A 57,671-nucleotide genomic window follows, 5' to 3' on the forward strand; every position below is an offset into this window, starting at 1 on the left:
CATGAACATTATTTAACCACTCCCAGTATGGGTGGAAAAGCCTGGGAAAATGCTCATGCGGAATCGTTGAATGGTATTCTCAAAAACGAATACATAGATTTTAGACATATGGATCTAACATTAACCGAGGCTCAGAGAATGATAAAAAAGGTGGTTTATTTATACAACAATGAGCGGCCACATGGTTCACTAAAGAATAAAAAACCACAAGAATTTGTAAACTTTGTTCAGCACTTAACTACTGAACAAAGACCAATATTAAAGATTAATTATTAACCTGAAAAAAGGCAACCATATTCAGGCAAGCTCAAACATTGAACCTTGAACATTAAACCTTAAACCTTTACACTAACTCTTCCAGCAACTTGAGATAATCTTCCCGGTTGCTGACAAAATCCAGTTCAGAAATATCGATGATCTTTACGTTGAGTCCAGGCTGAGACTTGATAAATGAAAGATAGCTTTGGTTGATGTTGGCCAGGTAATCGTGCTGAATGTTCTGCTCATAATCCCTCCCCCTTTTCTTGATGTTCTCCAGCAACCTGTCGGTGTTCTGGTACAGGTATACGTAAAGATCCGGCTTCACCAGTTCTTTATACATGAGGTGGAAAAGCTTCTGGTACAGCAGGTATTCGTCTTCGTGCAGGGTGATCTTGGCAAAGATCAGCGACTTGAACACGTCATAATCTGAGATCACGAAATCCTTGAACAGGTCGTATTGGGCAAGGTCATCGATGAGCTGCTGGTAACGGTCGGCCAAAAATGACATTTCCAGCGAAAAAGCATATCGCGCCTGGTCTTCATAGAACTTCGGAAGAAAGGGATTGTCTTTAAACCGCTCCAGGATAAGCTTCGCGTTGAAATCCTGCGACACCATGGTGGCAAAACTGGTCTTTCCCGCCCCGATGTTCCCTTCCACGGCAATGTAATTATACCTGGAAAAAGTAAAGCTTGACGGCTTCTTCAGTTCCTGCGGAATTTTCGTGATTTCGGAAGTATCAGGAGTTTGATTTAACAAGTTCTTTATCTTCTCATTGCGAAGAGGATGTTTCACTTCCGCGGCGATATCGGCCAGCGGCAGCAGCACGAACTTACGGTTGAGCATTTGGGGATGCGGCACCTGCAGGTTCTCTGTATCGTGCACCTCCTCTTCCACCAGTACAATGTCAAGATCCATGCTGCGGTTGGCATAACCCTGTTCTGAACTTCTCTTTCTGCCCAGGGAAGTTTCGATCTTTAACAGCTTTTCCAGCACTTCTTCGGGTTCGAAACGGCTGTCTACGGCCACACAGGCATTTAAAAAAGCATTGCCTTCAAAACCCCAGGCAGGGGTTTCGTAAACAGGGGAGATCTTCTGCACGTCTCCAACCCTTTTTTGAATCTCATTTACAGCCTTTTGAAGAAGGTCAAAACGATTTCCCTCGTTGCTACCAAGGGCTATAAAGACTGTTTTTGGAGGATTCAAGGGTGTTTAAGAAAAATTTAGTAAGACTAAAGGCGTAAATTTCACAGCAAATTAAATAAAACAAAACCACATACTCTTAACTTTGTTAGAAAGAGTTTTAACACAAAGAGGCCTTTAACATCCCAGCTGATATTTTCACAGGAGGTTTAAACCTGTGCTTTGAAATAACTTTTTAAAATGTTCTTTTTATGAAAAAATTTCTGAAAATAGCTGCGATCGCAGTGGGAGTCATCCTGTTAATACTCCTGCTCACACCCATTCTTTTTGAAAAACAGCTGAAGGACCTGGTGCAAAAGACCATCAATGAAAACCTCAATGCGCAGGTGGCTTTTGCCGATATCGATCTCAGCCTTTTCCGGAATTTTCCCGACGCCACCCTGGGCATTGAAGACTTGAGCGTGGTGAATAACGCCCCCTTTGCAGGAGACACCCTGGCCTTTAGTGAGGAAGTGGTCCTGCAAATGTCGGTCATGGAACTTTTCAGGGACAGTGGAAAACCCTTGCGAATTGATGCCCTCAAACTCAACCGCACCCTGCTCAATATAAAGGTAGACTCCCTGGGAAACAACAACTATGACATAGCCATTGAAGATACATCGGCCACAAAAACATCCGGTGGCGGGGGCTTTGAGTTCGACATGCAGCATTACGAGGTGAATGACTCCAGGGTGAGCTATTATGACAAGGGAGCCGGCATCAAACTGCTGGTGGAGGATCTCAACCATAAAGGAAACGGAGACCTTTCGGCTCAGAACTCTACCCTGAGCACTTTCTCCTCTGCCCTGGTGAGCCTGGTAGTAGATGAAGTAAAGTACCTCAATAGAAATAAAGTGCAGCTGGAGGCCGATTTCATGATGGACCTGGAAAATCAGAAATATTCCTTTCTCGAGAACGAAGCCCTTATCAATCAGCTGCCGCTCACCTTTGACGGCTACGTGAAGGTGAACGAAGACAACAACGAGGTGGACATCACCTTCAAGACTCCCAGCTCCTCGTTCAAGAACTTCCTGGCGGTCATCCCCGAAGAATACTCCAAGAACATAGAAGAGGTGGAGACCAGCGGCGACTTTGTGGTGAATGGCTTCATCCGCGGAATAGTGGACGAGACCTACATCCCAAAGATGGAGATCAACATTAACTCTGATAATGCCTCCTTTAAATATCCCGACCTTCCGAAGAAGGTGGAAGACATTACCATTGCCGCCGAGGTGATGAACACCACCGGCCTGGCCGACGACACCTACGTCAACATAGACACCCTCAACTTCAGGATAGACCAGGACGCCTTCAGGGCCAATGGGAAACTGAGGAATCTTACCGGAAACATGCTGGTAGACATGGCAGTGAAAGGCAGCATTAACCTGGCCAACCTGGAAAAAGCCTATCCGCTGGAACTGGAGCAGGACCTTAACGGGATGGTGACCGCTGACATGTCGACCAGTTTTGACATGGAGTCCATTGAAAAAGAGCAATACCAGAACGTGCAAAGCAACGGGATCGCCACCATCAGGAACTTCAGTTACAGCTCTCCGGAGATCCCGAACGAGATCAAACTGGCCACGGCGACCATGAAGTTCAATTCGGGGAATGTGGCCCTGCAGGATTTCCTGGCCACCACCGGCAGTACCGATCTGGCCGTAAACGGGAACATCCAGAACTTCATGGGTTACATGTTCACCGACCAAAAACTGAAGGGAAATTTCACCGCCCGCTCCAAATCTTTTTCGGTGAATGATTTCATGGTGAAGGAAAAGCCTTCCGCAGAAACAGAAAGCACCCGCACGCAAACAGCCGCGACAGCCGAAGAGGCAATAAAGATCCCTTCTTTCCTGGATGTGCAACTGGATTTTGTGGCAGACCAGGTTTTATACGATAATCTTGTCTTGAAGAACGCCAAAGGGAAACTGGCCATTAACAATGAGACGGCGAGCCTGCAGAACGTTACCGCCAGTATCTTTAACGGCAGCATCAACCTTAACGGAAATGTCTCTACCGGCGAACCTGTTCCCACCTTTGGAATGAAGCTGGACCTCAATTCCATTGACATCGCGCAGGCCTTCAGAGACATGGAACTGCTGCGAAACCTGGCGCCCATCGCCCAGGCCCTGCAGGGGAACCTCTCCACCAATCTCGATCTTCGCGGAAATCTGAACGAAGACCTTACTCCTAAACTGCAGACCCTGGCAGGAAATGCCCTGGCAGAAGTGCTGGGAGCCAGGGTGAAACCGGAGCAAACTCCCCTGCTGGCGCAACTGGATCAGAACCTGAATTTCATCGACCTCAACAACCTCAACCTGAAAGACCTCAGGACAAACCTCACCTTCAACAACGGGCAGGTAGAGGTGCAGCCGTTCGATTTCAATATCAAGGGGATCAAGGCCACCGCTTCGGGAAGCCACGGCTTTGACCAGAACATGCGCTACAACCTGGCGCTGAAGATCCCGGCCAAATACCTGGGGGATCAGTTGGGTTCCACCCTTTCAAAACTCAGCGCCACGGCACAGGATTCCATGACCGTAGCCCTGCCGGTTGACCTTACGGGCACATTCAACAACCCAAGGATCAACCTCAACATGGAGCAGGCCGTAAGCAACCTTACCCAGAAGATAATTGCCAGCCAGACAGAGAAGCTGCAGGAAAAAGGAAAAGGTATTCTAACCGATATCATCACCGGCAAAACCGGGAAAGACACTACCACGGCCGGACAAACCCAGAAGAAGGATTCGGTCAGGACCCAGGAAGAAGTGGTGAAAGAAGCCGCCAGGGATATCCTGGGAGGCATCCTGGGCGGAAAGAAAAAGAAAAAGGATACTACGAACCAGTAGAGGCTACTGCACGGTGAGGGCTACGCCGTAGCCTTCGTGTTTCCTTACATTGAAGACCGTCCCATCCTCAAAAATGAGATACTGTCCTTTTACCCCTTTCAGCACACCCTCATAAAATGGGGTTTTCTGCAGGTTTAGAGATCGGCATTTTGCAGGATAATTTAGCACGGGGAATTTGATCTCCAGCTCTTTAGAGCTGGCAAGGTAATAATCCTTCACCTCTTCGGGCAGGTACTGCTTAAGGTCTTCCTTTATCTGCTGCAGGTCCAGGTCTTTCAGGTCATTGGTGAGCATTCTCCTCCAGTTGGTCTTATCTGAAACGTGCTCCTTCAGCGCCACTTCTGTGATCCCCGCAAGATAGCGATTGGGGACTTCTACGATCTCAATGGCCTCATGCGCACCCTGGTCTATCCAGCGGGTTGGCACCTGACTTTTTCGGGTCACCCCCACTTTCACATTGCTCGAATTGGCCAGGTAGACGATATGCGGCTGCAGCTGGGCTTTTTGTTCATAGTCCAGGTCACGGTCTTCCTGCCCCAGGTGCGCGGTGCTCAGCTCAGGGCGCATCACCCACTCCCCCATTTCGGGAAGGGTGCTGAAACACTGGTAGCACACTCCGTTAGTGAAGATCTTCTTTTCCTTTTCGCAATTGAGGCAGAAATAATGCAGAAAATTGATGCTGAGCTTCTTGTCTATTACCTGGTTCACGTTGAGGAAGTCCTGTTCAAAGATCATATAGTACTGCACCGTTTCCTTCAGCTCTGTCTTCATCTTGGTAAGTACTCCTTCGTAGATCATATATCGTCTTTAAATTTTATCGATCGCAGTTTTTGCCAGCAATCAGAATAGTTTTATTTTTAACCGGTTTCCCCTTACAGGCGCCCCGGCGTTTGAGGGCCTAAAGATAAAAAGAAAAATGCCAATTCCTTTAGTTCATTCCGTGGCTTCCTGGTTCCTCAAGAAGCGTATTCACCAAATGGAATTGTTCATTAAATACCCTCATGAGGTACAGTTCGAGCTGCTCAAGAAACTCCTCCAAAAAGCCAAAAATACAGAGGTAGGCAAGAAATACGACTTCGCCTCCATGACCAGCTATGAGGAATTCGCGGCCCGCGTCCCCCTGCAGCAATACGAGGACTTTGAGCCCGATATTGAACGCAGCCGAAGGGGCGAAATCAACATCTTTTGGCCGACTCCCATCAAATGGTTTGCCAAGAGCAGCGGCACTACAAATGCCAAGAGCAAGTTCATTCCGGTGAGCGAAGAGTCTTTGGAAAACTGCCATTATGCGGCGGGAAAGGACATGCTCTGCATGTACCTCAATAACAACCCCGATTCACAGCTTTTCAGCGGAAAGAGCCTGCGGCTGGGCGGCAGCAAGGAGATCTATAAGCAAAACGGCACCCAGTTCGGAGACCTTTCGGCCATTCTTATCGACAACATGCCTTTCTGGGCAGAATACAGCAGCACTCCCAGCAACGAGGTTTCCCTCATGAGCAATTGGGAGGTGAAAATGCCAGCCATCGTAAACGAAACCCTGGATGAAAATGTCACCAGCCTGGCCGGAGTGCCTTCCTGGATGCTGGTCTTGCTGAACAATGCTCTTGAAGCCGCCGGTAAGGAGAACCTGTTCGAAATTTGGCCTAACCTGGAAGCCTATTTCCACGGCGGGGTGAACTTCCTGCCTTATATTGACCAGTACCAAAAGATCCTGCCGCGCGATGATTTCAGGTATTACGAGATCTACAATGCTTCGGAAGGTTTTTTTGCCATCCAGGACAGCAACGACTCCAAGGAATTATTGCTGATGCTGGACTACGGGGTGTTCTATGAGTTCATTCCGATGCATACCTTCGGAACGCCTGAAGAAAAGGTGATCCCACTGTCTGAAGTCGAAAAGGACAAGAATTACGCGGTGCTTATCACCACCAATGCCGGACTCTGGCGCTACAAGATCGGGGATACGGTAAGATTCACTTCGCTGCATCCTTACCGCATTAAGATCACCGGCCGCACCAAGCACCACATCAACGTCTTTGGCGAGGAGCTGATCATCGAAAATGCCGAAGAGGCCCTAAAAAAAGCTTCCGAAGAAACAGGATGCGAGATCGTGGACTATACCGCGGCACCCGTTTTTATGCAGGGGAAGGAAAAAGGAGCCCATGAATGGATCATCGAATTTAAAACTCCCCCGAAAAATTTTGACCACTTCACCCACTGTTTTGATCAATACCTGCAAAGCATCAACAGTGATTATGAAGCCAAGCGCTTTAACAACATGACCCTTAATCCGCCTAAGGTACACCAGGCCCGGGAAAAGCTCTTTTACGACTGGCTTAAAAAACGGGATAAACTCGGCGGACAGCACAAGATCCCCCGCCTTAGCAATCAGCGGCACTACGTGGAAGAGTTGCTGGAAATGAATGGTGTTTAGACGTTAGATTTTAGAAGTTGGAAGTTGGAAGTTGGAAGTTAATTTATTTATCCAGGGGAAATTATTCTTCACAACGTATAATTGTTTTTATTCTTTTCCACAGCTCCAGAGGAGCGACATATCTATAGCTACGGAGGAGCGGCATATCTATAGAAGGTTGACCAGTTTGAAAAAGAGCTCCAGAGGAGCGACATATTTCCGGTATGACAAATAACCAAAAAACCTAACAGGTTTCTAAAACCTGTTAGGTTTGACTTATAACCCCTGTCAGGGTTCAAAACCCCTGACAGGGTTGTCGTTATATTCTACAATTCCTTCGACACCTTATCGACCGCCGCGATGGTCGCGTCCAGGTCTTCGTAAGAAAGGGCATCGGTCAGGAACCAGGTTTCGAACGCGCTTGGCGCGATATAGATCCCGTTCTCGAGCAGCCCGTGGAAGAACTTTTTGAAAGTATCGTTATTCCCTTTAGCCGCCGAGGTGAAATCCACCACCGCCTCTTCAGCAAAATGCACAGAGATCATTGACCCCCTGCGGTTGATGGTGTGTGTTACGTTGTTTTTGATAAGGACTTCAGCAATACCTTTATGAAGATATTCTGTCTTTTGGGCCAGGCTGGTATAGATCTCAGGATTATCATTCAGCTCGGTGAGCATAGCCAGTCCGGCAGCCATGGCCAACGGATTCCCGCTAAGGGTACCCGCCTGGTAAACAGGGCCGGTTGGCGCCAGGTAATCCATGATCTCTGTTCGGGCAGCAAAGGCCCCGACGGGTAATCCGCCACCAATCACTTTTCCGAAGCAAACAATATCGGCATCCACACCGGTCAGCTCCTGTGCCCCGCCTCTCGCCAGCCTGAAGCCGGTCATCACCTCATCAAAGATCAATAAAACATCATATTCATCACATAGTTTTCTAAGGCCTTCCAAAAAACCTTCTTTTGGAGGAATACATCCCATATTCCCGGCGATAGGCTCCAGGATGATGCAGGCGATCTCCCCCTGGTTGGCTTTAAGCAGATCTTCGACGCTTTCCAGGTCATTATAGGTAGCCAGCAAAGTATCTTTCGCCGTACCCTGAGTCACCCCGGGGCTGTTGGGAGTTCCAAAGGTCACTGCCCCGCTTCCTGCCTGGATAAGGAAAGAATCACTGTGGCCATGATAACAGCCTGCAAACTTGATGATCTTTTCCCTGTTCTTGAAGCCGCGGGCAAGGCGCACCGCACTCATGCAGGCTTCGGTTCCCGAATTCACGAATCGAATCTTGTCAATGTTCGGCACCATAGACACGGCCAGCTCGGCGATCGTGGTTTCGATCTCGGTAGGGGTTCCGAAAGAGGTTCCTTTTTTAGCCTTTTCGATCACCGCGTTCACCACCGGGTCAAAAGCATGGCCCAGGATAAGCGGCCCCCAGGAATTGATATAGTCGATATACTTATTTCCGTCTTCGTCATACATATAGGCTCCCTTGGCTTCCTTTATGAACAAAGGTTCCCCGCCAACGGCATTAAAAGCCCTTACTGGCGAATTCACTCCTCCTGGGATCACTTCTTTCGCGGCAGCGAACAACTCGCTGCTTCTCTTATAGATCATAATGAAATTTCCTTTTAGGGGGTAACGTAAAGGGTTTGTCCTATCCCAATATTGTTATCCCGTAAATTATTGTATTGTTTTAATTGCTCTACCGTGAGTCGGTAGCGTTTGGCGATGGAATACAGGGTATCTCCCTGCTTTACCACATACTGCTGCGCCGAGGGCGCTTGCTGAGCCTTTTCATTTTTTGTCTCTTTATAAGCCACTGCCTTTTTACCCAGCACCTGTCCGTCATACTTATACAGTTCATAGCGTTCTATCAGGTTGATGAGCTTGTCGGGGTATTTGCGGTCTGTAGCATAGCCGGCCGCCTTCAGGCCTTTTGCCCAGCCCCTGTAATCATCGGGCTTCAGCTCAAAAAGCGCTGCATATCTTTTCCTTTCGGTCAGGAATAAAGAATGGTCGCGATAGGAATATTTCGGGTGGTTGTATTTTCGGAAACACTCCTGTGGGCGGTCATCATCATGATATACTCCGCCGCCTTTCCAGCCGTGACATTTTATTCCGAAGTGATTGTTCGCCTTGCGGGTGAGCTCCCCTTCGCCGGCCCCCGATTCCAGGATCCCCTGGGCCAGGGTGATGCTGGCAGGTATCTTGTAAAGTCTCATCTCCTCCTGGGCTATGGGCGCGTAAGTATTAATGTAAGCCGAGATCTTATCTACATATTTTTTAGGCTTAGGGGCTTCGAGAATTTCCCTTTCCCCGTCAGACAACCCTGTGATTTCCTCAACCGCCATGCGGGTGCCTTCATCGATTCGTTGTTCTTTTTTCTGCTTGCTGCCGGCAACGTTCTTTTTGCTTCCGCAGGAAAAAGCAGTGAATACCAATAAGAGCAATAAGATCTTAACAGTAACTTTCATTTTAAAATTCAATTTGGGGTAAATCTTTGTTTTTAAGTCTGTTGTTCATGCCGGCAATACCCTGCAGCCCTCCCGTATGAATGGCTAAAATACGAGTATTTTTAGAAAAATAACCCTTCCCGATGAGATCAAAAAGCCCAAACATCATCTTGCCGGTATAGACGGGATCAAGCTGAATTCCGTATCGCCTTTTAAAGTCATTTATGAAGAGGATGAGCTCCCGGTCCACCTTAGCATAACCCCCAAAATGGTAATTTGTTATAAGTTCCCAGTTATTTTTTTCGCTGAACTGCGCCACTTCGGCATTGAGAAAATCACCCTTCAGGGCAGGAAACCCCAAGACCTTCTGGCTCTCTTCGGAAGCATTGATAAGCCCCGAAATCGTTCCGCCGGTACCAACGGCGCAGCTTATCTCATCAAATTCCTTATCTTCTGCGGAAAGGATCTCTTCGCAGCCTTTTACGGCCAGGTTGTTCGTTCCGCCTTCGGGAACAGTGTAGAATTTCCCGAATTTTTCCTGAAGCCTTTTTAAAAATTCTTCGGAAGTCTTTTCCCGGTAAGCCGCCCGGGACACAAACTCGAAGGTCATTCCGCAGGAAGCGGCAAAATTCAGGGTCGGATTCTCCCGAAGCGTTTTCTGCAGATCCAGCCCCAGCTCCTCTCCTCTAATCACGCCGATGGTATTGATCCCGAATGCTTTCCCCGCCGCTGCGGTCGCGGCGATATGGTTTGAAAAAGCCCCTCCAAATGTGAGCACGGACTCATGCCCTTCAGAAATGGCATTTTTGAGGTTGTACTTCAGCTTGCGGAACTTATTCCCCGAAACCTCGGGATGCAGCAGGTCTTCCCGCTTCATAAAAACGGAAACTCCGGAAACTTCAGCGACGAACTGATTCGGAATTACAGGATGATCTTCAAATAATAGCACAAGATTCTCTTCTAAAATGCAAAGGTCAGAAAAGATGCGGCACTTTCCGAAGAACTTACAGGTATTTTAGAAAGGCCCAGAATTTTCGATTGGTGATATAGCCAAGATCTTTCTCATTAGCATAGGCCTCCCGCTCAAAACAGATCCTGCTATAGGCCTTATAGGAATCGCGGTATTTGATGAGACGTATGAAGTATTCAAAGAAATACCAGATAAAAAAGAAGATGAGCAGCATTTCCACCTGCTGCTTCAGGTGAATGCGTTCGTGGTTCATGAACACCGGGTTCTTCTTCAGTTCTTCCCGCTTCAGGACTATAAAGGGCCAAAGTACCACGCCATCAAAATGCCTGGCCAGGATGAATTTATTTACCACCACAAACATGAGGACAAGATAAGAAAATGCTATTTTTGTGATATGAGTTTTTTCAAGAAAAAAATTCCTTTAGAAGAAGGAGACTATTATCTCACCCCAGAAGGCTACCGCTGTTTTACCGAACAATACCACCTAAAGCGTGGTTATTGCTGCCAAAGCGGCTGCCGCCACTGCCCGTATGGGTACAACAAAAAAACCGATCAACAGACCAAAGAATAATTATGGACTTCAAAAAAGCGATCTTAGAAGGAATTCCCGATAAACTGCCTGCAGCCAAAGCATACGACCCAAATGTGAACCACGCGCCAAAGCGCAAGGAGATCCTGAACGAGGAGGAGAAGAAGCTCGCCCTGCGCAACGCGCTGCGGTATTTTGAGCCGAAGCACCACGCCGAACTTCTTCCTGAATTTCGTGAGGAACTGGAAACCTACGGCAGGATCTACATGTACAGGCTGCGGCCAGATTATGACATGTATGCCCGATCCATCGAAGAGTATCCCGGAAAATGCGAGCAGGCCAAAGCCATCATGCTCATGATCCAGAACAATCTTGATCCGAAGGTGGCCCAACACCCACACGAACTTATCACTTATGGAGGAAACGGTGCCGTGTTCCAGAACTGGGCGCAGTACCGCCTGGTGATGAAATACCTGGCCGAGATGAGCCAGGAGCAAACTTTGGTCATGTATTCGGGACACCCGATGGGGCTGTTCCCATCTCACAAGGACGCCCCAAGGGTGGTGGTCACCAACGGGATGATGATCCCGAACTATTCAAAACCGGATGACTGGGAGAAGTTCAACGCCCTTGGCGTCACCCAGTACGGACAAATGACCGCGGGAAGTTATATGTACATTGGTCCGCAGGGGATCGTGCACGGAACTACCATCACCGTGCTCAACGGTCTAAGGAAGATAGGTAAAGGAGGAGGGTCCTTATTCGTTACCTCAGGTTTAGGAGGAATGAGCGGCGCCCAGCCAAAGGCAGGGAACATTGCAGGCTGTATCACGGTGTGTGCCGAGGTGAATCCCAAAGCGGTAGAAACCCGTCATTCACAAGGCTGGGTAGACGAGGTAGTGACCGATCTCAATGAGCTGGTTGAAAAAGTAAAAAAGGCTAAAGAAGAAAAGAAAACGATCTCTTTCGCCTACCAGGGCAACGTGGTGGACGTATGGGAGGAATTCGAGAAGCAAGACCTGCATATTGACCTGGGAAGCGACCAGACCTCCCTTCACAATCCGTGGGCAGGAGGCTATTATCCGGTGGGACTTTCCTTTGAGGAGTCAAAGGAGCTTATGGCCAATGATCCGGAAAAGTTCAAAGAAAAGGTTCAGGAGAGTCTCAGAAGGCAGACAGAGGCGATCAACCGCCACACCCAAAAAGGCACCTATTTCTTCGATTACGGAAATGCCTTTTTACTCGAGGCTTCCAGGGCGGGCGCTAAGATCTATAAAGACGAACAGGGCAATTTCGTGACTTCCGAAAAAGCCAAAGACAAGGAGAATTTCGCATACCCGAGTTACGTACAGGACATTATGGGCCCCATGTGCTTTGATTATGGCTTCGGACCTTTCCGTTGGGTATGTGCTTCCGGAAAACAGGAAGACCTGGACAAAACCGACGCCATCGCTACCGAAGTGCTTCAGAGGCTAAAAGAGAATTCCCCCGAAGAGATTCAGCAGCAGATGCAGGACAATATCAAGTGGATACAGGGTGCCAGGGAGAACAAGCTGGTGGTAGGTTCCCAGGCACGGATTCTTTATGCCGATGCCCTGGGAAGAATAGAGATCGCCAAAGCTTTCAACGACGCCATCGCCAAAGGAGAGATAGGAACCGTGGTCCTTGGAAGGGATCACCACGACGTTTCAGGAACCGATTCCCCTTACCGGGAAACCTCGAATATCTATGACGGATCCCGCTTCACGGCCGACATGGCCATTCACAATGTGATAGGCGACAGCTTTAGAGGTGCCACCTGGGTGAGCATTCATAACGGCGGCGGTGTTGGCTGGGGAGAAGTGATCAATGGCGGATTCGGTATGGTTCTTGAGGGTAATAAAGAGTCCGAAAGACGACTTAAGTCTATGTTATACTGGGATGTAAACAACGGGATCGCCCGCCGGTCCTGGGCCCGAAATGAGGGCGCGCTGTTTGCGATCAAACGGGCCATGGAAACAGAGCCGCAGTTACAGATCACCATTCCTAATATGGTAGATGAAAGTTTATTGTAAAACCAAAACCCAAGGATTATGAGATCATTGAAAATTACCACTGTCGCGTTACTGTTCGCCCTGGTACTCACCTCGTGCAGCAGCGTTAAAGTCGCTACAGATTATGACCAGAACGTGAATTTTAATCAGTATCAAACCTTCGCTTTCTTTAAACCGGGAATCGATAAGGCAGACATTTCTGATCTCGATAAGAAAAGGATCCTTAGGGCCATTGAGGCTGAACTGCAGCAAAAAGGTCTTACCAAATCTGATAACCCCGATATGCTGGTGAGCATTTTCACCAAGACCAGGGAGAATATCAACATCTACAATAACAACTACGCCTACGGCTATGGCTGGGGATGGCATCCCTGGTACTGGGGCTCCGGCTATAACACCGTGAGTTCGACCACCGAAGGAACCCTGTATATCGATCTTATCGACGCCGATAAGAAAGAACTGGTATGGCAGGGAATGGGTACCGCCGCGCTTGCCCGTGAAGTTGACCGTAAACAGGAAAGGATCAACGAGATCGTTGAGGAGATCCTGGAAAAATATCCCCCGGGACGAAATTAATCGTTCAGTCCCCCCGAGCTGAAGCCGTTAAAAATTGATTTTTTTAGCGGCTTTTTTTGTGGCTAATAAAATTTCAAATTATTGAGTTCTATTTATTTTGGCAGGATCTTGCCGCGTATCAAATACATCTGCAATTTTTATAAAACCTTTGACCTGATCAACCGAATATATAATTTTGAAGTTCTTTTTTAAAAGATAGCGGTAAATTATTTCTCTGCCTATAAGTAATTCTTCCTTCTGCCCAATAAAAGGATCTTTTTTTAAGCTGTTAGATTCATTAACAATGTCCTGAACCATTCTTATAGCTGTCCTTTTTCCGGCATTTTCCAGATAGTAGAGAAAAATTAGATCTAATTGCCGTTCTGCAAAATCTGACCAGATAATTTCAAATGTCATTTACTGATATTTCTTCAGTAGGTCTGAAGATCTTTTGAATCGATTGTTTTGAAAATCTGCTTCAGAAATATCAATTCGCTCATTCAATTCCTCTTTGGTCATAGGTTTAGAATTCTCCTGAACAAGGCTATTCGTTTCCTTCCTCAGAAGTTCTTCCAGGCGGGTTATCACCTCTTCACTTTGAAGCTTTAAAAATTCCTGAACAAATTCTATTTTCCTTTTTTGCAGATCCATAAGGGATGTTTTATTCAAAAATACAAATTATCTGCTTAATGTATGTGCCTTCCTCCAGTCCTTTCAGCCTAAATATCAACAACTTGCAAGTCCAATATTTTTGTATCTTTAAGCACCTGTTTATTACCGATTTTTATGGAACAAGAATTTGAATCCAACGAGATAATTGACCGTCTACCGGCGCACCTCAAACAATTCATCAAGCCTCAGAATTATGAGGAGTACACCCCAATTAACCAGGCGGTGTGGAGGTATGTGATGCGCAAGAACGTGGAGTACCTGAGCCAGGTAGCCCATTCCTCTTATCTTGACGGACTGCGGCAAACCGGAATTTCCATAGACCACATTCCCAACATGTACGGGATGAACAGGATCCTGAAGGAGATCGGCTGGGCAGCCGTGGCCGTTGACGGTTTTATTCCGCCGGCAGCTTTTATGGAGTTTCAGGCCTACAACGTACTGGTAATTGCCAGTGACATCAGGCAGCTGGAGCACATTGAATACACCCCTGCCCCCGATATCATCCACGAAGGAGCGGGACACGCACCCATTATTGCCAACCCTGAATATGCCGAATACCTGCGTCGCTTCGGAGAGATAGGCTGCAAGGCCATTTCCAGCGCGCATGATTACGAGGTGTACGAAGCCATTCGCCACCTTTCGATCATCAAAGAAGCCGAAGACACTCCGCAGCAAGAGATAGAAGCTGCAGAAAAGCGTGTGGATGAGTTACAGAACAAGAATCCGGAGCCAAGTGAAATGGCCCAGATAAGAAACCTGCACTGGTGGACCGTGGAGTACGGACTCATTGGCACAGTGGAGAACCCGAAGATCTACGGGGCCGGACTACTTTCTTCTATTGGGGAAAGTACCTGGTGCATGACCGATAAGGTGAAGAAGATCCCTTACACCATTGAGGCCGCGAAGCAGGATTTTGATATCACCAAACCTCAGCCGCAGCTGTATGTCACTCCAGATTTCGCTCACCTGAGCTCGGTCCTGGAGGAGTTTGCCAATAAAATGGCCCTGCGGGTCGGCGGACTGGAAGGATTGAAAAAGCTTATTAATTCCAAGAATATTGGCACCATTGAATTAAGTACGGGGATACAGATCTCCGGAAACTTTTCAAGGGTCATAGAACATGAAGGCAAACCCATTTATTTCCAGACCACCGGAAAAACCGCCCTTGCTGCCAGGGAAAAGGAACTGGTGGGCCATGGCACCGAAAATCATCCCGAAGGATTTGGCTCTCCCGTGGGAAAATTGAAAGGCATCAACCTGGCGATCGAAGACATGAGTCCGCGTGACCTTCGCGCCTACGACATTTATGAAGGCGAAAAGATCACCTTCGAATTCGAAGGCGGCGTGGTAGTAAAAGGAGAGATCATTACCGGTACTCGCAACCTGCAGGGCAAGGTCATTCTGATAAGCCTGAAGGATTGTACCGTCACCTACAACGACGAAATGCTCTTCCAGCCCGAGTGGGGGAAATATGACATGGCGGTAGGTAAAGAAGTGATCTCGGCTTTTGCCGGCCCGGCTGACTGGCACTCATTTGACATGATCACCCACAAACCTTCTTCGACTACCATCAAGAGCAAGAAAACTCCGGAAAAACAGGAACTGGAATCGCTTTACGAGTCGGTGAGAAATATCCGGGAAGGCAAGAACACGAAGTTCTCACTGCAAGCCGCTTTTGATATTCTGAAAAAGCACCATCCAAAGGACTGGCTGCTTTCAGTAGAGATCTTTGAACTGGCCCACGACAAGGATGAAAAGCTGGCTTCGGAAGTACTGCAGCACCTTGAAGAGGTCAAATCAAACCGACCTGAAGTTGCTCATCTAATAGACGGTGGGGTGAACACCGTAAAATCAGACTTTGTAGCGGGATAAGGTTTAGAGCTTAAGCTCCTTCAATTCTCCGGAATCGAATTTCTCTCCTTTATATTCCAGGGTCCAGCCCAGGGAACTGGTAAGGATATAGATCTTTTGCAATTCACTGATGAGCCTGTTCTGCGCGTTCGATTTTAAAGAGGATTTCTCGACTTTCTCACGAATGGATTTTCTGATGCGGCTTTTGATCTTGTTGTAATCCTCGGCCTCGAACTGGTTAAGGTAATCCTGGGTCACGTCGTAGTACTGAATATCGGGATAGATCGAGATCTCTTCTTTCGGGATATGGGTGATGGTTACGGTCTTTTCCTCTTCGTTCACCTCCACCTTCAGCTTGCTAAGATCGTAAGCGACGGTAGCTTTCGCGTTCACCACGATCAGGGCCTTTTTCCTGGCAGAGAATACGTCGAAATAGAACTTTCGGGAATCTTTATAGGTATAGACCTGCGAAAAAGTTCCTTCGGTCACCACCAGCTTTCCCACGTTCTTTACCTGCTGCTGAATTAACGCGGTGCTTTCCTCAAGCCGGTCCTTTTCGGCATCACGACGTTCACAATACCGCAAGCCAAGTACGATCAGCAATACCGAAACAGCGCCTAAAATGAATTTTCTCATAACCTGAAGTTACAAATAAGCAGCTGTCTTTTTTTGAATAAAATGTTAGAATCTTATTTGCGGGTGCGAGGTTTGGATCTCCTCTATCTTCTTTTGCAGGTCCTTTTTGAACTTTTGATGCGCTTCAGAAGCTTCATTGAAAGGCCGGTGAGAAAGCCCTTTTTGGATGCCATCGATCTTTTTCATCACCTGCCCGGCTTCTGCAGAGATCCAGGTTTCCCTGAACCTTTCCCAGATGTAATCTATAGCTACCTCGTTTGGATGCACCATATCTTCGGCATAGAAGCGGTAATCTCGCAGCTCATCCATCATGACCTCATAAGAGGGAAAATATTCTGTATTGGACTGTTCGGCAACAATTTCATGGATCGCTGAAATAAGTTTTGCCTTGCTCTGCTGATTTTCGAGGAATCCATCCTTTATATGTCGGACGGGACTTACCGTAAAAATGATCGCTGCGGAAGGATTCAGCTCTTTCACGATCTCCACACATCTTACAAGATCCTCTTTCACCTCCAGCAGCTCTTTGCTGAAGTTCTTCTGCGGAACTTTATGGCAGTTGGCCACCACTTTTCCGGACTCCCTAAAGCGATAGCCCCAGGCGGTACCCGGAGTGATGATAACTTGAGTGGCCGATCTTAAGAATTCGGCTGTCTCCTCTACCGCCGTATTCAGCCGCTCCAGGATCTCGCCTTTATCACTGCTGTTAAGATCTGAATGCGCCCCAAAGAAATGCCAGGCCTCATTGTGATAAAAAATATCTTCTTCTGAAAAACGCTTTTTTGACCGCACATTTTCCAGGAACGCCCGAATGGCCGAGGGATGAAATAAAATACCGAAAGGGTTCAGGAAATTCCGGAATTTGAAGTACTCCAGTTTCTTCCCAATGTTCTCTACAAAACAGGAACCCAAAAGCAGGATCCGGGATTCGTAGGTGATCTTCGGCTCCTTAGGCTGAATGGGTATTTTGGTCCTGAAGTCTATCGCTCTATAGGTTGGGTTTCTTTTCGTACTTCCTTATCACCTGCAAGGTTTTGAAAACCTTATAGGTCTGAAATATTTGATTGAAGAACCTACAAGGTCAGAAAAAGACCTTGCAGGTTTGCTATGCTATTTTATATACTTTTCCGCATTCTGAAGGGCTTCATTGATCCCTGCCGGATTCTTCCCGCCGGCGGTAGCGTAAAATGGCTGTCCGCCACCGCCACCCTGGATGAATTTTCCGAGTTCCTTGACGATCTTGCCGGCATGCAGGTCTTTTTCAGCTGCCAGTTCTTTTGAGATATAGCAGGAAAGCAGGGCCTTCCCGTTCTGTTCGGTTCCAAAAATTAGGAATAGATTGTCTGTTTCATCCCCTAACTGGAAAGACAGGTCTTTGATCCCGCCGGCATCCAGATCCACCTTTTTTGCCAAAAAGTTCACTCCGTTGATCTCTTTGATCTCGTTCTTAAGGTCACCTTTCAGGTTCTTGGCCTTATCCTTCAGCAGGGCTTCTACCTGTTTCTTAAGTTCGGTATTCTCGTCCTGCAGGTTCATTACCGCTTTTACCGGGTCCTTCGGGTTTTTCAGCACCGCCCTGATCTCGCTGTACACTTCGGTCTGGGAAACGAAATAATCTTTGGCCGCTTCCGAAGTAATGGCTTCGATTCGGCGTATACCTGAAGCTACAGCACCTTCGGAAATGATCTTAAAATGCCAGATGTCGGCTGTGTTACCAACGTGAGTTCCGCCACAAAGTTCAATGGAATCTCCAAACCGGATCGCGCGAACTTTGTCTCCGTATTTTTCACCAAAAAGAGCAATAGCCCCGTCATTAATGGCTTCCTCGTAGGTCATCTCCCGATTTTCAACCAGGGGCAATTTATGGGCGATGCGGGTATTCACGAAATCCTCTATCTCTTGGATCTCTTCCGCAGTCACTTTGCTGAAATGGGAAAAATCGAAACGCAGGTAATCGCTCTGCACCATGGATCCTTTTTGCTCCACATGCGTTCCCAGCACATTTCTCAATGCCTGGTGCAGCAGGTGGGTGGCCGAATGGTTAGCCGCGGTTCGCGCTCTTCTTGCCGCGTTCACCACCGCTTTAAATGTTCCCGAAAGGTCCTGCGGAAGGTCTTTTGAAAGGTGAATGATCAGGTTATTTTCCTTCCGGGTGTCGGTAATGTAGATCACTTCACCTGATTCGCTTTCCAGCACCCCTTTATCCCCTACCTGTCCCCCGCCTTCGGGATAAAAAGGAGTTTTATCAAAGACCAGCTGGTACAGCTCGCCTTCTTTCTTTGATTTTACTTTTCGGTAACGCAAGATCTTCACCTCAGCCTCAAGCGTGTCATAGCCCACGAAACCTTCGGTCTCCCCGGCATTGACTTCCTGCCAGTCTCCGGAGATCACTTTTGAAGCACTTCTGGAACGGTCTTTCTGCTTCTGCAGTTCTTCTTCAAATTCTTTCTGGTCAAGAGAATATCCTTTTTCACCAAGGATCAAAGCTGTAAGATCTATAGGAAACCCAAAGGTATCGTACAGTTCAAAAGCCTTTTTTCCCGATACTTTTTTATCGGGAGTTTCCTGCATGATCTGGTCCAGCAGGATGAGCCCCTGGTCAAGGGTGCGTAAAAAGGAATTTTCTTCCTCTCTTATCACATTTTCGCAAAGGTTCTGCTGGGCACGCAGCTCGGGGAAAGCTTCGCCCATTTGTTTGCTCAGCGTATCCACCAGCTTGTAAACAAAGGCTTCTTTTTGGTTCAAAAATGTGAACCCATATCTGATCGCTCTTCTCAGGATCCTGCGGATCACATAACCGGCACCGGTACTTCCCGGCAGCTGCCCGTCGGCAATGGCGAAGGCCACGGCACGCACGTGGTCGGCGATCACGCGGATGGCGATATCAGTCTCTTCATTTTTTCCGTATGTGGAACCGGTGATCTTCTCGATCTCCTTGATCAGCGGAGTAAAAACATCTGTATCGTAATTGGATTTTACTCCCTGCAACACCATACACAGGCGCTCAAAGCCCATTCCCGTATCCACATGCTGCGCCGGCAGTTTTTCCAGGGAACCATCAGCTTTTCTGTTGAACTGGATGAATACCAGGTTCCAGATCTCCACTACTAATGGGTGGTCCTGGTTCACCAGCTCCCTTCCGGGGATCTTCGCTTTTTCCTCTTCCGATCTCAGGTCCACGTGGATTTCCGAAGAAGGTCCGCACGGCCCCTGGTCTCCCATTTCCCAGAAGTTGTCTTTTTTATTCCCAAAGATGATTCGATCCTCAGGTACGATCTTTTTCCAAAGTTCCAGTGCCTCGCCGTCAACAGGAATCTCTTCTTCCTCGTTCCCTTCAAAAACAGACACGTAAAGAATTTCTTTATCGATCTTATAGACTTCGGTCAATAATTCCCAAGCCCACTCAATAGCTTCTTTCTTGAAGTAATCTCCAAAACTCCAGTTGCCCAGCATCTCGAACATGGTGTGGTGATAGGTATCTTTCCCCACCTCTTCCAGGTCATTGTGCTTCCCGCTTACCCGCAGGCATTTCTGGGTATCGGTAACCCGCGAATTTACAGGGGTCCCATTTCCTAAAAAGAACTCCTTGAACTGGTTCATCCCCGCGTTAGTGAACATCAGCGTGGGATCATCTTTGATCACCATGGGCGCCGAGGGAACGATGCTGTGGTTTTTGGATTTAAAGAATTCTAAAAAATGCTTGCGAATATCCTGGGATCTCATGTAGGAATAATGTTTTCAGTATTTATTAAATTATGCGGGAGAAAAAACAATTTCTATATTTGTTCGTTTCTCAACCTTATTGTTGCACTGTTTTTGCAACATGCACAGTAACGCAAAAATAGCATAATTTAACTTATGTCGAAGGTTAAATATTATTACGACAGTGAGACGCTTTCCTATAAAAAAATAGAGCGAAGGAAGGGCCGGCAATTGGGAATTGTCTTTTTGAGTATTGCAGGAGCATTCCTTGCCGGATTCATTCTTTTGGTCATCTACCTCAACATTCCGCAACTTGAAACTCCCAAGGAAAAAGCCCTGAGACGGGAGCTGGAAAACATGAAACTTCAGTACGGGCTGTTAAACCGAAAAATGAACCAGGTGCAGGAAGTACTGGCCAATGTTGAAGACCGTGACAATAACATCTACCGACTTTACTTTGAGGCCAATCCTATTCCTGAAGAGCAGCGACTGGCTGGTTTCGGCGGGATCAACAGGTACAAGGACCTGGAAGGTTTTGACAATTCAAAACTGATCATTGAAAGCCATAAAAAACTGGATATCCTCACCAAACGCCTGGTAGTGCAGTCGCGCTCCCTTGACGAGATCGTGAGCCTGGCCGAGGATAAGCAGGCTTTACTGGCTTCTATCCCCGCCATTATGCCTGTAAAGAACGAACATCTCAAACGCATGGCCTCAGGTTATGGCTGGCGAACCGACCCTTTTACCAAGGTGAGAAAATTCCACTACGGAATGGACTTTTCGGCCCCCCGAGGTACTCCTGTTTATGCATCGGGAGACGGTGTGGTACGCAGGGCCGATAATCGCTCCAGCGGCTACGGAAGACATATTCGCATTGATCATGGATTTGGTTACACCAGCCTCTATGCCCATCTTTACAAGTACAATGTGAGGGCAGGACAAAAGGTAAAGCGCGGAGACCTTATTGGGTTTGTAGGAAGTACTGGCCGTTCACAGGGACCTCACTTACATTATGAGATCTTCAAGGATGATGACAGGATCAATCCGCTTAACTTTTACTACGGACATTTATCGCCCGCAGAGTATGACGAGATCCTGCAGCAGGCGCAACAAGAAAACCAATCCCTGGATTAATGCACGTAGACCTACCCGAAAAACTGTATTACAGCATTGGCGAAGTGGCCGATGCCTTTGGAGTGAACACATCCCTAATTCGATTTTGGGAAAAGGAGTTTGATGTGATCAAGCCGAAGAAGAATGCCAAGGGCAACCGCAAGTTCACCAAAGAAGACATAAGGAACCTGGAGTTGATCTACCACCTGGTCAAAGAACGAGGTTTTACACTGGAAGGCGCAAAGATCCACTTAAAGGAAGAAAGACAAAAAACATTATCTAACTTTGAAATAATCAGAAAGTTAGAGAACATAAAATCAACTTTAATAAAACTAAAAAACCAACTGTAACATGAAAAAATGGCTCGTACCCGTATTGATAATCGGTGCAATCGTTCTGGGAATCTATTTACTTTTTGCGGGGAAATATAATAACGCAGTAGACAAGCAGGAACAGGCTCGCAAGACCTGGGCCGATGTGGAAAGCTCTTACCAGCGCAGGAATGACCTCATCCCCAGCCTGGTGAACACCGTTAGAGGAGCTGCCGACTTTGAACGCAGCACTATAACCGAAGTTATCGAAGCCCGCTCAAAGGCTACCTCGATCAACGTCGATGCCGAAAACATGAGCGAAGCTCAAATGCAGCAGTTCCAGCAGGCGCAAAGTCAGGTCTCTTCTGCCCTATCGCGCTTACTGGTTACGGTTGAACGTTATCCGGAACTGAAGGCTACACAAAACTTTCAGCAGCTACAGTCTCAGCTGGAAGGCACAGAGAACCGCATAAACGTGGCAAGAAACCGCTACAATGAATCGGTTACCGAGTACAACAGATACATAAGGCAATTTCCTAACAATATCATTGTAGGCATGTATGGTTTTGACAGGATGCCTGTTTACGAAGCCGATGCAGGGGCAGAAACCGCCCCCGAAGTGGAATTTGAATTTTAAAACCTTGAAAAATGGCTAAAATTGAGGAGTTCCTGACCCAGCAGGAGGAAGAAGAAGTGGTAGAAGCCATAAGACAGGCCGAGAAGAAAACGTCGGGAGAGATCCGGGTGCATATCGAAAAGTCCAGCAAAGGTGACATCTGGAAACGTGCCATGGAGGTTTTCCACCTCTTAAAGATGGACAACACCAAGCAGGATAACGGTGTGCTCATCTATGTGGCCATAGACGACCGCAATTTCGTGATCTACGGTGACAAGGGGATCAATGACGTGGTACCGCCCGATTTCTGGGAAAGCACCAAAGACGAGATCGTCGCCGAATTCAAAAAAGGCAACTTTAAACAAGGCTTGATCAACGGAATTACCCGGGCCGGACATGAACTCCAAGTTCATTTCCCCTGGGATGAAGGCACTGATGAAAACCAACTTTCGGATAAAATATCCAGATAAATGAAAAATTTCAAACGGAATTTCACCTTATTGCTCCTCTTGTGCTGTGTAGTTTTCACAGCAACGGCACAGCGTGACATTCCGCCCAAACCCTCAGAGGAAACCAGTGTATATGATGAGGCTGACGTATTGAGCACTTCTGAAGAAAGAAGCCTCGAACAGAAGCTGATCAACTACGCCGATACCACTTCCACCCAGATCGTGATCGCGACCATTGAATCCCTGCAGGGAGAATACATTGGCACCTATTCTGCGGAATGGGCTCATGAATGGGGAATCGGTCAGGCCGATGAAGACAACGGAATTTTGATCTTGCTGGCCGAACAGGAACGAAAGATCTGGATCTCCACAGGATACGGAATCGAAGGCACGCTTACCGATGCCCTCTCCAAGCAGATCGTTGAAAATATCATTTTACCCGAATTCCGAAGAGGCAGCTACTACGGCGGACTCGATGCCGGTACCACTGCGATCTTTGAAGTCATGGCCGGAACTTATGAGGGCACTCCGCAAGCCAGGAACGGCGGCGGAGCAACTCCAAGATTTATTATACTCGCAATCATCTTCATCTTTTTCATGATCGTACTGAGTCAGCGCAACAAGCGTGGCGGTGGCAGGAACGGCGGCCACAGAAGAGGCGGTGGTTTGCTGGACATCCTTGTTCTCAGCAGCCTGGGCCGTGGCGGTTTTGGCGGCGGAAGCTTTGGCGGTGGCGGAGGCTTCGGCGGCGGAGGCGGCTTTGGTGGCGGTTTCGGCGGCGGAGGCTTTGGTGGAGGCGGCGCCGGAGGAGGCTGGTAGTTTTAGAAGTTAGAGCTTAGAAGTTAGAATTCAGAAGTATTAAGTATAAAAAAAGCCTCCCGAAAATGGCATTTTCGGGAGGCTTCTTTTTTATGTAACTCCTTATTATTTCTTTCTGAAGTAGACTGAAACCGGAACTCCGGTGAAGTTGAATTCCTTCCGAAGCTTATTCTCTATAAAGCGTTTATACGGATCTTTTACGTACTGCGGCAAATTACAGAAGAAAGCGAACTGCGGCTGCGGCGTGGGCAGCTGGGTACAGAATTTTATCTTCACATACTTGCCTTTGTATGCCGGCGGCGGATAAGCCTCAATAATAGGCAGCATCACCTCGTTGAGTTCGCTTGTCTTGATCTTTTTGCTTCGGTTCTGATAAACCTCGACGGCCGTCTCGATGGCCTTATAGATCCTTTGTTTGGTAAGAACAGACATGAAAACGATAGGCACGTCTGTAAAAGGTTCCATTTCTCGTCTTATCTGCGCTTCATACTCCTTCATGGTATTGGTTTCCTTATCAACCAAATCCCATTTGTTCACAAGAATCACGATACCTTTTCGGTTTCTTTGCGCCAGCCAGAAGATGTTCTGCACCTGTCCGTCAAAGCCGCGGGTGGCATCCATCACGATCAAACACACATCGCAATGTTCGATGGCACGTACCGACCTCATGACAGAATAGAACTCCAGGTCTTCCTTCACCTTTGATTTTCTCCTTATCCCGGCCGTATCTACCAGGTTGAACTCAAATCCGAAGCGGTTGTAACGGGTATCTATGGAATCGCGGGTAGTACCGGCAATATCGGTCACTATGTAGCGGTCTTCCCCTATGAGCGCATTGATAAAGGAGGATTTCCCTGCGTTAGGGCGTCCTACCACTGCAAAGCGCGGCAGTTCTGCCTCTTCTTCGCGGGTATCTTCGGGAAGGGCTTCCACAAGAGCATCAAGCAACTCCCCTGTTCCGCTCCCGTTGGTACTGGCAATGGGAAAATATTCCCCCAGGCCAAGAGAGTAAAATTCCACCGCATTTTCCAAACGTTTGGCATTATCAACTTTGTTTACGGCAAGAAAGACAGGTTTGTTGACCCTGCGCAGCAGGTTAGCTACATCCTCATCCATAGGAGTGACCCCTGTTTCCACGTCAACCATGAAGATAATCGCATCGGCTTCTTCAATAGCCAGTTCCACCTGCTTGTCGATCTCGGCTTCAAAGACATCTTCGCTCCCAATCACATATCCGCCGGTATCGATAACCGAAAATCCGCGGCCGTTCCAGTCGGTCTTGCCGTAGTGTCGGTCACGGGTCACCCCGCTCACCGAATCCACAATGGCTTCCCTTCTCTGGATCAACCGGTTGAAGAAAGTGGATTTCCCAACATTAGGCCGTCCTACAATGGCTACAATACTGCTCATAATTCATTTTTCTAAATAGGGTGCAAAATTACGAGTTTTTAATTGAGATATTAGTATTGAGATGTGAGAATTGAGATTATAGTTCTTATTTGAGTAAAATATTCAGTATTAGTGGATGGTGGACAGCGGACAGAAGGTCCTGAAAAATCAAAAATTCGCGGAGCGAAGATCAAGTATAACGCTCAAGGAGAAAAGAACTGAAACTTCTTTAAAAGGCAACAGAACTCCAAAATTTTGAATTTTAAATCCTGAATTCGGGATTCTAATTGTCGTTGTACCCGAAACGCCTCAGCTGTCTGGCATCACTGCGCCAGTTCTTGTTCACCTTTACATAAAGTTCCAGATGAACCTGTTTTCCGAAGAAATTTTCGAGATCCTTACGGGCTTCCACTCCCACTCTTTTAAGGGCGGCGCCTTTATGCCCAATGATGATACCCTTCTGGGTTTCCCGCTCCACCATGATCACGCTGCGCATGCGAATGATATTTTCTTCCTCGAAGAATTCTTCAGTCTCGATCTCCACGCTGTACGGGATCTCTTTTTTGTAGTGCATAAGAATCTTTTCGCGGATGATCTCGTTGACGAAAAAGCGTTCAGGCTTATCTGTAAGCGTATCTTTTGGGTAAAAAGCAGGAGATTCGGGCAACAGCTCAACGATGCGGTTGAACACCTGCGGCACGTTGAACCCTTCCAAAGCGGAAACCGGAAAGATCTCGGCGTTGGGCACTTTTTCCTTCCAAAGCTGTACCTGCTCTTCAAGCTGCTCCTGATTGGATTTATCTATCTTATTCAGCAACAGCAGCACGGGAATTTCAGAATGAATGATCTTATTGAAGAAAGCCTCATCCTTTAATTCTTTCTCGCCGATCTCTACCATATAAACCAGCACATCGGCATCTTCAAAAGCCGATTTCACAAAGTCCATCATTGACTCCTGCAGCTGGTATGCGGGTTTGATGATCCCGGGGGTGTCACTTAAAATGACCTGAAAATCATCCCCGTTCACTATCCCAAGAATGCGGTGGCGTGTGGTTTGCGCCTTGGAGGTGATGATACTTAGCTTCTCGCCCACAAACGCGTTCATGAGCGTGGACTTCCCCACGTTGGGATTTCCTATGATATTGACAAAACCAGCCTTGTGCGCCATAACTTAATTTTTTACAAAGATACCGGTTTTATCGCCCCCCTCACAATGCGGAAAAAGATTGTTTGCTTACTGCTTCATTCCCCGGTCATACATTACGATGCTGCCGGCAACCGAAACATTAAGGCTGTAGGTTGATCTGAATTTCACCAGAAAATGCGCTTTTTCAATGGCTTTTTTGGAAAGTCCGTGATCTTCGGCGCCCAGCAGATACACGCAGCGCCTGGGGTGTTTGAACTCCTCAAGAGGCTCTGCTTCTTCGGTGAGTTCCACTCCCACCAGCATGGCGCCTTTTGGGAGGTGCGTATAAAAATCCTCAAAAGTCTCATAATGAAAATAAGGCATGGCGCCCACCGCCTTGTGCGTATCACAAGCCTGTTTCGCGTACCTGTTCCCTATCGTGAAGATAAAGCTGGCGCCCATGTTCTGGGCAGAACGCCACAGCACTCCGAGGTTTTCTGGAGTTTTTCCATTCTGTATGCCAATTCCGAAGAATCCCTGTTTGAGGTTATCCACTTTCATAGGGGGCAAAAATACGGATTTTTAGAGCCTTTCCAATTCAGAAAAAATTAAGAATGACAAAAGTCATTTCAGAAAAGCGAATAAGAGAATATCTTTAAGAAGATTCCCGACCGTGAAAAATGTTTTAATCCCAACCGATTTTTCCAAGAGCGCCGAACTTGCAGCCAAATACGGGGTAGAGATCGCCAAACAACTCAATTCCGGAGTGACCTTTTTGCATATTATCTCGACCCCGGTGGAATGGAAAAAGATCCCCCTGGAAAAAGAGTCGCTTTATCCGGAAACAAAAGCCGCCATAGGGAGTGCGAAAGATGCCCTTTTCAAACTGGAAAGAATGGCCGAAAATCAAGGCGTGGATGCCTGTACTTCCTTAATTTTTAATACAGGGATCGAGGAAATACCGAAATACATCAGCAAAAACAGCTACAACCTGGTGGTGATGGGTACCCATGGGCAAAAGGGAATCGACAAGGTTATGGGCACCAATACCCTTAAGGTGATCAACAGATCTACCGTGCCGGTACTTGCAGTGAAGTTAACCGACAGGCACAGCTTACCTAAAAACTGGGTCTTGGTATCAGATTTTCAGGATGAATCCAGGGAGAAATTCGAAACCCTGCTGGAGCTGGCACAAGGCCTTCAAGCCCACATACAAGTGCTTTATGTCAACACCCCGTATTATTTCCTTGAAAGCGGGGACATTCAGGACAAAATGGAGGGCTTCCTGAGCACAATGCCTAAGGACCGGGTGAAAAGAAATATAATCAACGCCCGTAACGAGGAACGCGGGATCGAAAATTTTCTAAAATCCTGCGAATGTGATTTGGTAGCGGTGGTCACGCATGGCCGATCTGGCCTTTTGCCGCTCTTTAGAAGAAGCATGAGCGAGAGACTTATCAACCACCTGACGATACCGGTGCTGAGTCTCAATACCTAACAATTAGAAATTGAGCTCCTGTACGTTCACCAATCCGCTACCCGCGGCTGCCACGGAAACCAGGAGATAGTCCTCGCCCGGCACGATCTCGGTTATTCTGAAATCCTGAATTTTTCCGGTGAGAAAGATGCCATCAAAAACTTCAAATTGAGAATTCAGCTTGTCGTTTATGCTTTTCAATTGTTCCTCAATTACTGGCGAAAAATTGAACCTCATCTTCTTTTTAAGGCTGCTGTACATAAAGGTATTCGCCAGCACCTGGATGAACTTGTTCATAAGCCAGCTCCTGTTCTCCCCTTCCAGGGAATAATCATTTACAAAGATCTCCTGTTTTTCTTTCTCAAATTGCAGGGAGGCATGAAAATTAAGCCTCAGGATCTTGTTCTTGAAAAAGGAGGTGAGGGTTTTGATGCGAAGGATGAGGGCAAGATCAAAATTCTCTTTCCCGCTTTTCCGAAGCGAAAGCGCCAGGATCTGGGCATATTCTGAAGTCTCCTCCTTACTGTGATCATCACGGATCACCTCGCCAACCAGCTCCTTTCTAAGATAGGCTTCCAAAACCTTATAACTGATCTTTACCGGCAGGTTCAGGACCAGGTTTTCTTGTGGCTTTTCAATGTTCTCCATACCTGTTGATTTACAGGAGAAGATAAGAAAAAAGAAGCTCTGAAGCCTCACAAGAGAGGGTTAAAAGAACTTCTACAAATGGTCAAAACCCATTAATGATTGATTGTAATTAACTAATATTCAGGTATTTAAAATCATAAAAATGACGTAACTTAATTTACACTAATTTAAAATTTGAGTACTATGAAAAAGATGATTTACAGTTCGTTGAAGAAATGGTCGTTTTTAGTTACCATGATGCTCTTATCTGCAGGTATTTTTGCCCAGGACATGTCATACGACAATGCGAAGAAAGAAATTGAAGAGGAATTTGGAATGTTCCCTAGCATGTTCGAAGTATTCCCTGAACATGCCCTGGGGGGAGCCTGGGAAAGCTTCAAAAAACTGAATAGTCCCGAGAGCAAGATCCCGGCCAAATACAGGGAACTTTTACAATTGGCTGTAGCCGCTCAAATTCCCTGTGATTATTGTATTCATTATCACACCGCCTCGGCCAAAGCTTATGGTGCGACCGAAGAGGAAATACAGGAGGCTGTTGCCCAGGGTGCCCAAACCAGACACTGGAGCATGATCTTGCAGGGCAATCAGATAGATTTTGAAAAATTCAAATCTGAGTTTGATGCAATGATGCAGCACATGGCTGCAAAGTCAAAAAAGTAAGATCCTGCCAAGGGTCAAAAAACCACCTGTTACAGGTGGTTTTTTATTAAACTCAATTGGTTAAATACCATCCTAAGGCGAGCAGTGCTAATCCAATGATTCCAAAGACCGCGAACCATAGGTTATGATCCTTTGCTTTCATGTAATCCTTAAAAAGTTTTTTCTCCAGTCGAAGGTTGGTGAGGTATCTTTTCACTCCCACCCCCAATGCATGTTCACCTTTGGAGGTGATCCTAAAGATCCCTCGAGCTCCTGCCCGAATAAGATCGAACCTTTGCAGCATCTGAAAAACCTGTATCTCCTTCTGATCCTTTAGCTCAACAATCCTTTTTCCTGATCTGAACTTTCGCAGGAAGCGCTCTTCCAGACCGCCTATTTCTTTAGTTAACATAATATTAAGATTTGGGGCGGCGAAAATAGTCCTTCCCGGGAAACTGGCAAATAAAAACGTGGGAATAGGAGAATTTAGTGGAAAAAGCCCCGCAGCCTCGGCGGAACCGGTGACCTTCAGAAACAAAAAACCACCTCAAAAAAAGGTGGTTTGGTATAGCATTGACTAAATTAGCTCACTGGTATAGAGAAGTTGAAGAAGCCGGGTTCAGATCATTTAATACAGTAGCTAACAGCATAAAACTTAACTACAGTACCATTTTAAACTACTTCCATAACAGAAGCACAAATGCCTCTGCAGAATCTTTTTATGCAAAGATAAAGGCCTTCAGAAGTCAATTTAAAGGAGTGAAAAAATGTAGAATTCTTCTTGTTCAGATTAAACCAGAATCTTTGCCTAATCCCCAACATTTAGAATGATCCGTATATAGTAGGATTTTCTGAGAAACCCAAGCAAAGGGAAAGGGCCGGAAACAAAAAAACCACCTTAATAAAGGTGGTTTTCTCTTCGTAGCGGGAACTGGACTCGAACCAGTGACCTTCGGGTTATGAGCCCGACGAGCTACCTACTGCTCTATCCCGCGATATTGCACTGCAAATATACAATCACTTTTTGTTTCTCCAAAGGTTTTAAGGAAAATAATTTCGACAAAACCTCCTCTCATTGCTTACTATTCTTGCTGTCAGCGGATTGAACAGCATAAATCCTTTATTACTGCTCTATACTTCTCGCCTCAAAAGAAATTAGCTCTCGGTCTTCAAACTGTGCATTGATTTCAATGGGATTACAACACACCTCACAATCTTCAATATACTTTTGAAAGGAAATAGAAGAATCTAACAAAACCGATATTTCCTCCCAGCAATATGGACATTGAAAAAAATGTTCCTTCATTTTTAATATTCCACATTAAGAAGTTGACCGGTAAGTCGCAACACTTCAAGCTCTGCAAGCTTAGCGTCATATTTTGCCAGGTTCAGGCTGGTCCTGGCGTTCAATAAATTGATCTGCGCCTGCCGGAATTCGATAGAGGAAACCTGTCCCAGTTTGTATTGTTCCTGTGTACGGTTGAAATTGTCCAGATTGGTAATCACATTTTCTTCCTGAACATGGAAAATGTATAGTTTATTCTCATAAGTCCCTAGGGCATTGGCGATATCCCTTCTTACTTCCAGCTCAACCTGCTCTTTCAAGAGACGCTGAGTTTCATTATTGATCTTACTGTTCTGAGTTTGGATTCTGGTTCGTCCACCGTCAAAGATGTTCCAGGTAAGATTAACTCCTGCAGAAAGACCTGTAGTGCTAGTGGTGGAACCGGGAAAAAAAGCTGTCGGGCCCCCTATGTTTTGATTCCAGCCGTAAGAGCCCGTGAGACCTACGGAAGGTAAATATCCCGATTTACTCACTTTAATATCATATTCGCTGATAGTAATGGAAGATTCACTTTGGAGGATGCGCACGTTATTTTCAGATGCCTGAGCGATCAAATTTTCTATTTGTAACATGGGAAGAAAAGTCACCGTAGTATCTACCATATAGCTTAAATTTTCCATTTCCCTGTCCAGCAACACATTGAGATCTCTTTTGGTGTTATTGAGCTGTTGTCTCGCCTGGAGCAAATTGATACTGTCATTATTAACATCCACCCGGGCGTTCAAAACAGCCAGGTTGTTTACCTGTCCATATTCATATTGATACTTAGCTCTCACAACCCTATCCCTGGAGATCTGCATACTCTCTGCCAACACATCTATATTTTCATATAGGCGTGCAATCTCAAAATACACCGACATCAATTGCAAAATGGTATTTTCAACCGTTTCCCTTGCTTCCAGGCGGGAGAGATGATACTCTTCCTTCAGGCTTTTGAAATTATAATATCTCCCCAACCCGTCGAACAAAAGATAATCAACATTTAAAGAACCTCTGTAAAGCTCGTTTTCGACATTATTTTGGTCAATCGTTTCTTCTCCCTGTATTTCGGTATTGCGATCGTTAATATCATACGAGGCTCCTGCCAAGCCGGTTAGTGAAGGCAGATACCCGGAATTCCAGATACTTTGATTGTTTTCTGCGATCTCCACCCGGTTAGAGGATATTTTTATTCCATAATTGTAATCCAAAGCGGCCTTTACGGCTTCTTCTTTTGACAGTACTGTCTCCTGCCCCATCATCTGAAAAGATATCAGGGCAGGCAAAATAAACAACCAGTTAAATATTCGCTTCATGCTCTGCTTCTTCTTTCTGTTCTTTAATAGCTCTTTCCACTTCCTCACTGGAAATCCTATCTCCTGTAGCCAACCATTTTGTTCCTACTTTAAGTTTATTGCTCACAGATAATAACAGCGGCAAAAGGAACAGGGTTAGGACAGTTGCTATTGCGATTCCGTAGGAAATAGAGATCGCCATAGGTTTTAAAAATTGAGCCTGCCTGCTTTTTTCCAGCAATAAGGGTGCGAGCCCGGCAATGGTGGTCAAGGAAGTAAGATAGATCGCGCGGAATCTAGAACGGCCCGCCTGGTACAGCGCCTCCTTAAACTCCATACCTTCCCTAAGATAACTGTTGAATTTCCCGATCAAGACAAGTCCATCATTGACCATAATTCCCACAAGAGCGATAATTCCCAAAGCCGAAAGCACGTTGATAGGGAAATCATGTATCCAATGACCCCAGGCAACTCCTATAATACTGAAGGGGATCATGATCATTAACAATAACGGCTGACTGTAACTTCTAAAAGTAAAAGCAATGGTGGCATAGATCAGGAACAAAATAATGGGTAGTACCTTCTTGGCAGAACCGGTCAGCTTTCCTGCCTCCCTGTTCTGACCTTCATAGGAAACCGAAATACTGGGATAGGTATCAAGGATCTGAGGCATTATATTTTCCTGGATATCTGCAAGTATTTCTGTGGAACTTCCATTAGGGTCTTCCATATCTGCAGTGACCCTGATCTCACGTCTTCCGTCAAGATGACTAATGGATTCTGTTCCTCTTATTATTTCATAATTCGCAATTTCATCAAAAGGCACTCTGCTTCCGGAAGGAGTCATAATACGCATTTCATCGAGATCTGTAATAGAGGAACGATTTTCAAGATCATATCTAACCCACACCCTTATTTCATCCTGTCCTCTTTGAAAACGTTGCGCCTGGGCTCCAAAAAAGCCATTCCTAACCTGTCTCATCACTTCACTCAGATCAAGCCCCAAAGCATAAGCATTATCTTTTAGTTTGACATTGATCTCTTTTATTCCTTTTGGATCGTTATCACTAACATCTTTTAGCAAGGAATTGTTTTCCAGGTTTTCCTTGAGTTCCTCTTTAGCCGCTTCGAGTTCGTTCAAATTGTTTCCCAGTAAAGAAACCGAAATTGGTGCGCCACCAAAATTTCCTCCCGAACCAAAAGTGAGGTTTTCCACGCCGTATACAGGTCCCACCTCATCCCTGATAGCATTGGTGATCTCAGGAGAACTAAAATCTCTTTCCTCACCCGGTAACAGGTTTACCTGTAAAGAAGCTTTGTTATTTCCGGGACCTACTCTTTTAATGATGTTTTCTACAACCTGCTTATTGCCCGACTGCCTCTCGGTGAAATCTTCGTTTACCCTCCATGCTGCTGCTTCCACCATAGAAATAATGGAATCTGTTCTTTGTGGGTTTACCCCTTCAGGCATTAAAAGGTCAATGCTCACCCTGTCGCTGGCGATGCTTGGGAAAAGGGTGACTCTTATGATACCCCCTCCAACAGATCCCACAGTAAGTATCAATATGGCCGCCAGGACTCCCAGTGAAAAAAGCTGATTATTGATCACGAACTTCAATACCGGGGAATAGATCTTGTCACGCTGGTAGACCATGATACGATCTCCCAATCGATTTATACCGCGCATTTTGGCAAAAAATGCCCCGAAACGTCTTTTCCTGGTTTTCTGGTCCTTACTTCTATCTCTAAGGGCTCTTGAGTGAGCAATATGAGCAGGAAGTATTATCAGGGCCTCAATAAGGGAAATTCCGAGGGTAAGGATCACCACTGTTGAAACCTCTCCAAAAAATTCTCCAATCCTGCTATCAAGGAACAGAAAGGTAGAAAAAGCGAGCACCGTGGTGATTATAGCCGATATAATTGGAGGGACCACTTCCATGGTGCCATCCAGAGCAGCATGAATAGGAGATTTACCTTTTTCATATTGCTGGTAAATATTTTCTGAGATCACGATGCCGTCATCCACAAGAATTCCGATAACAATGATCATCCCAAACAGGGAAAGCACATTAATGGTCACTCCTAAAGTTCCTGCAAAAATGAACATTCCCAGGAAAGAGATGGGAAGTCCCAAAGCAACCCAAAAGGCCAGCCTGATATTTAGGAACAATGAGAGAAAGAACAGCACCAAAAGAATTCCCATCAGTCCATTTTCAAGAAGTAGCTGCGTTCTTTGCTCTAAGGTGATGGACGAATCAAAAACCACATCGAGCTGAACATTGCTGCTGCGTTGGTTGTATTCTTCGATATACTCTTTCACCTGCTTAGCGGTGGAAAGCAGATCTTCATTATTGGTGTTGCTAATGGTAATGTTTACTGCCGCATTTCCGTTAAAATAAGAAGCGTTTGGGGTTTCAGAAAACTGGTCCCGTATTTCGGCAACCTCTCCTAATCTTGTAATTTCACCGGTTTCAGAAGACAGAAGTACCAGGTCATTTAATTCATCTGCAAAATATGCGCGATTGTTGGCCCGTATTAGATAATCCTCGGCAACTGTTTTTACCGTTCCTCCTGTAGATAGAATATTGGCACTGGCAACGGTTCTCGCCACCTCTTCAAAGGTAAGATCATGTGCCAAAAGAGCTTCTTCGCTAACTGCTATCTCTATTTCCTCCTCGGGAAACCCCGAGATCTCGATCTGTGAAACACCGTCAAAGGTTCGAAGGTCGTTTTCAATCTGTTGAGCGATCCTTTTAAGAGTAACGAGCGGCACGTTCTCTCCACTTACGGCAAATGAGATGGTAGGTCTAACAAATTCCTGCTTTGAAACTACCAGAGGTTCCATACCCGCAGGAAAAGAGGGAACACGGTCTACCGCATTTTTCACCTCGGTCAACATCACATCGATGTTCTCATCCTGTTCGATCTCTACAGTAATGGATCCGCCGCTTTCACGGGCTACAGAGGTTACCCGGTCAATTCCTACAAGACCCTTAAGGTTATCTTCAATCTTAAGAATAATTCCTTCCTCTATCTCTTCAGGAGCTGAACCGGGATAAGCAATGTTTATGTTTATGATCCTGGACTCTTCAAGCGGAAAGAATGAAGATTTCATTCGCAACGCCCCAACGATCCCAAAAATGGCAAAGGCGATGATCACTACATTGACAGCAACCTCGTACTTTATAAAATAACTTATGATCTTTCTCAAGGCCTGTCACTTTTAATGGCACTTTCCTCTTCCTGAATAGTGACCAACATTCCTGAATACGCCCCGGGCACGTTAGAAGACAGCATTTTATCACCATCTTCCAAACCTTTTATGACCACTGTGCTTTTTCCAAAGTAAACCGGCTGAACACTCACGAGGTCCAGGACACTGTCTTTGACTATATAGACCTTGGACCGGTCAACAAGTAATTCCCTGGGGATCTCAATGGCGTTCTCCTCATCTTTTGCATCTATTAATGCCTGCAGGAACATACCTTCTGTAATTCCCTTACCTTCTACCCTTATAAACACCTCAATAGTCTGAGTTTCCTGATTTACCCTGGCATTGATCCTGCTTATGACTCCAGAATATTCTTCGGTTTCATCAAGATTCGTTAAGGCAACCTTTTCCCCTACCTGCAGCAGATCACTGAATTTCTTGGCGACTGAAACCTCCAGCTCATAAACCGAAGGATCTATGAATTCTCCAAGTTTTTGTCCCTGTCTTATTAAAGTTCCGCGAGTTACCAGCGCTTCGGTCAATACTCCGTCAAAAGGCGCCACTATTGTATATTTTCCAAGCCGTTCTTCCAGGTTTTTAATACTATAGTAGGCAGATATAATTCCGCGACCAGTTATAAAATATTTTTCTTTTTCAGAGTTCATTTCCGGAAGTTGCGGAACCCTTTTGTTGATATCGAAACTATTCAGGTAACGCTCCCATTTTGGAAAGGCTTCAGGATAATCCAGCCTCAGGTCGGGCATGATCGCTGTGATGTCATTATAAAGATCACTCTTAGCCGACTGAACAGTGGCAGCATATTCACGGGAATCAATATTCAATAACACTTCCCCTCTTTGGTATTTTTGCCCCGGACGGAAATCATGACTGCTGCTTTGGAAGATTCCCTGTACTTCGGAAAAAAGCTCTAATTTACTTAACGCCGTAACACTTCCATTGGCAGGAATCGTAATGGGTACGGTTCCATTTTTTACCGTTTCTACAAAGACATTTTTTACAATTTTTGAAACCTGAGGTTTTTCCTGAACGTTGCTGTCGATGATTGCTTTGGCACCAAAAATGGCGGCTACTATAAGAATTACACCTATAGCGGAGAGAATGATTTTTCTTGTATCCATAATTAAAGGATTGGACTATATAATAGGGAAAAGGTTTAACGTAAATTTCAACACGAAGGTCTATCCCATAACCTCAAGCTCCTCCTGCACCTGTTCCCACTCCTTCATAAGATTTTCAAGCTCCTTCTTCTTAGCATGGTATTTTTCAAGGAAATTCGGCTTCGCCATGCATTCTTCATAATTTGTGGCAAGTTCCACATCCTTTTCCTTTATCTCCTTTTCAAGTTTGGTGATCTTGGATTCGATATTGCTCAATTTGTTGTTGAGGGATTTCAGCTTTTTTTGATTCTGGTAAGAGTCCTTGTTGCTCTCTTTGCCTACCTGCTTCTGAACATCTCGTTTTTCCACTTCCCGCATATCGTTCAGTTTACGCTGCTCCAGGTAAAAATCTATATCTCCCAGATATTCTTTGATCTTGTGATCCTTGAACTCATACACCTTGTTGGTAAGCCCCTGCAGAAAATCCCTGTCGTGAGACACCAGGATCAATGTACCTTCAAAACTTTTTAAAGCATCCTTTAGAACGTTCTTTGATTTGATGTCAAGGTGGTTGGTAGGCTCATCCATCACCAGCACATTGAAAGGCTGCAGCATGAGCTTTGCTAACGCAAGCCTGTTACGCTCTCCCCCCGAAAGCACTCTTACATACTTCTCAACTTCATCTCCACGAAAAAGAAAAGACCCCAGGATATCCCGAACCTTTGCCCTGTTGGATTCATTGGCCGCGTCAATCATGGTATCCAGCACAGTTTTAGAACCGTCCAGGTGCTCGGCCTGGTTTTGGGCGAAATAACCTATCTGCACATTGTGCCCTAGTTTAAGTTCACCCTTGTGCTTTATCTCCCCCACTATGATCTTGGCCAGGGTGGATTTTCCCTGCCCGTTCTGCCCCACAAATGCCGTTTTTGAATCTCTTTCTATCAGCAGGTCAATATTCTGAAGCACCTCCAGTTCTCCATAGCTCTTAGAAATATGGTGGGCTTCGACCACCACCTTACCGGGAACTACTGAAACAGGAAATTTCAGGTTCATCACCGAATTGTCATCCTCATCTACCTCAATACGGTCTATTTTGTCAAGCTTCTTTATCAGAGACTGGGCCATGCTCGCCTTTGAAGCCTTGGCACGAAACTTTTCGATAAGTTTTTCAGTCTGCTGAATTTGCTTTTCCTGGTTCTTTTGTGAAGCCAGCTGCTGCTCCCGAAGCTCCTTCCGCAGCACCAGGTATTTTGAATAAGGCTTATTAAAGTCATATATCCTGCCCAAAGAGATCTCTATGGTCCTGTTGGTCACATTATCCAGGAACATCTTATCGTGGGAAACGATCACCACCGCCCCGGGATAGTTGTTCAGAAAGCTTTCCAGCCAGATGATAGATTCAATATCCAGGTGGTTGGTAGGCTCATCCAGCAGCAGAATATCATTTTGCTGAAGCAGGAGCTTTGCCAACTCTATTCTCATGCGCCACCCGCCGGAAAAGGTATCGGTAAGCTTGTTGAAATCTTCCCTTTTAAAACCAAGCCCCTGCAGGATCCTTTCGGTCTCGCCCTGATAGTTGTACCCGCCGTGAATTTCGTACTGATGCTGCACATCGTTTAGATCTACCATAAGCTGATGGTAGGCCTCACTTTCATAATCTGTTCGCTCGGCAAGTTGCCGGTTGATCTCCTCCAACTCTTTTTCAAGCTTTTTGATCTCTTCAAAAGCCTGGTAAGACTCTTCCAGCACAGTTCTTCCTTCTATAAAATCTATATCCTGCTTTAAAAAACCGATCTTCAGGTCTTTGTCGGTCGCTATCTGTCCGGTGTCCGGTTCCATTTCTCCGGAAAGGATCTTGAGCATGGTAGATTTTCCCGCACCGTTCTTTCCTATGAGCCCAACCCTGTCTCCCGCGCCCAGCCTGAAGGTGATCTCTTCAAAAAGGTATTCTCCCCCAAAGGAAACCGACAAATTATGTATGTTCAACATTCTCTTTCTATTTTTTGCAAAGATGCTTAAATTTGGGCTCTTAAAAAACACCTCATGACTTTCCTGAAAGGCAGCAAGCTATATAGCATTTTCACCGGCACCTGCCCTGTATGTCAGGAAGAAAGCATATACAAGGAGCCTAATCCTTATAAGATATCCAAATTGTTTGATATGCACGAGCGTTGCTCCAATTGTCATACCAAATACAAGATGGAGCCGTCGTTCTTCTTTGGCGCCATGTACGTAAGTTACGCTGTAGGAATTGCTTTTGGATTTGCCGCTTTTGTGATCTCTTACTGGCTTTTCCAGCTTTCGCTGCTAAACACCTTTATTGCCATTGTGATCACCCTCATCGTTTTTATGCCGGTGATCATCCGCTGGAGCAGGAATATCTGGGTCAATTTTTTCTTTAGCTACGATCCAAAAAAGGCTAAATCTGAGATTTAGGGAACCATTTTTTAGTAAAGCGGGAGATATCGATCTCTGGAGTGAGTTTATTGTTTTTTTCAATATAGTTGAGCAGTTCTTCGGACACCATTGGAGCCAACAGGATGCCCCTGCTTCCGAAGCCATTGCAGCAGTAAAGATTTTGGTGCACCGGATGCCTTCCCACCAGGGCTCTCCTGTCAATGGTTGAAGGCCGAAGTCCTGCCACCTGGTCTACCACTTCAAAATCCACATCAATTAGATCCCTGAGCTTCTCTACCAGCTCTTCCCGCGCCGCTGTGGTGGGTTCGGGAGTTTTATCAGTATTGCTGTAGGTCGCTCCCACCGCAAAATGATCTCCGCCTGCCGGAAATATGAAAATTGAAGATTTCACCCCTACCTGCAAGTCGAGGCCAGGAGCTTTAATAATGATGTATTCTCCTTTGTTTCCCCTTAACGGAAGGTATTTAAAGTAAGGATTTTTGAGCAGACCGAAACCTTCGCAAAAAATGATATTTTTGGCCCTGATCCCTTTGTAGACTACGCCATCTTCCTGAATCTCTAGTGCCTCATGATCGAAAGGCTCTTCTTTCAGCTTCCCTAGCTGCCGAAGGTGCCCAGCATAAGACTCTAGCAAGTTCCGCGGATCGATCCTTTTGGTATTTCGAACTTTTCCGAAGGAATATTTGCCCGGGATCTGAGGGCTTACGTTTGAAATGAGCTTATCATCCAAAAAAGGCGCTAATCGAGGGTTATCAGCAGCGGCAAACCAGTTGTTCTGCTCTTCCACAGAAGAGAACCTGCGATAGATCTCCAGCGGCCCCATGAATTTCTTATTTAAGAGCTCTTCCATCTCCTCATAGAAAGGAACAGCTTTGGCCATTTGTTCATCTGCCTTCCAGGCAAGGGTAAATCTCTTCAGGATAACCGGGTTCATGAAGCCTCCGGCCACTTTGGAAGCCTCCTGTGATTGGTCATCGTAAACGAGGAACGATCTTTTGGCTTTTTCAAGCCTGAAGGCTATACTGGCTCCGCTTAGCCCCAGCCCAACGATTAAGTAATCTTTCATGCTGTAAATTTAAAAAGAAAAACGCCTTTCCGGGAAGAAAGGCGTTTCTATAATTTCAACAGACTTGTGAATTAATAATTCCACATATCCTGTTCAAAATTCCTTATCTGCTCTCTTATGCGCTGCGATTCGAGCAACTGCATAAAGGCATTGTTATTAATGTAATCATCAACCTGCCGGTCTCCCTGCAGGTTATCTTCAGCATAGATCACTCCGTGGAACCTACGGGCATTCAACAAATGATCGTAAGAAATAGGCTGAGAGGTATTGCCTGGGTTAAAAGCATAGGCTTCGTTCAGCACTTTTCTTGCTGACGGAAACCACACCCAGAACAACTCTACAAGAGCCGGTTCATCACTATCAATGAAGTTCACATCGGGCGCTACGGGAGCGATTCCCAATAGGCGGTACTTTAGCTCTGCCTGACGTTTATCAAAATACCAGTACCCCCTAATATGGTACTCGGCAATATCGGCAGATGAAATATCCCTGCGGCTAATGTACTGCGGATCGATCTCTTCTCCTGCGTTGTACTGCTCGATACCAAGATCGGTCGTATCAACTTTAGAGAGCGCAGCCGAAATATCTTTAAGCTGGATCTTATCGTTAAAATAAGAATCTGCGTAGATATCCTGGATCTTACCGTTCTTAATGTTCTTGATCAAAACATCATATAAAGAACGTCTGGAACTTCCAATCTGGTTTGTGTCTATTGGATAGTACAACGGGAAATTCACCCTTTCGTCAAGGTCAATGATCTCCCATGTGGTTTTAGACCACAGCACATCGCGGGTATCCACGTATCCATACTCCAACGGATCGTTCTTCCCATAAGCCAGTTCAGCCTTGGAAGGACCTTCAATGTCCTCGGGTTTTTTGGCGTTTAGAATATTCGTCTGGCCAAAAGTTGTCACCGAAAAGAGCAATCCACATATTCCAACTAAAAATCGGTTCCAGTTCATATTACTATACTGTTTAGTTTGTTAGCTCCACAAAAACGGGAGAAACCTGTTTTAATTTATAGCCTGAGTTGTTTGCCAACTGAGCTTCCACATCAAAGATCTGAACAGACTCACCTCTACCGGCTCTTCTTAGTGCAGCGATCGCCCTGTCGTCTAATTTCTGACCTCTCACCTGTACGGTTGGCTGCCCGGGAACTTTAAATTTGAACCCGGTAACCCTTAGATCTAGATCGAAATCGAAATCTGGCAATGCAGCGCCAATAGTGGCGATCTCAAGCGTGTTTCTCTGCATTCTCACAGTTCCGTCCTCACCTCTTACGGTTCCAACAGGTCGTGGGATATCTTTAACACGGAAAGTTTTACTGTCAGTCACTCTTTCTCCTCCAGGAAGTTCACCACTAACGTTGATGGTTACCTCACGGGCCTGAAGAGTGGTCACATCCATAACGTAATTCCCGGCTCCACCTGTTGCCCTTAGGCCCGGTGCGTTTGCCGAAACATTTCCAACCCCTGGGATAGAAATGGTCATTGGGTTTGCAACCCCACGGTAAACCACGTTCATCTTATCTGCAGAGATCACGGCAGAGTTTGGTTTAGGGATCACACTATAAGAACTTTTTACAGGAATAGACACGATGGAGTCACCTTCCTTAAATTCAAGTTTACCGGTGATCTGCTGTTCGCCCACATTACCTGCAGGAAAATCAAGCTGCACCTGTCCGGCTTCAGTACTCTCCACTTTGTTCCCGTTGATCACAACGTTATCAAAACGCAAGGTCTTATCTACCCTTCCCAGCACCACTTTTCCGGTGAAATTTTCACCATTGAAGAAAGCGGTTTTATCAGGAATCACGATAGCGTCATAATTGGTCAAAGAAACCTCACTTTGCAGTTGCCCTGAAAGCATGGTAGAAAGAATATCGTTCTCTGCAGACCTGGCATCCCCCTGCATTTGGGTAAATTTGGTCACAGAGGCGATCATAGGAAAGCCTTCAAAATTATATGCAAGCCATGGTCTCTTCACTCCTTCCCTGTCTTCAACAGGCTCGGTTGAAAATTCCCTTCTTACCTCTGCAGCGATCTGCGGATAATTATCTTCGATCAAAGAAGCAACACCTTCTCTGTATTGCTCAATTCTTTGAAGGAATTCCTCACCCTTGTTGCTTGGTTTCCCGCTCTGGAAGAAATATTCATCCAGTTGCGCAGATTTATCCATAGCCTCGTAATTATCCGGATCATCCACATCGGCCAAAGTGTATTCCTTCAGCTCTTCAAGATAAGCGGTGAAATTAGTAGTAAGCTCATGGATCTTTTCCGCCTTTTCCTGCAGCGGACCGTATTTTGCAGGCTGTTCATCTGCTTTAGCCACTAAGCCTGCCATGGCCGCCTCGTTACGTTCAGCAACAGAGGCATTTGATTCGTCTAATTTTTCATTGATATTACCAAATGCAGTCAAAACCTCTTTTGACATGTTCAAAGCCATCATCGCAATGAAGACCAGATACATCAGGTTGATCATCTTCTGTCTTGGTGTTTGTTTACCTCCAGCCATTCTCTTAGTTTAATGTTTAATACTGATTCGTGTTAGTTAAACCAATTTAGGCCTTAACGTGCATGGCAGAAAGCATTCCGCCGTAAACACCGTTCAAAGAAGAAAGGTTGGATGCCAGAGATTCCATCTGTGCATTCAGTCTTTCTGCATTTTCAGCTACCGCTTCGTTGATCTCTGACTGGCGGCTTGCAGATTCTACCTGAACTTTATAGATGCTGTTAAGAGACTCCAGCTGATTTGCAGCCAGGTTCATCTCTTCACTGTATCTCTTCTGAGATGCAATTGCATCAACGGTAGGAGTAATATTTTTGGCGGCACCTTCGAAGTTACGGATGCTTTCACCCAGGCTTCCCATAAGGTTTGCGTCGATCTTGGCTTCGCGCAAGATCTCATCCAGCTTTTTAGATAACATGCCATCGGTCTCATCTGTGGTGACCACAGCTCCGCCTCTTGCGGAAGGCTCACCTCCGGCTAGTTCCGGATAGACCAGTGACCAGTCGAGTTCATCGTCAACCGGTTCGAATGCAGAAACAGCGAATACCAGAGCTTCTACGATAAGACCAAGGATTAGCATCAGGTTACCGAATGGCCAGTGCATGATCTTGAAAAGTGCTCCCAGGATTACAACAGATGCACCTAGACCGTACACCATGTTCATTAGTTTCTTAGTTCCCTTCTTTTGTGCCATAATTCAAATAATTTAGATAGAGTTTTTTTTAGGTTGTTGTATAATTAGGGGGATTTTTTATCTGGTTTGGTTAAGGGTAACATCTGTTCCCAGGTAGTCCTGCACGGTTCTAAAGCCAATGTAACTTCTGGCCGTATCGGCATATTCGTAATCTCGAGAACTTACCTGCAGGAAGTAAGCCACGTCTTTCCAGGAACCACCGCGCACTACTTTTTTCATGTTGGCATCATCATTCACAGAAGGGTTCATAGATGAAGAATATTCATAAGATCCCGGATCATAAGAAGAGAAAACCCATTCAGAAACGTTACCGGCCATGTTGTATAGTCCGTAATCGTTTGGCTCGTATGACTGAGCTTCTACCGTATACAAAGCCTGATCTGCCGCATAATCCCCTCTCAAAGGTTTAAAGTTTGCCATAAAACAACCTCGATCATTCTTGGTATAAGGCCCTCCCCAGGGGTAGGACGCAGATTCAAGCCCTCCACGGGCAGCATATTCCCATTCAGCCTCGGTTGGCAGCCTGTAAGCAGGCACATTGTGCTTTCCTCTTTCTTTACGGTAAGTGTTGTGATACAGCGTTCTCCACTGCGCAAATGCCCTGGCCTGTTTCCAGGAAACTCCTACAACTGGGTAATCCCCGTAAGCGTCATGCCAAAAGTAATCATTGTGCATGGGTTCATTATAGGAGTAGTTGAAATCTTTGATCCATACAGTGGTATCGGGATAGATAGCGATCTCTTCGGTTTTGATGAACTCTGCCCTTTTTCCGGGTTCTGCTCTCGCCGCTTCCTGAATGTCCATCCAGGAATAGCGGAACTTCAGATGTTTTACATCTATGGAACGTTGCCCGTTGTACACTTCTTCAATAGGAATGTACATGGTATCCATCACTTCGGCATAATATTCATCGGGATAATCACGGGTATCCCAGATGATATCCACGTTTTTGTTCAGTTTACGGCCTTCGTATCCGCCCATGCTGTAATAGTTGTCATACATGTACTTTTCGTAAACGGACATGTTCTCTTCCTCGGTGTCGGCAAACGCATATTCGCCAATTCCGCCAGATCCCGGAGTTTCACCCATCTCTTCGGCAAAAATGGCCAGCTTCATTCGCACTACAGAATCACGCACCCAGTTCACGAACTGCCGGTACTCAGAATTGGTGATCTCTGTCTCGTCCATATAAAAAGAACGAACTGTAACTGTTTTTGGCGGTGCATTGTTAAGACCTACCCTGTCATCATCAGATTTTCCCATGATAAAAGCACCTCCGGGGATCAATGTCATACCCAAAGGTTTCTCCGGATGCCATTTCTTTCCCTGCACGCCTACCAATTGCCCCTGATCGCCCCGGCCGCAAGAAGCCAGTAAAGAAATTACAGCAATAAGTAAAAATAGTTTCCTCATAATATCTTTCAAAGTTAGGACCTAGTAGCTCTTTCCAAGTCAGTAAACCTATTTATTTATTTCCTAATAAACAATTTATTTCTAAAAATCGGTTTGCTACCGATGTTTAAATATAGTTAAATTTCGTTCTTACGTTTGGTCTTGTACCAGCGCTCGGGGATGTTCTGATTGCAGGCGTCAATGTAATCCCCTTCAGTGCAAGGTAATAACGTATGGCGTTTTAATTTATTATTTTCAGAAGAGGTGAAGGGAATCTCTATCCACCATCGGCCGCTTACTGGGCTCTTATAAAACACCAGAATCTCATCATCTACCGGCACCTGATATTTTATAAACTCTTTTTTTGCCGAAATAGTATTTTCATTCTTCCTAAAATTAACTCCTTCAATAAAATACCAGAGTATTTGGGCGACGAGCATGCTCGAAGAAGGAAAGTTTAATTCCGAATCGATCTCATAGATACCAAAAGACGACACCTTATCACTGATCCCGGCATAGCGGGCCAAAGCACAGATCTCCTTTCCGTCAAACCCGTTGGGCGAAGTCAATCTATAGTTCCCCAGGGCACCTGCACTGACAGCTCCCATATCCAGCCCCACCAGGTTGGCGTCACGCATTACGGGCTCTACCATACTTATATCTCCCGAAACCTCTCCCAGACGATAGGCATCAAAAAAGAGTCTTTCCATGAGCTCTATCTCGTCCTGAGAATTGAAATAGGTCTGGTAGCCAAGATTGGAATAATTGAACAGGTTATAAGGTTTGTTCACTACTATTTTCCCCACATAAGATCTGTTGGTCAAAGCTTCGCTCGCATCCCCAAGGTCAAATCGGGAATCGACGTTCACCAGGTTCACCATCTGCTCCACCCCGTCATAGGCGCGGTACTGAGCATATATAAGGTCCTGTGAACCTCCAAGAATGACCGGAATAATGTTGTTTTTGAGCAGGTTGTTCACCACCGTTTGCACGGCAAAGAAAGTATCCTCCACAGATTCTCCGGGCTGTATGTCTCCCAGGTCGGCCATTTGCAAATGCCAGTTGCCGGGATACAGCTGATACAAGTTTCTGCGGATGTTGAAAAAGTCAAAAGGCTCTCCCGTTCGGTTCTCGTCCAGCCGGTCTTCGAGCACCCCAAAAAAGGCGATCTTCACCCCGTCAAGGTCAGGAAAGGCTTTTTCTTCGGAATGTATTTTAAGAGATGACCCTATACCCGGGCCTTGGGTAGCTTCAGCAACGAGTTGCTCATCTACCGGGGTAAAAAAATCATAATCCATTGATTATTTCTTTTTGGTCGCGGTTTTCTTTTTGGTGGCTGTCTTCTTCTTCGCAGTCTTCTTCTTCGGGGCTTTCTTTTCGATAAGGTCTTTTACCTCCTCTAAAGTAAGTTTTGCGGCATCAACCGTTTTTGGCAGCTCGATCTTGGTCTTTCCTTTGATGATATTCGATCTTCCCCACCTTGCCTTTTCCACGCGAATGCCTTCCTCTTCCCAGTTGTGGATCACCTTTTCACGCTCCTTGGCCAGCTTGTCCTCTATCAGCTCTTCGATATCTTCTGCGGAAAGATTGTCGAAATCATATTTCTTGTTGACATTGATGAACATGTCGTTCCACTTAAGATAAGGTCCAAAACGACCAACTCCTTTTTGCACCGGAAGGTCCTTATATTCATATATAGGAGCATCTGCCTTTTCTTTTGCTTTGATCAGTTCCAGGGCACGCTCCATGTTCACCTCGATAGGGTCTTCACCCTTATCAAGGGAAACGTATTTCTTTCCGTATTTCACATACGGCCCAAAACGTCCATTGTTGACCTCTACTTTTTCTCCTTTATACTCCCCAATTTCCTTCGGAAGTTTGAAGAGCTCCATAGCCTCTTCAAAAGTGACAGAATCTAAGGTTTGATCAGGAGAAAGGCTGGCAAATTTCGGTTTTTCCTCATCCTCTACAGACCCCATTTGCACCATAGGACCGAATTTACCCAGACGCACGCTCACAGGCTTTCCGGTATCGGGATCTTTTCCAAGGATGCGCTCCCCGACTTCACGCTCGGCATTTTCGGCGACATCTTTTACATGCGGATGGAAATCGTTGTAGAATTCCTTCATCATCCTGGTCCACTCCTCGTTCCCCTCGGCAATGTTATCAAAATCCTCTTCCACCTTTGCGGTAAAGTGATAATCCAGGATACTCGAAAAATGATTTACCAGGAAGTCGTTCACTACCATCCCTACATCCGTTGGCACCAGCTTTCCTTTATCCCTTCCAACGGTTTCCGAGAGTTTCTTTTCGCTCAACTTATCCTTTTTAAGAGAAAGCTGTACATATTCCCGCTCGGTACCGTCAACAGATCCTTTCTCGATATATTTTCGGTTCTGGATAGTAGAGATGGTTGGCGCGTAAGTAGAAGGACGGCCAATTCCCAATTCTTCAAGTTTCTTCACCAAAGAAGCTTCGGTATATCTGTATGGTGGCCGCGTGAACCTTTCGGTTGCGGTGATATATTCGTTTTCCAGTTTTTCATTCAGCTTAAGGGCTGGCAGCATCCCTTCCTGCTCCTGCACCTCATCATCCTCTTCATCCCTTCCTTCCAGGTACACTTTTAGGAATCCGTCAAATTTAAGCACCTCCCCATTGGCAGTGAATTGCTTGTCGTGCTTATCAGCTTCAATTTTTACATTAGTCCTTTCCAACTGAGCCTCGCTCATTTGGGAAGCGATCGCTCTTTTCCAGATCAATTCATACAGGCGCTGTTCATCCCTGTCCGCATTCACCGTGTGCTTCTCAAAATTGGTGGGGCGAATGGCCTCGTGAGCTTCCTGTGCTCCTTTTGATTTTCCTTTGAATTGCCTGCTCTTGCTGTATTTTTCCCCGTAAGCCTTGAGGATCTCATTTTTAGCGCCTTTTCTCGCATCATCAGAAAGGTTTACGCTGTCTGTCCTCATATAAGTAATATGACCGGCTTCATACAGGCGCTGGGCCATGGTCATGGTCTTGCTCACCGAAAAATACAGTTTTCGGGAGGCTTCCTGCTGCAGGGTCGAGGTGGTAAATGGCGGTGCAGGTGATTTTTTGGCCGGCTTGGTGGTAAGGTCGGCGACCTTGAAGTTCGCTCCCATGTTTTGGGAGAGGAACTGCTCGGCTTCGGTTTTGGTATCAAAGTTCTTCGGAAGCTTCGCCTTAAAGGTCTTTCCTTCTTCCGAAGTAAATTCGGCATCTATTCTAAAAGAGGCCTCCGGCTTGAAATTCTGTATCTCCCGCTCGCGTTCTACGATCAACCGTACAGAAACGGATTGCACCCTTCCGGCTGAAAGTCCGCCTTTCACCTTGCGCCAAAGCACCGGGGACAGCTCATAACCTACTAAACGGTCAAGCACCCTGCGGGCCTGCTGGGCGTTCACTAAATTGTAATTAATGTCACGCGGATTTTCGATCGCCTTCAGGATCGCCGATTTGGTGATCTCATGAAAAACGATGCGCTTGGTCTTTTTCTTGTCAAGATGCAGTTCTTCGGCCAGGTGCCATGCAATGGCCTCTCCCTCCCGGTCCTCATCACTGGCCAACCATACGGTCTCTGCATCCTTGGCCAGGCTCTTGAGCTTGCGCACCACGTCCTTCTTTTCTTTGGGCACTACATATTTAGGAGTAAAGTCTCCTTCTGTATCTACTGCCAGCTCTTTTGTTGGCAGGTCGGCAATATGACCAAAACTGGAGGCGACCTTATAGTCTTTACCCAGAAACTTTTCAATGGTCTTTGCCTTTGCAGGGGACTCTACAATCACTAAATTCTTTGCCATAGCATCTATTTTTGTTCTGCAAAAGTATAGGAAATTTTAAATATCAAATCCAAATTACATAAAAGGGGGGTTTCCCGAAGTTAAAAAACCCCTTAATTTCTTCCTGTCACTTTGTCACATCTCAACTAAAAACGTATCTTTGCGCGTTCAATTACCAAACGGTATTTTTTGATTATGGAGAAGATAATAGACGAAAAACAACAGGGGAATTCACTGGTCATGGAGCCGCAATCGGGTAACGGAAAGAAGTTGATGATAGAGAGTTACGGCTGCCAGATGAACTTTAGCGACAGTGAGATCGTAGCCTCCATCCTGGCCAAGGAAGGTTTCAATACCACCCAGTCACTTGAAGAGGCAGACCTTGTGCTTATCAATACCTGTTCTATTCGAGATAAAGCAGAGCAAACCGTGAGAAAGCGGCTTGAAAAATATAACGCGGTCAAAAAGATCAATCCGGGAATGAAAGTGGGCGTGCTTGGCTGTATGGCCGAACGTCTCAAAGCAAAATTCCTGGAAGAGGAAAAGATAGTTGACCTGGTGGTGGGGCCAGATGCCTATAAAGACCTGCCCAACCTCATCAATGAAGTGGAAGAAGGAAGGAACGCGGTGAACGTGATCCTTTCAAAAGATGAAACTTACGGAGACATTTCTCCCGTGCGGCTTCAGAGCAACGGAGTTTCAGCATTCGTTTCCATTACCCGTGGCTGTGACAACATGTGTACTTTCTGCGTGGTGCCTTTTACCCGCGGAAGGGAACGAAGCCGCGACCCGCAGAGCATCCTTGAAGAGGTGAACGACCTGGCAGCAAAAGGCTTTAAGGAGATCACTCTTTTGGGGCAGAACGTGGACAGCTACCTGTGGTATGGTGGCGGATTGAAAAAGGATTTCAAAAATGCTTCGGAAATACAAAAAGCGACAGCGACCAATTTTGCAGGATTATTAAAACTTGTTGCCGAAGCTCATCCTAAAATGAGGATCAGGTTCTCCACTTCCAATCCGCAGGACATGACCCTGGATGTGATCGAGACCATGGCAAAGTATCCGAACATTTGCCGATACATTCACCTTCCGGTGCAAAGCGGAAGCGACAGGATCCTAAAAGAGATGAACCGTCTTCATACCCGCCAGGAATATTTCGAACTAATAGACAACATCAGGAAACTGATGCCTGATTGTGCCATCTCTCAGGATATGATCACCGGCTTCCCTACAGAGACCGAAGAAGATCATCAGGACACGCTTTCTTTAATGGAGTATGTAAAATATGATTTCGGGTTCATGTTCGCTTATTCGGAAAGACCGGGAACCATGGCTGCGCGTAAACTTGAGGACGATGTGCCTGAAAAAGTTAAGAAAAGAAGGCTTACCGAGATCGTCAACCTGCAGCAGGAGCACAGTCATTACAGAACCAAACAGTTTTTAGGAAAGACCGTAGAAGTTCTCATTGAAAAAGAATCTAAAAAATCTAATCTTCACTGGAGCGGAAGAACAACTCAGAATACCGTTGCTGTATTTCCGAAGGAAAATTACAAGGTCGGGGATTTTGTGAACGTTAAGATAAACGACTGTACCAGCGCTACTTTAATAGGAGAAGCTGTGGGGTATAGTGAGAATAATTAGGAATTGGTGATCGGGGATTGGTGATCGGAAAAACAAAATTTTGAATTTTGAATCCTGAATTTTGAATTAACTAAATGGAAAGCGTACAAGCGATAAAACAACGTTTCGGCATTCTTGGAAATGACGAAAAACTAAACCGGGCGGTCGAAAAGGCCATTCAGGTGGCACCGACAGATATTTCTGTCCTGGTCACAGGGGAAAGCGGGGTTGGTAAGGAAAGTATCCCAAAGATCATTCACGCTCTTTCTCATCGCAAACACGGGAAATACATTGCCGTCAACTGCGGCGCGATCCCGGAAGGGACCATAGACAGTGAATTGTTCGGACATGAAAAAGGAGCTTTTACTGGTGCCACTCAAACCCGAAGCGGGTACTTTGAAGTAGCCGATGGGGGTACAATTTTCCTGGATGAAGTCGGGGAACTGCCACTTACAACCCAGGTAAGATTGCTAAGGGTGCTTGAGAACGGGGAATTCATAAAGGTGGGTTCCTCAAAGGTGCAGAAGACCAACGTGCGCATCGTGGCGGCCACCAACCTCAATATGTTCGAAGCGATCAAAAAAGAGAAATTCCGGGAAGATCTTTATTATCGTTTGAGTACGGTGGAGATCTATCTTCCGCCGTTAAGGGAGAGAAATGATGACATACATTTGCTCTTCAGGAAGTTCGCAGCCGATTTCGCCATGAAATACAAGATGCCAACCGTAAGGCTGGAAGAAGATGCCGTGGAACTGCTTCAAAAGTACCGCTGGAACGGGAACGTACGACAGCTGCGTAACATCGCAGAACAGATCTCGGTCCTGGAACAGGAGCGAAACATTAGCGCTTCTATATTGAAAGAATATCTTCCCGGGATAGGTACCAACCTGCCTGCGGTCATTGAAGAGAAGAAAAAGGAAAGCGACTTCAGCAATGAACGCGAGATCCTTTACAAGGTGCTTTTTGACATGAAGAGCGATCTGAATGACCTCAAGAAGCTGACTCTGGAGCTTATGAAGCATGACAGCAGCAAGGTAAAGGAAGAGCATGAAGGGCTCATTGAAAAGATCTACGGCAACAATGACGAGGAAGAAGTGGTGCCCGAAGAGGTAACCGACGAACAACTGGAAGTGCTTCAAATTCCGCAGAATAATGTGCCTGATAAGCAGGATAAATATTATTTTGCAGAGGAGATCGAGGAAGAGGAAACCCTTTCTTTGCAGGACAAAGAGCTGGAGCTTATCAAGAAATCTCTTGAGCGCCATAACGGCAAACGCAAGGCGGCTGCAGAAGAACTTGGAATAAGCGAACGCACCCTTTACCGAAAGATAAAACAATACGACCTTTAAAAGGCCTTTTCAAGACCTTATTATAATATGAGAAAATTACAAGCCCTCCTTTTTGTTCTGCTGATCTTCAGTTTTCAATCCTGCGGGATCTATTCCTTTTCTGGAGCCGATGTGGGGAACGCACAGACCTTCCAGGTGAACTATTTTCAGAATGCGGCCCCTATCGTAGAACCGGGAATTGACAGGACCTTCACCCTGCAATTACAGGATCTGATCCAAAGCCAGACCAATCTCAACCTTACCGATGAGAACGGAGACCTGGTTTACGAGGGGGAGATCGTGGATTACTACGTGGCACCCATGAGTGCCACCGCACAAAGTACAGCCGCTCAAAACCGGCTTACCGTGGTGGTGAACGTGAGGTTCTACAACACCCTTGATCCGGAAAAGGACATGGAGCGAAAGTTCTCTTTTTACTACGATTATCCGGCCAATGCCCAGCTCACGGGAGCTACCCTGGCAACGGCGCTGGAGGAGATCTTTACCCGTATAACCCAGGATATTTTTAACGCCACCCTTGCAAACTGGTAATGAAACAGGAGGAAATAACATATTTGCTACAAAATCCGGCGGCGGTCACTCTTGACCAGACGGCAGCCCTAAAAGAGGTTTTGCAGGAATATCCATATTTCCAGGCAGCCCGGGCGGTTAGGCTCAAGGGACTCAAAAATTCCAACAGCCTGCATTACAACAAGGCACTAAAGATCACCGCTGCCTACACCACAGACCGGGGAGTGTTTTTTGACCTCATCACATCGGAAGAGTTCAACCAGAACCAGATCGCCGAGCAGATACGCAAGCATGAGGAGCAGGAAAAAGAGCTTTCTGAAAAAGAGGAAGAGAATCTCACTTTAGACAAGGCTTTAAAAATGAAAATTCGGGAGTCTGAGCAGGTGTTCGATCCTGATCTTTTCAGAAAACAGGAAAAGACCGAAAAAGAAGAAGCCCGGCTGCAAATTGGTCGACCGCTCGACTTCAGCAAAGAAGAAAACCATTCTTTTTCTGAATGGCTTAAACTCTCTACCGCTACCCCGGTAAAACGGGATGAGGAACCTTCCGAAGAAAAAGACGATGATTTTAAGTCGCGCAAATTCGATTTGATCAATAAGTTCATTGCCAAGAACCCAAAGATAGCCCCGGTAAAAAGCAGTAAAAAAGCAAACATTGCCGAGGAGAACCTCATCTCGCCCGAAGCCCTTATGACAGAGACATTAGCGAGGGTTTACCTGGAGCAGAAAAATTACAAAAAAGCCATACAGGCATATAAAATTTTAATTTTGAAAAATCCGGAAAAAAGTGGTTTCTTTGCCGACCAGATCCGGGCGATCGAAAAATTACAAGAAAATAATAGTTAAGCATAATGAGCACGTTTACAATCTTTTTAGCATTAATCATTATCGTCGCATTTTTGCTGGTGGTAGTTATCATGGTACAAAATCCTAAAGGCGGAGGATTGTCTTCGGCATTTGGAGGAGGTGCTAACCAAATTGGCGGGGTTCAAAAGACCTCAGATTTCCTGGACAAAAGTACCTGGACATTGGCTACTTTGCTGCTGGTACTTATCCTGTTGTCAAACGTGACCATCATGGACGGGAACGGAATGGGAGAATCAAAGATCATGAATGGAGAGACCGAAGTTGAATCAAACGTTCCTGCTCCAATACAAACTCCTGTAGAAACACCTGCAGAAGAGAACTAAGAAAGAATTTATATCCTTTATTAATGCCGGCTTATGACAAGCTGGCATTTTTTTTTGGCATATGTCAGCAAAATTCAAGTGGCATAATTTTCGTCATATTGGGTATTCAAGTAAAAAAATTATTTAACTAAAATACAATCGTAAAATGGCACTAAACATTAAACCTCTTTCAGACAGAGTACTTGTTGAGCCTGTAGCCGCAGAAACCCAGACTGCCTCAGGTATTTACATTCCCGAAACTGCAAAAGAAAAGCCACAAAAAGGAAAAGTGGTAGCCGTAGGCAGTGGAAAAAAAGATCACGACATGACCGTCAAGGTTGGTGACACCGTGCTTTACGGAAAATACTCTGGTACCGAGCTTAAATTGGAAGGTAAGGATTACCTTATGATGAGAGAGGACGATATTCTTGCCATAGTATAATACTGTGGTTCCCGCCGCTCCCCTTCTTCAAATGAGCGGTTTTCCCTCAATTAAAAAACAACTAACTAATTCCCGAGAGGTTCGGGATAAAAAAATTAATTCAAAATGGCAAAAGACATAAAATTTGACATTGAAGCCCGTGACGGGATCAAACGCGGAGTAGACGCATTGGCGAACGCGGTAAAAGTAACTTTAGGTCCTAAAGGCCGTAACGTGATCATCAGCAAATCTTTTGGAGCCCCTTCAGTGACCAAAGACGGGGTGACCGTAGCAAAAGAGATCGAGCTGGAAGATGCTCTTGAGAACATGGGGGCGCAAATGGTGAAGGAAGTTGCCTCCAAGACCAACGACCTTGCCGGTGACGGTACTACCACTGCTACTGTTCTTGCACAGGCTATCGTAAAAGAAGGCCTTAAGAACGTGGCCGCCGGAGCAAACCCAATGGACCTGAAAAGAGGTATCGACAAGGCTGTTGAGGCTTTGACCGCGAACCTGAAAGACCAGACCCAGCAGGTGGGAGATTCTTCTGAAAAGATCAAGCAGGTTGCCTCTATTTCTGCGAACAATGATGACCAGATCGGGGAACTTATCGCTCAGGCTTTTGGAAAAGTTGGAAAAGAAGGCGTGATCACTGTTGAAGAAGCCAAAGGAACCGAAACGTACGTTGACGTGGTAGAAGGAATGCAGTTTGACCGCGGATACCTTTCTCCTTACTTCGTGACCAACAGCGAAAAAATGACCGCAGATCTTGAGAATCCATACATTCTTATCTTCGACAAGAAGATCTCTGCCATGAAAGACCTTCTTCCGGTACTTGAGCCGGTTGCGCAAAGCGGAAAGCCATTGTTGATCATCGCCGAAGATGTAGATGGGGAAGCTCTTGCTACCCTTGTGGTGAACAAATTGAGAGGTTCCTTGAAGATCGCTGCTGTTAAGGCCCCAGGATTTGGAGACAGAAGAAAAGCCATGCTTGAGGACATCGCTATCCTTACCGGTGGTACCGTGATCTCTGAAGAAAGAGGATTTACTCTTGAGAACGCAACCATCGACATGCTTGGTACTGCAGAAAAAGTGGCTATCGACAAGGATAATACCACTATCGTTAACGGTGCCGGAGAGAACGAAGCGATCCAGAACAGAGTGAACCAGATCAAAGCCCAGATGGAAACCACTACTTCTGATTATGATAAGGAAAAACTTCAGGAGCGTCTGGCGAAGTTAGCCGGAGGTGTTGCCGTACTATACGTAGGTGCAGCTTCAGAAGTTGAAATGAAGGAGAAGAAAGATCGTGTTGACGATGCGCTTCACGCGACCCGTGCGGCCGTAGAGGAAGGAATTGTTGCCGGAGGTGGTGTTGCCTTGGTACGTGCAAAAGCCGTACTTGCAAACCTTGAGGCTGCAAACGCCGATGAAGGTACCGGAATCCAGATCGTGAACCGCGCTATTGAAGCTCCATTGAGAACTATCGTAGAGAACGCCGGTGGTGAAGGTTCTGTGGTGATCAACAAGGTTCTGGAAGGTAAAGACAACTACGGATATGATGCGAAATCTGATTCTTTCGTAGACATGTTGAAAGCAGGTATTATCGATCCTAAGAAAGTGACCAGGGTAGCTCTTGAAAACGCTGCTTCTGTTGCCGGAATGATCCTTACTACCGAGTGTGCTTTGACCGACATCAAGGAAGAGAACGCAGGTGGCGGCGGAATGCCTCCAATGGGCGGCGGAATGCCGGGAATGATGTAAAATAGATTTGAGATGTGAGAATTGAGATATGAGATCTTGATTCTAATATCTGCAGATCATAGAAAAACCCGCTTTTAAAAAAGCGGGTTTTTTATTTTTCAGTAATGCATAGCACTGTCAACCACCACAAGCGCTTTTGTTGACTTCTTTAATTTTTCCGCAAGCTCCTAGCTTCAGAAAAAATGGAATTTGAAATTTGGAATTTGGCAATTTTGCTTTTTAAAGTTTTTCCTTCATAAAATCAAAAGCCCCTTTTCTCAAGTTGATCCCGTATTCCACATAAGCTTTTAAACTGGCGAGGAAATTGGCCCATCCTTCGGTGTTTTGTCCGTACCAGTTGATCCCTGCGGGGTCAACGTCCATTTTGCCTTCGGTTATCCTTACCAGAGTAGCGGGACCTTCTACCTTTTCCAGCCTTATCTCCACCTTTAGTTTTTGTCCTTTGGCCCCATCCCATTCAAAAGAGATGAATTCATTCGGTCTTACTTCTAAAATTTTCACGGGAAAAGCCTCTTCAAATTCAGGGAACTTCCAGTTGATGGTCTTCCCCTCCTCCATCTTGCCGGTGCTTTCAGAAATAAAATAATGAGACATATTAGAAGGATCGACTATGGCGTCAAAAACGGTTTTTTGAGCTTCATTTATCTGCAGCGCAGTCTTTATCTCAAGTTTTTCCATGGGTTTGGTCTTTATGATTAATAGTTCCTGAAAAGCGATTTTTCAATAGCATATTTAAAATAACATTTTTTTATAAATTGGGAGTCATTTAACCTGAATCTTCTAACACTTAATATCTACTTAATGAGAATTTTTTATTCGCTTTTATTTCTGCTGCTTACCCTGCCTGTGGCTGCGCAGAAAACATCCGAGTCATTCATCCCTGCTTCTGAAGTCGATACTTCTTACCTGGCTGCCGTAAAATGGCGGAATATAGGCCCTTTTCGGGGCGGTCGTTCGGCTGCGGTGACTGGGGTTTCCGGCAAGCCCAATCTTTATTACTTCGGAAGTACCGGAGGCGGCGTTTGGCGCACCACCGATGCCGGTAATAGCTGGGAGAATATATCTGACGGTTATTTTGGCGGCTCGATAGGCGCAGTGGCCGTAAGCGAATGGGACAATAATGTTATTTATGTGGGTGGCGGCGAAAAGACCGTCCGCGGAAACGTTTCCTACGGCTACGGAATGTGGAAATCTGTAGATGCCGGAAAAACCTGGCAGCAGAAAGGGCTTAAGAACTCCCGGCACATCTCACGGGTGCGCATTCATCCGAAGAACCCCGATCTGGTCTACGCGGCGGTAATGGGAGACCTTTACAAAAGCAGCGAAGAAAGAGGGGTTTATAAAAGTACAGACGGCGGAGATACCTGGAGAAAGGTGCTTTTTGCCAATGCCGATGCCGGGGCGGTAGACCTGGTGATGGATCCAAATAATCCAAGGATCCTATACGCCACGACCTGGAGGATAAGAAGGACTCCATACAGCCTTGAAAGTGGCGGCGAAGGAAGTGCGATGTGGAAAAGTACTGATGCCGGCGAGACCTGGCAGAACATTTCTTCCAATAAAGGTTTGCCCGAGGGCATCTGGGGAATTTCGGGTATCACCGTTTCCCCTGCCAATTCTGAGCGCGTTTATGCCATTATTGAAAATGAGAACGGAGGAGTCTTTCGATCTGACGACGCCGGCAAAACCTGGAACAAGGTCAATGATGACCGAAGCCTTAGGCAAAGAGCCTGGTACTACACCCGAATCTATGCCGACCCGGAAGAGGAAGACAAAGTATATGTGCTGAATGTAGATTACCACGTTTCCAGAGACGGAGGAAAATCATTTACTTCGAGTGCTGCCCCGCACGGCGATCACCACGACCTGTGGATCGCCCCCGAAAATAATCAGCGCATGATCATTGGAGACGATGGCGGCGCACAGGTAAGCTTTGATGCGGGAGAGAATTGGTCTACCTATCACAACCAGCCCACAGCGCAGTTCTACCGGGTAACTACAGACAATCATTTCCCTTACCGTATTTATGGGGCTCAGCAGGACAACTCCACCGTAAGAATACTGCACAGGACAGATGGCGGTGCCATTGATGAGAGCGACTGGGAATCTACCGCCGGGGGCGAATCGGCTCATATCGCTGTAGACCCGAAAAACAGTGACATTGTTTATGGCGGAAGTTATGGCGGTTTCCTCACCCGGGTGAACCATTCTACAAACGAGGTAAGGGCTATCAATGTGTGGCCCGACAATCCTATGGGACACGGAGCAGAAGGCATGAAATACCGCTTCCAGTGGAATTTCCCGATCTTCTTTTCTCCGCACGATCCTGATAAACTTTACACTGCCAGCAATCACCTGCACGTGACCACCAATGAGGGGCAAAGCTGGGAAGTGATAAGCCCCGACCTTACCCGGGCAGATACCACTAAGCTGGGACCGTCGGGTGGACCTATTACTAAAGACAACACCAGTGTAGAATATTACGCCACCATCTTTGCCGCCATTGAATCACCTTATGAAAAAGGTTTGCTTTGGACAGGATCTGATGATGGCCTCATCCACATGAGCCGGGACGGCGGTAAGACCTGGAACAATGTGACCCCAAAGAACCTTCCGGAGTGGCTGATGATCAACAGCCTTGAAGCCGATCATTTTACCAAGGGCGGACTATATCTTGCCGGTACCCGCTATAAACTTGGGGATTATCAGCCTTATCTATACAAGACCAACGATTACGGAAAGACCTGGAAAAAGATCACTAATGGGATTCCTTCCGATGATTTCACAAGGGTAGTGAGAGCCGATCCTGCACGAAAAGGGCTGCTCTATGCCGGGACAGAATCCGGAATGTATGTTTCCTTTGATGACGGAGCTACGTGGAAACCTTTTCAGCAGAATTTACCCATAGTACCCATTACCGACCTGGCGGTGAAGAACAACAACCTCATCGCGTCCACCCAGGGAAGAAGTTTCTGGCTGATCGACGACCTTACACCACTATACCAGCTGGATGATGAGCTGATGACGAAGCCAGTAAGCCTATTCAAGCCTATGGACAGTTACAGAATGGACGGAGGCTCCAGGGGACCGTCAAAAACTGCAGGCACCAATCATCCCGGTGGTGTCATGGTAAATTTCTTTGTAAAAGACACCACCACAGTAGATACGGTGCGGCTGGAATTCAGAAACAGCAGCGATGAACTGGTTACGGCTTACTCCACGCATCCTGAGAAAAAACAAAAGGAAGGCAAACTGGAGATCGAACCGGGAATGAACAACTTTAACTGGAACATGAGATATCCGGGAGCCGATACGTTTGACGGGAT

At 46.1% G+C, this 57,671-nt stretch carries 53 protein-coding genes and 1 tRNA gene (1 of these 54 running past the window's edge); 24 read left to right on the forward strand and 30 right to left on the reverse strand.

Going from position 1 to position 57,671, the window contains the following annotated elements; genetic code table 11:
- Nucleotides 1-276: integrase core domain-containing protein (locus BLS64_RS00005; RefSeq protein ID WP_143019251.1), on the forward strand; the 276-nt coding region annotated here is incomplete at its 5' end.
- Nucleotides 277-343: 67 nt separating this feature from the next.
- Here BLS64_RS00005 and folK read toward each other — a convergent pair.
- A complete protein-coding gene (gene folK / locus BLS64_RS00010) occupies nt 344-1,465 on the reverse strand; it encodes a 2-amino-4-hydroxy-6-hydroxymethyldihydropteridine diphosphokinase (RefSeq protein WP_093110507.1) in 1,122 nt (373 codons plus the stop codon).
- A gap of 188 nt (nt 1,466-1,653) precedes the next feature.
- Between folK and BLS64_RS00015 the strand changes: the two genes are divergently transcribed.
- The gene (locus BLS64_RS00015; RefSeq protein ID WP_093110508.1) at nt 1,654-4,290 is read left to right on the forward strand and encodes an AsmA family protein; all 2,637 of its coding nucleotides are present in this window, start codon (nt 1,654-1,656) and stop codon (nt 4,288-4,290) included.
- A 3-nt stretch (nt 4,291-4,293) separates the two neighbouring features.
- Here the strand turns inward: BLS64_RS00015 and BLS64_RS00020 are convergent, their stop codons facing one another.
- Complete coding sequence (locus BLS64_RS00020) at nt 4,294-5,088, reverse strand: DUF2797 domain-containing protein (protein WP_093110509.1); 795 nt, start codon at nt 5,086-5,088, stop codon at nt 4,294-4,296.
- A gap of 118 nt (nt 5,089-5,206) precedes the next feature.
- Between BLS64_RS00020 and BLS64_RS00025 the strand changes: the two genes are divergently transcribed.
- On the forward strand, nt 5,207-6,724 hold the full coding sequence (locus BLS64_RS00025) for a GH3 auxin-responsive promoter family protein (RefSeq protein WP_093110510.1): 1,518 nt from the start codon (nt 5,207-5,209) through the stop codon (nt 6,722-6,724).
- Between the two features lie 305 nt (nt 6,725-7,029).
- Here the strand turns inward: BLS64_RS00025 and hemL are convergent, their stop codons facing one another.
- Genes hemL through BLS64_RS00045 form a run of 4 tightly spaced genes read right to left on the reverse strand, consistent with a single transcriptional unit; the run spans nt 7,030 to nt 10,486 of the window.
- A complete protein-coding gene (gene hemL, locus BLS64_RS00030) occupies nt 7,030-8,316 on the reverse strand; it encodes a glutamate-1-semialdehyde 2,1-aminomutase (protein ID WP_093110511.1) in 1,287 nt (428 codons plus the stop codon).
- Nucleotides 8,317-8,330: 14 nt separating this feature from the next.
- A complete protein-coding gene (locus tag BLS64_RS00035; protein WP_093110512.1) occupies nt 8,331-9,176 on the reverse strand; it encodes a glucosaminidase domain-containing protein in 846 nt (281 codons plus the stop codon).
- A 1-nt stretch (nt 9,177) separates the two neighbouring features.
- Complete coding sequence (locus tag BLS64_RS00040; RefSeq protein ID WP_093110513.1) at nt 9,178-10,104, reverse strand: 1-aminocyclopropane-1-carboxylate deaminase/D-cysteine desulfhydrase; 927 nt, start codon at nt 10,102-10,104, stop codon at nt 9,178-9,180.
- Nucleotides 10,105-10,159: 55 nt separating this feature from the next.
- Entirely contained in the window at nt 10,160-10,486 is a 327-nt protein-coding gene (locus tag BLS64_RS00045) for a hypothetical protein (protein WP_093110514.1), read from the reverse strand.
- 33 nt (nt 10,487-10,519) lie between these two features.
- Here BLS64_RS00045 and BLS64_RS15110 point away from each other — a divergent pair, with 33 nt between their 5' ends.
- Genes BLS64_RS15110 through BLS64_RS00055 form a run of 3 tightly spaced genes read left to right on the forward strand, consistent with a single transcriptional unit; the run spans nt 10,520 to nt 13,263 of the window.
- Nucleotides 10,520-10,696 carry a DUF5522 domain-containing protein gene (locus tag BLS64_RS15110; protein ID WP_176763397.1) on the forward strand — a complete coding sequence of 59 codons (177 nt, stop codon included), beginning with the start codon at nt 10,520-10,522 and terminating at the stop codon, nt 10,694-10,696.
- Between the two features lie 2 nt (nt 10,697-10,698).
- A complete protein-coding gene (locus BLS64_RS00050; protein ID WP_093110515.1) occupies nt 10,699-12,708 on the forward strand; it encodes a urocanate hydratase in 2,010 nt (669 codons plus the stop codon).
- Between the two features lie 18 nt (nt 12,709-12,726).
- Entirely contained in the window at nt 12,727-13,263 is a 537-nt protein-coding gene (locus BLS64_RS00055) for a DUF4136 domain-containing protein (RefSeq protein WP_093110516.1), read from the forward strand.
- Between the two features lie 78 nt (nt 13,264-13,341).
- On the opposite strand, the gene BLS64_RS00060 is transcribed toward BLS64_RS00055, so the two are convergent.
- Entirely contained in the window at nt 13,342-13,659 is a 318-nt protein-coding gene (locus BLS64_RS00060; RefSeq protein WP_093110517.1) for a type II toxin-antitoxin system RelE/ParE family toxin, read from the reverse strand.
- Nucleotides 13,660-13,893, reverse strand: a complete 234-nt coding sequence (locus tag BLS64_RS00065) for a hypothetical protein (protein WP_093110518.1) — start codon at nt 13,891-13,893, stop codon at nt 13,660-13,662.
- 135 nt (nt 13,894-14,028) lie between these two features.
- Between BLS64_RS00065 and BLS64_RS00070 the strand changes: the two genes are divergently transcribed.
- Nucleotides 14,029-15,786, forward strand: a complete 1,758-nt coding sequence (locus BLS64_RS00070; protein WP_093110519.1) for an aromatic amino acid hydroxylase — start codon at nt 14,029-14,031, stop codon at nt 15,784-15,786.
- Between the two features lie 3 nt (nt 15,787-15,789).
- Here the strand turns inward: BLS64_RS00070 and BLS64_RS00075 are convergent, their stop codons facing one another.
- The 3 genes from BLS64_RS00075 to alaS form a co-directional block, all read right to left on the reverse strand.
- The gene (locus BLS64_RS00075; RefSeq protein ID WP_093110521.1) at nt 15,790-16,401 is read right to left on the reverse strand and encodes a DUF4230 domain-containing protein; all 612 of its coding nucleotides are present in this window, start codon (nt 16,399-16,401) and stop codon (nt 15,790-15,792) included.
- Between the two features lie 45 nt (nt 16,402-16,446).
- Nucleotides 16,447-17,313 carry a GSCFA domain-containing protein gene (locus tag BLS64_RS00080; protein ID WP_317039614.1) on the reverse strand — a complete coding sequence of 289 codons (867 nt, stop codon included), beginning with the start codon at nt 17,311-17,313 and terminating at the stop codon, nt 16,447-16,449.
- 198 nt (nt 17,314-17,511) lie between these two features.
- The gene (gene alaS, locus BLS64_RS00085; protein ID WP_093110525.1) at nt 17,512-20,124 is read right to left on the reverse strand and encodes an alanine--tRNA ligase; all 2,613 of its coding nucleotides are present in this window, start codon (nt 20,122-20,124) and stop codon (nt 17,512-17,514) included.
- Nucleotides 20,125-20,259: 135 nt separating this feature from the next.
- Between alaS and BLS64_RS00090 the strand changes: the two genes are divergently transcribed.
- From BLS64_RS00090 to BLS64_RS00110, 5 genes are read left to right on the forward strand one after another with little or no spacing between them, the layout of a single operon-like run.
- Nucleotides 20,260-21,237 (forward strand): M23 family metallopeptidase, encoded by a 978-nt coding sequence (locus tag BLS64_RS00090; RefSeq protein WP_093110527.1) that lies wholly within the window; start codon nt 20,260-20,262, stop codon nt 21,235-21,237.
- Nucleotides 21,237-21,566, forward strand: coding sequence for a MerR family transcriptional regulator (locus tag BLS64_RS00095; RefSeq protein WP_093110529.1), 330 nt, complete (start codon nt 21,237-21,239; stop codon nt 21,564-21,566). Before BLS64_RS00090 ends, BLS64_RS00095 begins: the two co-directional genes overlap by 1 nt.
- A 1-nt stretch (nt 21,567) precedes the next feature.
- Nucleotides 21,568-22,164, forward strand: coding sequence for a LemA family protein (locus BLS64_RS00100; RefSeq protein ID WP_093110531.1), 597 nt, complete (start codon nt 21,568-21,570; stop codon nt 22,162-22,164).
- Between the two features lie 11 nt (nt 22,165-22,175).
- Nucleotides 22,176-22,613: a TPM domain-containing protein gene (locus tag BLS64_RS00105; protein ID WP_093110533.1), complete on the forward strand. Its 438-nt coding sequence runs from the start codon at nt 22,176-22,178 to the stop codon at nt 22,611-22,613.
- Nucleotides 22,614-23,411, forward strand: a complete 798-nt coding sequence (locus BLS64_RS00110; RefSeq protein ID WP_093110535.1) for a TPM domain-containing protein — start codon at nt 22,614-22,616, stop codon at nt 23,409-23,411.
- A 105-nt stretch (nt 23,412-23,516) separates the two neighbouring features.
- On the opposite strand, the gene der is transcribed toward BLS64_RS00110, so the two are convergent.
- The 3 genes from der to BLS64_RS00125 form a co-directional block, all read right to left on the reverse strand.
- Nucleotides 23,517-24,821 (reverse strand): ribosome biogenesis GTPase Der, encoded by a 1,305-nt coding sequence (gene der / locus BLS64_RS00115; RefSeq protein WP_093110537.1) that lies wholly within the window; start codon nt 24,819-24,821, stop codon nt 23,517-23,519.
- Nucleotides 24,822-25,083: 262 nt separating this feature from the next.
- Nucleotides 25,084-25,968 carry a GTPase Era gene (gene era / locus BLS64_RS00120; RefSeq protein ID WP_093110539.1) on the reverse strand — a complete coding sequence of 295 codons (885 nt, stop codon included), beginning with the start codon at nt 25,966-25,968 and terminating at the stop codon, nt 25,084-25,086.
- Between the two features lie 66 nt (nt 25,969-26,034).
- Nucleotides 26,035-26,487, reverse strand: a complete 453-nt coding sequence (locus BLS64_RS00125; protein ID WP_093110541.1) for an RNA methyltransferase — start codon at nt 26,485-26,487, stop codon at nt 26,035-26,037.
- A gap of 112 nt (nt 26,488-26,599) precedes the next feature.
- Here BLS64_RS00125 and BLS64_RS00130 point away from each other — a divergent pair, with 112 nt between their 5' ends.
- A complete protein-coding gene (locus BLS64_RS00130; RefSeq protein ID WP_093110543.1) occupies nt 26,600-27,424 on the forward strand; it encodes a universal stress protein in 825 nt (274 codons plus the stop codon).
- 3 nt (nt 27,425-27,427) lie between these two features.
- Here BLS64_RS00130 and BLS64_RS00135 read toward each other — a convergent pair whose 3' ends face one another.
- Nucleotides 27,428-28,051, reverse strand: coding sequence for a DUF4403 family protein (locus BLS64_RS00135; protein ID WP_093110545.1), 624 nt, complete (start codon nt 28,049-28,051; stop codon nt 27,428-27,430).
- A gap of 183 nt (nt 28,052-28,234) precedes the next feature.
- On the opposite strand from BLS64_RS00135, the gene BLS64_RS00140 reads away from it, so the two are divergent.
- The gene (locus tag BLS64_RS00140) at nt 28,235-28,711 is read left to right on the forward strand and encodes a carboxymuconolactone decarboxylase family protein (RefSeq protein ID WP_093110547.1); all 477 of its coding nucleotides are present in this window, start codon (nt 28,235-28,237) and stop codon (nt 28,709-28,711) included.
- A gap of 52 nt (nt 28,712-28,763) precedes the next feature.
- On the opposite strand, the gene BLS64_RS00145 is transcribed toward BLS64_RS00140, so the two are convergent.
- Nucleotides 28,764-29,102, reverse strand: coding sequence for a hypothetical protein (locus tag BLS64_RS00145; protein WP_143019252.1), 339 nt, complete (start codon nt 29,100-29,102; stop codon nt 28,764-28,766).
- A gap of 161 nt (nt 29,103-29,263) precedes the next feature.
- Here BLS64_RS00145 and BLS64_RS00150 point away from each other — a divergent pair, with 161 nt between their 5' ends.
- Nucleotides 29,264-29,521: a transposase gene (locus tag BLS64_RS00150; protein ID WP_245693344.1), complete on the forward strand. Its 258-nt coding sequence runs from the start codon at nt 29,264-29,266 to the stop codon at nt 29,519-29,521.
- 91 nt (nt 29,522-29,612) lie between these two features.
- Here the strand turns inward: BLS64_RS00150 and BLS64_RS00155 are convergent.
- The 6 genes from BLS64_RS00155 to BLS64_RS00180 form a co-directional block, all read right to left on the reverse strand.
- Nucleotides 29,613-29,685, reverse strand: a tRNA-Met gene (locus tag BLS64_RS00155).
- Nucleotides 29,686-29,813: 128 nt separating this feature from the next.
- Entirely contained in the window at nt 29,814-29,996 is a 183-nt protein-coding gene (locus tag BLS64_RS00160) for a CPXCG motif-containing cysteine-rich protein (RefSeq protein ID WP_093110551.1), read from the reverse strand.
- Nucleotides 29,997-29,998: 2 nt separating this feature from the next.
- Complete coding sequence (locus BLS64_RS00165) at nt 29,999-31,330, reverse strand: TolC family protein (protein ID WP_093110553.1); 1,332 nt, start codon at nt 31,328-31,330, stop codon at nt 29,999-30,001.
- Nucleotides 31,314-34,520, reverse strand: a complete 3,207-nt coding sequence (locus tag BLS64_RS00170; RefSeq protein WP_093110554.1) for an efflux RND transporter permease subunit — start codon at nt 34,518-34,520, stop codon at nt 31,314-31,316. The genes BLS64_RS00165 and BLS64_RS00170 overlap by 17 nt, the downstream gene beginning before the upstream one ends.
- Complete coding sequence (locus BLS64_RS00175; protein ID WP_093110556.1) at nt 34,517-35,659, reverse strand: efflux RND transporter periplasmic adaptor subunit; 1,143 nt, start codon at nt 35,657-35,659, stop codon at nt 34,517-34,519. The genes BLS64_RS00170 and BLS64_RS00175 overlap by 4 nt, the downstream gene beginning before the upstream one ends.
- 60 nt (nt 35,660-35,719) lie before the next feature.
- Nucleotides 35,720-37,627: an ABC-F family ATP-binding cassette domain-containing protein gene (locus BLS64_RS00180; RefSeq protein ID WP_093110558.1), complete on the reverse strand. Its 1,908-nt coding sequence runs from the start codon at nt 37,625-37,627 to the stop codon at nt 35,720-35,722.
- A gap of 54 nt (nt 37,628-37,681) precedes the next feature.
- Between BLS64_RS00180 and BLS64_RS00185 the strand changes: the two genes are divergently transcribed.
- A complete protein-coding gene (locus BLS64_RS00185; protein ID WP_093110560.1) occupies nt 37,682-38,074 on the forward strand; it encodes a DUF983 domain-containing protein in 393 nt (130 codons plus the stop codon).
- Here BLS64_RS00185 and BLS64_RS00190 read toward each other — a convergent pair.
- The 7 genes from BLS64_RS00190 to topA all read right to left on the reverse strand — a co-directional run bounded on the left by BLS64_RS00190 (nt 38,058) and on the right by topA (nt 47,534).
- On the reverse strand, nt 38,058-39,122 hold the full coding sequence (locus BLS64_RS00190) for an NAD(P)/FAD-dependent oxidoreductase (protein ID WP_093110562.1): 1,065 nt from the start codon (nt 39,120-39,122) through the stop codon (nt 38,058-38,060). The genes BLS64_RS00185 and BLS64_RS00190 overlap by 17 nt on opposite strands.
- 71 nt (nt 39,123-39,193) lie before the next feature.
- Nucleotides 39,194-40,084 (reverse strand): type IX secretion system ring subunit PorN/GldN, encoded by an 891-nt coding sequence (porN, locus tag BLS64_RS00195; protein ID WP_093110564.1) that lies wholly within the window; start codon nt 40,082-40,084, stop codon nt 39,194-39,196.
- A 13-nt stretch (nt 40,085-40,097) separates the two neighbouring features.
- Nucleotides 40,098-41,636 (reverse strand): type IX secretion system motor protein PorM/GldM, encoded by a 1,539-nt coding sequence (gene porM, locus BLS64_RS00200; protein WP_093110566.1) that lies wholly within the window; start codon nt 41,634-41,636, stop codon nt 40,098-40,100.
- 46 nt (nt 41,637-41,682) lie between these two features.
- On the reverse strand, nt 41,683-42,324 hold the full coding sequence (gene porL, locus BLS64_RS00205) for a type IX secretion system motor protein PorL/GldL (RefSeq protein ID WP_093110568.1): 642 nt from the start codon (nt 42,322-42,324) through the stop codon (nt 41,683-41,685).
- 57 nt (nt 42,325-42,381) lie between these two features.
- Nucleotides 42,382-43,737, reverse strand: a complete 1,356-nt coding sequence (gene porK / locus BLS64_RS00210; protein WP_093110570.1) for a T9SS ring complex lipoprotein PorK/GldK — start codon at nt 43,735-43,737, stop codon at nt 42,382-42,384.
- Nucleotides 43,738-43,853: 116 nt separating this feature from the next.
- Entirely contained in the window at nt 43,854-45,014 is a 1,161-nt protein-coding gene (locus tag BLS64_RS00215) for a formimidoylglutamase (RefSeq protein ID WP_093110572.1), read from the reverse strand.
- A 3-nt stretch (nt 45,015-45,017) separates the two neighbouring features.
- Nucleotides 45,018-47,534, reverse strand: a complete 2,517-nt coding sequence (topA, locus tag BLS64_RS00220; RefSeq protein WP_093110574.1) for a type I DNA topoisomerase — start codon at nt 47,532-47,534, stop codon at nt 45,018-45,020.
- A 174-nt stretch (nt 47,535-47,708) separates the two neighbouring features.
- On the opposite strand from topA, the gene miaB reads away from it, so the two are divergent.
- The 7 genes from miaB to groL all read left to right on the forward strand — a co-directional run bounded on the left by miaB (nt 47,709) and on the right by groL (nt 54,345).
- A complete protein-coding gene (gene miaB / locus BLS64_RS00225) occupies nt 47,709-49,154 on the forward strand; it encodes a tRNA (N6-isopentenyl adenosine(37)-C2)-methylthiotransferase MiaB (protein ID WP_093110576.1) in 1,446 nt (481 codons plus the stop codon).
- A 74-nt stretch (nt 49,155-49,228) separates the two neighbouring features.
- On the forward strand, nt 49,229-50,482 hold the full coding sequence (locus tag BLS64_RS00230; protein ID WP_093110578.1) for a sigma-54 interaction domain-containing protein: 1,254 nt from the start codon (nt 49,229-49,231) through the stop codon (nt 50,480-50,482).
- Nucleotides 50,483-50,509: 27 nt separating this feature from the next.
- Nucleotides 50,510-51,013 (forward strand): LptE family protein, encoded by a 504-nt coding sequence (locus BLS64_RS00235; RefSeq protein WP_093110580.1) that lies wholly within the window; start codon nt 50,510-50,512, stop codon nt 51,011-51,013.
- Nucleotides 51,013-51,837 carry a hypothetical protein gene (locus BLS64_RS00240; RefSeq protein WP_093110582.1) on the forward strand — a complete coding sequence of 275 codons (825 nt, stop codon included), beginning with the start codon at nt 51,013-51,015 and terminating at the stop codon, nt 51,835-51,837. The genes BLS64_RS00235 and BLS64_RS00240 overlap by 1 nt, the downstream gene beginning before the upstream one ends.
- A gap of 5 nt (nt 51,838-51,842) precedes the next feature.
- Nucleotides 51,843-52,181 carry a preprotein translocase subunit SecG gene (gene secG / locus BLS64_RS00245; protein ID WP_093110584.1) on the forward strand — a complete coding sequence of 113 codons (339 nt, stop codon included), beginning with the start codon at nt 51,843-51,845 and terminating at the stop codon, nt 52,179-52,181.
- 145 nt (nt 52,182-52,326) lie between these two features.
- Complete coding sequence (locus tag BLS64_RS00250; RefSeq protein WP_093110586.1) at nt 52,327-52,602, forward strand: co-chaperone GroES; 276 nt, start codon at nt 52,327-52,329, stop codon at nt 52,600-52,602.
- A 105-nt stretch (nt 52,603-52,707) separates the two neighbouring features.
- Nucleotides 52,708-54,345, forward strand: coding sequence for a chaperonin GroEL (gene groL, locus BLS64_RS00255; protein WP_093110588.1), 1,638 nt, complete (start codon nt 52,708-52,710; stop codon nt 54,343-54,345).
- A gap of 219 nt (nt 54,346-54,564) precedes the next feature.
- Here groL and BLS64_RS00260 read toward each other — a convergent pair whose 3' ends face one another.
- Complete coding sequence (locus BLS64_RS00260; protein ID WP_093110590.1) at nt 54,565-55,023, reverse strand: SRPBCC domain-containing protein; 459 nt, start codon at nt 55,021-55,023, stop codon at nt 54,565-54,567.
- A gap of 123 nt (nt 55,024-55,146) precedes the next feature.
- Between BLS64_RS00260 and BLS64_RS00265 the strand changes: the two genes are divergently transcribed.
- On the forward strand, nt 55,147-57,671 hold the 5' portion of the coding sequence (locus tag BLS64_RS00265; RefSeq protein WP_093110592.1) for a WD40/YVTN/BNR-like repeat-containing protein. The gene runs 601 nt beyond the window's last position; the window shows 2,525 of its 3,126 coding nt (coding positions 1-2,525); it begins with the start codon at nt 55,147-55,149; its stop codon lies beyond the right edge, outside the window.

The organism is Salinimicrobium catena, assembly GCF_900102915.1.
Lineage (GTDB): Bacteria > Bacteroidota > Bacteroidia > Flavobacteriales > Flavobacteriaceae > Salinimicrobium > Salinimicrobium catena.

Excerpts from the sequence above, each read along its gene's own strand:
- BLS64_RS00015 (WP_093110508.1), top strand. The coding sequence starts at position 1,654 with ATGAAAAAATTTCTGAAAATAGCTGCGATCGCAGTGGGAGTCATCCTG.
- BLS64_RS00020 (WP_093110509.1), bottom strand. The coding sequence starts at position 5,088 with ATGATCTACGAAGGAGTACTTACCAAGATGAAGACAGAGCTGAAGGAA.
- BLS64_RS00025 (WP_093110510.1), top strand. The coding sequence starts at position 5,207 with ATGCCAATTCCTTTAGTTCATTCCGTGGCTTCCTGGTTCCTCAAGAAG.
- hemL (WP_093110511.1), bottom strand. The coding sequence starts at position 8,316 with ATGATCTATAAGAGAAGCAGCGAGTTGTTCGCTGCCGCGAAAGAAGTG.
- BLS64_RS00035 (WP_093110512.1), bottom strand. The coding sequence starts at position 9,176 with ATGAAAGTTACTGTTAAGATCTTATTGCTCTTATTGGTATTCACTGCT.
- BLS64_RS00045 (WP_093110514.1), bottom strand. The coding sequence starts at position 10,486 with ATGTTTGTGGTGGTAAATAAATTCATCCTGGCCAGGCATTTTGATGGC.
- BLS64_RS15110 (WP_176763397.1), top strand. The coding sequence starts at position 10,520 with ATGAGTTTTTTCAAGAAAAAAATTCCTTTAGAAGAAGGAGACTATTAT.
- BLS64_RS00050 (WP_093110515.1), top strand. The coding sequence starts at position 10,699 with ATGGACTTCAAAAAAGCGATCTTAGAAGGAATTCCCGATAAACTGCCT.
- BLS64_RS00055 (WP_093110516.1), top strand. The coding sequence starts at position 12,727 with ATGAGATCATTGAAAATTACCACTGTCGCGTTACTGTTCGCCCTGGTA.
- BLS64_RS00060 (WP_093110517.1), bottom strand. The coding sequence starts at position 13,659 with ATGACATTTGAAATTATCTGGTCAGATTTTGCAGAACGGCAATTAGAT.
- BLS64_RS00065 (WP_093110518.1), bottom strand. The coding sequence starts at position 13,893 with ATGGATCTGCAAAAAAGGAAAATAGAATTTGTTCAGGAATTTTTAAAG.
- BLS64_RS00070 (WP_093110519.1), top strand. The coding sequence starts at position 14,029 with ATGGAACAAGAATTTGAATCCAACGAGATAATTGACCGTCTACCGGCG.
- BLS64_RS00075 (WP_093110521.1), bottom strand. The coding sequence starts at position 16,401 with ATGAGAAAATTCATTTTAGGCGCTGTTTCGGTATTGCTGATCGTACTT.
- alaS (WP_093110525.1), bottom strand. The coding sequence starts at position 20,124 with ATGAGATCCCAGGATATTCGCAAGCATTTTTTAGAATTCTTTAAATCC.
- BLS64_RS00090 (WP_093110527.1), top strand. The coding sequence starts at position 20,260 with ATGTCGAAGGTTAAATATTATTACGACAGTGAGACGCTTTCCTATAAA.
- BLS64_RS00095 (WP_093110529.1), top strand. The coding sequence starts at position 21,237 with ATGCACGTAGACCTACCCGAAAAACTGTATTACAGCATTGGCGAAGTG.
- BLS64_RS00100 (WP_093110531.1), top strand. The coding sequence starts at position 21,568 with ATGAAAAAATGGCTCGTACCCGTATTGATAATCGGTGCAATCGTTCTG.
- BLS64_RS00105 (WP_093110533.1), top strand. The coding sequence starts at position 22,176 with ATGGCTAAAATTGAGGAGTTCCTGACCCAGCAGGAGGAAGAAGAAGTG.
- BLS64_RS00110 (WP_093110535.1), top strand. The coding sequence starts at position 22,614 with ATGAAAAATTTCAAACGGAATTTCACCTTATTGCTCCTCTTGTGCTGT.
- der (WP_093110537.1), bottom strand. The coding sequence starts at position 24,821 with ATGAGCAGTATTGTAGCCATTGTAGGACGGCCTAATGTTGGGAAATCC.
- era (WP_093110539.1), bottom strand. The coding sequence starts at position 25,968 with ATGGCGCACAAGGCTGGTTTTGTCAATATCATAGGAAATCCCAACGTG.
- BLS64_RS00125 (WP_093110541.1), bottom strand. The coding sequence starts at position 26,487 with ATGAAAGTGGATAACCTCAAACAGGGATTCTTCGGAATTGGCATACAG.
- BLS64_RS00135 (WP_093110545.1), bottom strand. The coding sequence starts at position 28,051 with ATGGAGAACATTGAAAAGCCACAAGAAAACCTGGTCCTGAACCTGCCG.
- BLS64_RS00140 (WP_093110547.1), top strand. The coding sequence starts at position 28,235 with ATGAAAAAGATGATTTACAGTTCGTTGAAGAAATGGTCGTTTTTAGTT.
- BLS64_RS00145 (WP_143019252.1), bottom strand. The coding sequence starts at position 29,102 with ATGTTAACTAAAGAAATAGGCGGTCTGGAAGAGCGCTTCCTGCGAAAG.
- BLS64_RS00160 (WP_093110551.1), bottom strand. The coding sequence starts at position 29,996 with ATGAAGGAACATTTTTTTCAATGTCCATATTGCTGGGAGGAAATATCG.
- BLS64_RS00165 (WP_093110553.1), bottom strand. The coding sequence starts at position 31,330 with ATGAAGCGAATATTTAACTGGTTGTTTATTTTGCCTGCCCTGATATCT.
- BLS64_RS00175 (WP_093110556.1), bottom strand. The coding sequence starts at position 35,659 with ATGGATACAAGAAAAATCATTCTCTCCGCTATAGGTGTAATTCTTATA.
- BLS64_RS00180 (WP_093110558.1), bottom strand. The coding sequence starts at position 37,627 with ATGTTGAACATACATAATTTGTCGGTTTCCTTTGGGGGAGAATACCTT.
- BLS64_RS00185 (WP_093110560.1), top strand. The coding sequence starts at position 37,682 with ATGACTTTCCTGAAAGGCAGCAAGCTATATAGCATTTTCACCGGCACC.
- BLS64_RS00190 (WP_093110562.1), bottom strand. The coding sequence starts at position 39,122 with ATGAAAGATTACTTAATCGTTGGGCTGGGGCTAAGCGGAGCCAGTATA.
- porN (WP_093110564.1), bottom strand. The coding sequence starts at position 40,084 with ATGAACTGGAACCGATTTTTAGTTGGAATATGTGGATTGCTCTTTTCG.
- porM (WP_093110566.1), bottom strand. The coding sequence starts at position 41,636 with ATGGCTGGAGGTAAACAAACACCAAGACAGAAGATGATCAACCTGATG.
- porL (WP_093110568.1), bottom strand. The coding sequence starts at position 42,324 with ATGGCACAAAAGAAGGGAACTAAGAAACTAATGAACATGGTGTACGGT.
- porK (WP_093110570.1), bottom strand. The coding sequence starts at position 43,737 with ATGAGGAAACTATTTTTACTTATTGCTGTAATTTCTTTACTGGCTTCT.
- BLS64_RS00215 (WP_093110572.1), bottom strand. The coding sequence starts at position 45,014 with ATGGATTATGATTTTTTTACCCCGGTAGATGAGCAACTCGTTGCTGAA.
- topA (WP_093110574.1), bottom strand. The coding sequence starts at position 47,534 with ATGGCAAAGAATTTAGTGATTGTAGAGTCCCCTGCAAAGGCAAAGACC.
- miaB (WP_093110576.1), top strand. The coding sequence starts at position 47,709 with ATGGAGAAGATAATAGACGAAAAACAACAGGGGAATTCACTGGTCATG.
- BLS64_RS00230 (WP_093110578.1), top strand. The coding sequence starts at position 49,229 with ATGGAAAGCGTACAAGCGATAAAACAACGTTTCGGCATTCTTGGAAAT.
- BLS64_RS00235 (WP_093110580.1), top strand. The coding sequence starts at position 50,510 with ATGAGAAAATTACAAGCCCTCCTTTTTGTTCTGCTGATCTTCAGTTTT.
- BLS64_RS00240 (WP_093110582.1), top strand. The coding sequence starts at position 51,013 with ATGAAACAGGAGGAAATAACATATTTGCTACAAAATCCGGCGGCGGTC.
- secG (WP_093110584.1), top strand. The coding sequence starts at position 51,843 with ATGAGCACGTTTACAATCTTTTTAGCATTAATCATTATCGTCGCATTT.
- BLS64_RS00250 (WP_093110586.1), top strand. The coding sequence starts at position 52,327 with ATGGCACTAAACATTAAACCTCTTTCAGACAGAGTACTTGTTGAGCCT.
- groL (WP_093110588.1), top strand. The coding sequence starts at position 52,708 with ATGGCAAAAGACATAAAATTTGACATTGAAGCCCGTGACGGGATCAAA.
- BLS64_RS00260 (WP_093110590.1), bottom strand. The coding sequence starts at position 55,023 with ATGGAAAAACTTGAGATAAAGACTGCGCTGCAGATAAATGAAGCTCAA.